Source organism: Bradyrhizobium sp. ISRA442 (assembly GCF_038085055.1).
Lineage (GTDB): Bacteria > Pseudomonadota > Alphaproteobacteria > Rhizobiales > Xanthobacteraceae > Bradyrhizobium.
The window spans coordinates 281409-338721 of record NZ_JALGCN010000007.1; the positions used below are offsets into that span (position 1 = coordinate 281409).

Consider the following 57313-nt stretch of genomic DNA (forward strand, 5'->3'; position numbering starts at 1 on the left):
TCGGAAGGCGCTTCAACTATGACGGCATTTTCAGCGTGCTTCCAGGTCAAGACGAAACGCTGAAACACTCGTTGCGGGCGCTCGAGAGAGCCGGGATTGTGTATCGTAGCGAGGAGTCTCAAGGCACGGTCTTCACGTTCAAGCACGCGATGATACAGGAAGTCGCCTACTCCTCGTTGCTCAAGGAGGAAAGGCGTGAGCTCCATGCGCGCGTCGCATCGTGGCTGCTCCAGGAAGCCGGCATTGGAGAAAGCAGCCAGCCGGCGGTGTTGGGCTATCACTATGCACGCGCAGGCAACATTCCGGAAGCGATCGAGGCTTGGCTTCAGGCGGGCAAATCCGCGCTCCGCAGCTCTGCCACCAAGGAAGCCGTGGCTCATCTTCGCGAAGGCCTCTCGCTGATACCCAAGATGCCGGCGTCACCACGGCGCTTCGAGGCCGAAATCGCACTGCAATCCAATTTGGCGATGGCGTACACGGCCAATGCCGGATGGTCCGATCCGAACGTCTATGGCCCCTACAGTCGTGCACTCAAGCTTTGCGCGAGCCATGGCACCATTCGCGAGAAGGCGACGGTGCTGTGGGGAAGTACTATAGCCAAGCTGGTCAACTGCGAGCTCACCAAGGGCCTCGAACACGCGCAGGATTTCGTCCGGCGGGCAGAAGCGTGGCGCGATGACGAGGCCGCCCTCATGGCCTACACCGCTGCCGTAATCGCCAATTTCTTTCTCGGTCGTTTGGAGCAGGCGAGCGAGCTCGCGGCTCTGGTCAGCGCTCGCTACAATCCGCGTGAGCATGGCAAGCTGGTCCAGATTTATCAGCATGATCCATTGATCGTATCGCTTGTCTATTCCGGACACATCGAATGGTTGCTGGGCCGCCCGGGGCGAGCCAGGGAGTGCTGTGTGACGGCGCGTCAGCTCGCGAACGAGATCGGGCATCCGTTCATGCAAGCTTTTGCCTCCATTCTTGGCGTCGCCGATCACTGGTATGAGGGCGATCTTGCGGCCAACCTTGCCAGCGTAAAGCGCGGCCTGAAGGTCGCTGACGAGTACGGCTATCCGATGTACCGGGTCATCGGCCCATTGTGGGCAACCGCTGCGTTGGCGGCACGAGGCCCCGCGCCGGAAGTGCTCGAACAATTATGCGGCTTGCTCGGCAGGCTACCTGCCGAGACTCGGTGCATTCAGATTCCACTCTATCGAACTCTGCTCGCCACAGAATTCGGACGGATCGGGCAGATGGAAAGGGCTCGAAGCTTCGCTGCTTCGGCTGAGGCGCTGATGAAGAAAACCGGCGAGCGCTGGGCAGCTCCCGAGATTTATCGGATTCACGGCTCGCTATTGTGTTGCGAACCATTGCGAGACGACCGCGCTGCCATGCGCTTGTTCAAGCGTTCGCTTACCTCTGCCAGGAAGCTTGGGGCGGTCGGTTGGGAATTGCGCACGGCGATCAGCATCGGGCGCCTGGTCAGCGCCGGCGAGAGCGCATCCGGACGCGCCGAAGCACGAGAGCTGCTGATATCGACCCGGGCGAAATTTGCATCTGCGGAAACGTCCCGCGATCTGCGCGAGGCTGATGACCTGGTGAAAGTGTTGAACTAGTGAATCAAGGTCGACCAGACATGTCCGCGCCTCGGGAGTGAACGGACGTTGGAGTCACGTCGTCAGCGATCCCAGATAACGGATCGCCGAGAGGCTCGGCAGGAATGTATAGGCGCCGCCCCGCGTCCAGACCAATCGGGGCAATCCCCGCAGCCGGATCGCGCGGCCGGATTTGAGCGGCAAGTCGAACCAGCTCGTCTTGGGATCGTTGGCGCCTACGATCGGATCGTTGGAGCCGGTGATGCGCGGATCCTGCAGGCCAAGGTTCAGCCAGTCGCAGGACATGGCCTCGAACTGGGCGCCGAGGCTGGCTCCTATGAAGTTTCCGAGCAGGCCCCGTTCCGGCTCGGGCTTGTCCCGATCACGCTTCGCCGGATCATAGGCTGGTCCATAGGGCATGCCACGCCGCACAAGGCGCCGACTGTTGTTCGCTACGCGCTGCACGATCTGCCCGCCCCGCGGATTGCACCGGCGGATATGGGCGCCATAGGGGCAGCGGGACTCACCGTCATAGTCAAAATTCGACTGACTCACGCTGGGATCAGGTGCGTCTGGCGACAGCGCCAGCGGCGTGCCATCGCGCCATCGGCCGCAGAGGTTGGCGGCGACGATCTCGCGCAAGGCACCATGACGGCCTGCGACTGACATGACCTGGGCAATTTTCGTTTCAGCGCCGGGCGGCAGCAACTCGTCGACTTGCGGGTGCTCGAGCAACTCGGATGCGGCCTGATCGAGATACGCCTCGAAGCCCACCACGTCCTGCTTCAGCACGCGAAAGGCGTTGAACGTGCCGTTGTGTCCCAACGCCGCGGGTTGAGGAACCCGCCACATCAAACCTTCCAGGTTGGTCGGATGTCCCAGCAACACGGTGCCGAGCGGCGCCCTGGGTTGTCCGTCGGCATGGCGCTGCCGGTCGTGAACCCTCTCGAACCTCGGTTGCATGATGTTGTCGCGATAACCGAAGTGAACGTAGTCGTCTCGGAAATTGCGGCCCTCGCGTGTACCGAGCAGCGTCAGGGCGTTTCGGTCGAGCGCGTGCTGCTGGACTTGGTCCAGTTGCCTGACATCGTCCGCGTAGATCGTTGCGATGAGATGGATCCGGCTGGGCTCATCGAAGGGCGATGGCCAGGTTTCCGGCGCGCTCGGCCCGATATCCCCGAGCTTCAAGGCGCGGGCGGTCATGCCCTCTATGAATTCGTTGGGGAACATTTCAAGCGAAGAACTCGGCGTACCGAGGGCACGCAGTCCCTCGTAGGTCAGGCCAATGTTGAAACAGGTTTCCGGCTTGTTTGCCCCCCAATTCCCGGTCGTGATCTGCGGAACGCCGTGATCACGGCCGGATATGGAGGCGGCGAGCCAGCGCCGGGCCGCGATGCGATCGGCGACTTCAAGAATGAGGTAACGCACGCACGGCTTCTTGGTGTAGCCACGCAAGATGTTGCCCTGCAGATCAGCGAGGTCGAACATAGTACTCACCAGCCTAGCCCCAGTTGTTTGCGGACCTGAGCCACCGAAAACCCGGGATAGGCCCGGTAGCCGCTGCCGAGCGAAACGTTCGCATTGGCGCGAAGCTGCAGCACCAGTTTGCGCGGAAGCAGGGTCAGATCGTCTTGGACGGGTGATACGGCCCTGTCTCCATTCAAGGCTTCCTGGTCTCTCAGGAAATCGGTGGCGGTGTCCGGCACCTGGTACAGGTCGCGCTCATGCACCCATTGGATGAATGCCTCGACATTCTCCTCGCAAGGGAGCACCTCCTCCCCGCCTTCGACGAGCTCGACCACGGCGTTGAACACGCTGCCGATCGTGGCGATAAAGTCACGAATGTAGTTGGTGAAATCCCCGTCATAGACGGAGAACATGCAAATATTATCGCCGACGATGACGAAGCGCGCGAAGTGCACCGTGCCGACATTGTTCAATCCGGCATATATCGCATCCTTGTTTTGCGCGATCGCCAGCGCGGCTTCCGCTCGTCCGATCGGCGACTTGATCTTGAGCGGCATGATCAGATTCATCATGCACTGAACACCGTCACCGGACTGGAACGACGGGTGGGGACCACCGGGCAAAGGCTTCACCGGTGTCCGTCGCGCCCAGAAAGGCACCAGGGTCCATGACGCCATGCGCTTGAACACGAGGGTCGTGGGCAACCAGTCCACAAAACGATCGAGCAAACCTTCGTCACTGGGCATCGTCCGATCTCCACCTGAAGGGACACCCGCCGCGCATTTTACGCGAGACTTCATAGGCGCCCAGGCGGGCCTCGAGGATGGGATCCCCGGAGACTTCGATGCCGGGCGCGAGACGGCAGGGATTGAAACTGATGCGTTCGCCTGCCGCTTCCTGATCCGCGGGGACCTCGGTGAGCGTAAGGGTACCCATGACCACCCGGATTCGCGTCCCCGGCCAGGGCTTTGTGGGATCGTCGAGCGCATCGCCCGCTTCGCCGATCGTCATCATCAGCAGGAATCGGGCCGGCCATCGCTGCAGGCGTTTCTTGAGCTCCTCGAACAGATATTTGTCGCGCGGCACGGCCGTGGGATCTGTGTTGCGAACGCCTGCGACCGGCTGCCAGGAAAAGCGAACCGGGCGGCGAACTCCATCGGGGGCCGTCACCATGAAGGTGTGGACGGCATGATAGCTCGCGCGGGCATAGCTCACCGGTGCGCCGATCAGACCGATCTGGAATACTCCCAACTGAGCGAACCGGTGCCGATTGGCGTAACGGAGTGCTCCCGCATCGACACTCCTGGTTTCGTTCGGGTAAGGGTTGCGAGGAGGCACCTTGAGCTGCAGGATGTCCCAAAGCTTCAGCCACCAGCGTCGTCTTCGATACGTCTCGAGCTTCGCGACCTTGGCGAACTCGAAAAAGTCCTCGACGTTGCGGACAAAGAATTCGCCGAGCGTCGTGGCGATCAGATCGCTTCCCGTTCCGTCCGAAAGATGGAAGCGGGTCGCCATTCCCCGAACATCGGACCACCCATCATGCTGCTCCGGCCCTCCCAATCCGTTGGAGAATCTCACCGACACGTCGACGGGCTGTCCGTTGAAGTGCTCTGCGATGCAATAGGTGCGCGCCGCATCCGACGCCACGAATTTGCCCCTCACGCCCACACCGATCGTGTGAACCGGCCTCCTCCCGGGGACGGGAGCCGGCAAATTGGCAATGATGGCTTCGACGAGTTGCTTTGCTACTGATGCATCATCGACCATGCCACTCTCCATCATGGACGGACCGCCGAGGCTGCCGTTGATGCACCCCGTGCGCTAGCGTTGTCGATCGAATTCAGCCTGTGCCCTTCGGCAGAAGGTTACATTCGATCGCCGGTCGGACGTGTGATGTGGTTCACAAAATTAGCCGAATGCAGCGCCGCACAATTCGAATCGCATAGCAGGGTTCGACACCCCCGATGGTGCCCGCGCGCACCAGACGTGCCTGAGCCAAGCCGCCGATTTACGAGTACACGGCCTAGCCGTTCGCGAATTCCGGCTGCCAGTCGCGCAGTTTTCGCGCTGCGCCGGTGATGTCCGCGATCGTCGGAAATGATCCTGTTTCCACCATCATCGCCCGCGCGAGGCGCACGGCTCGGGCTTCGCTGATCGCCCGCTTGCGTGGATCCTCGATCAGCTCGAAATCGATGTTATGGGCGAGGCCGAAGATGCGGCGGATGGTCTTTGCGGCGGCAAAGCCGACCGTGTCGGCGAAAAGACGCTGCATGTAGGCTTGCCGCTCGATCTCCAGGCACGCGGCGCCCCTTTCGCCGGCAAAGAGCGAAGCGGGATAGGCATCGCCAGCGGCCTCGGTCCGCCACAGGTCGAGGAATTTGCGCGCGAACTCACTCCAGACCTGCTCAACCGTCTCGAGTATCCAGCCCTCGAAGGCGCGCCGTTCACCCGGCGTACGCTCGTGGCCGGCGGAAGCGAAATAGGCCATCAGCAGATTGGCGAGCACGGCGCCGACGTCGAACCCCATCGGACCGTAGAACGCGAATTCGGGATCGATCACCCGCGTCTCGCGGTCCGTCACCATGATCGAGCCGGTGTGGAGGTCGCCATGGATCAGCGCCTCCGGGCTCGCCATGAACTTCAGCTTCAGCCGCGAGATCGCGACATGCAGGTCCATGTCCTCGCGCAGGCTCGCCGCCGTGGAATCAAGGTAAGGCGTGGTCCAGCGGTTCTGCTCGGCGACGCGATAGGGATCGGTGAAGATCAAGTCCTCAGTGATCTTGCACAGCGCGTGATTGCCGGCGAAGGCGGCGATGCCCTCCTTCTTGTCCGCGGCCGGGAGCGCGAGGTCGGAGCTGAAGAACAGCGTCCGCGCCATGAAGGTGGTGATGTCGTCGACGAAGCGTGGATATTGCGTTGCCACGACCAGCCCCTTGCGCATGATGATGTGGGGCTCCAACAGCTCCATCACCGTCAGCGCCAGCGCCTCGTTGTGATGCAGCAATGCCGGCACGAGGCCTGGTGCGAGCTGGGCCTGCCGCGACAGCGCCAGATATTCGTAATGGGCCCGCGACAGCGGCAGCGGCCAGCTCTCGCCGACGAGGCGGACGTAAGGCAGCGCCTGCTTCACGGCGATGCCGCCGCGCGTGCCCTTCACGATGAAGACGAGGTTAAGATTGCCGTCGCCGACCTCAAGAATCGACCAGGAAGCCGGCTGGCCGCCGAGGGCCGCGGCCAGGTCCGGCAGGCCTGCGAGATAATCCCGCAAGGCCGCCTCATGCAGAATCCGATAGCCCCCTGCCCGCTGCTCGGTCATGACGATCCCATCCCATGCTTGTCATGGCCGGATCGTTACTCCCGCTCCAGGAAGCTCGAGCCGATCTCGGCCTTTCTTTTGATCGGATCGTAATCGCAATAGACGCTGTCCGCCACCAGCGTGTAGCTGGCACTGACGTTGTATTTGTCCGTTTTGACCGAGTTCAGCCCGATGACCGAGGTGCTCTTGCCCCCGTTCCATTTGAACGGCGTCGAGCTCTGCGCCCGCTCGCAAGCCATGACCGCCTCGTTGAAGACGTAGCCCTCGACGAACGCCTTCAACGTCCGGGTCTGCACGGCCGTCTTCCACTCGACATAGCCGATAGCACCGAGCCCTGCGACGATCAGCACCAGAAGCGCAATGACGATCCGCTGAAAAGCCATTTGTCCCCCCAATCAGCGCCGCTTCAAGGAAATTCTAGAACGGCGTTCCCATCAATTTCGACAATCGCTCGATCGACAAATATCCGGCGTGGTAGGCGGCCATGCCGATCGCGAATACAACGGCGGAGATGATCGTGGTCCAGATCAGCTTGCGCCCCATCCGCGCCAGGATCGGCGCCCCGGGATCGGTGCCGGGAGCGCCACCGCCGTCCTCATGCTGGCTGCGCACGCCGAAGGGCAGCGTCAAGAACAGCGCGATCCACCAGATGACAAAGTAGATCGCGAGCGCGGTTGATATCTGGTAGGCCATGGCCCGACCTTTATGCCTGCTCGATCTCGACGAGCGCCCCGGAAAAATCCTTCGGGTGCAGGAATAGCACCGGCTTGCCGTGGGCGCCGATTTTCGGCACGCCGTCGCCGAGTACCCGCGCGCCCTCCTTCACCAGCAAATCGCGCGAGGCAATGATGTCGACGACCTCGTAGCAGACGTGGTGGATGCCGCCGTCGGCATTGCGCTCGAGGAACTTTGCGATCGGCGAAGCCTCGCCATAGGGCTCGATAAACTCGATCTTGGTGTTGGGCAACGTCACGAAAACGGTGGTCACGCCATGCTCGGGCAAGGCGACGGCCTCCGAGATCCGCGCTCCGAACGCCGCGCCGTAGATCTTGGCCGCCTTGGCGGCATCCTTGGTCGCGATCGCGACATGGTTGAGCCGGCCCAGCATGGTTCTCTCCCTTCGAGCATGATCCGGAAAAGTATGAAGCGGTTTTCCGAAAGGATCATGCTTAAATTAGACTGTCAGCACATGTACCAGACAGGGGGGCTTTTTGCCCCAGTGTTCGTTGATCACCGCCCGCACCGCGCGCCGCACCGACTCAGCCAGAGCATCGGGATCGCGGCGGCGCGACTTGGGCAGGCCTTCGATTGTCGACACGACGGCGTCGAAGACGAGGTCGTCGAAGAGCTCGCCCGCTTTATTCTTCTCGGGGATGCCGACGAGATCAACCTCGGGGTCGTCGGCAAGCTCGCCCTGCTCGGTCATGGCGATGGCGACGAAGGCGCAACCGGAAAACGCCATCCGGCGCCGCTCGACCACCGCACGCGACTTGGAGTCCTCCAGGATCGTCCCATCCTTGTAGAGCCGCCCCGCCGGCACCTCGCCGACGATGCCGGGGTCGCCGGGACCGAGCTTCACCAGATCGCCGTTGCGGCAGACCAGCACGCGGGGCACGCCGGCGGCGCGGGCGAGCTTGGCGTGCTCGTGCAGATGCAGGGCCTCGCCATGGACGGGGACCAGGAGCTTCGGCTTGGTCCAGGCGATCAGGTCACGCAACTCGTCGCGACGGGGATGGCCGGAGACGTGAACCAGATGGTCGCGATCGGTGATGATTTCGACGCCCTGCAGGACCAGGTTGTTGACGATCGAGCCGACCGCCTTCTCGTTGCCGGGAATGGTGCGCGAGGAGAAGATCACGCTGTCGCCGCGGTTGAGCGTGATCTCGGGGTGGTCGTCATTGGCGATACGCGCCAGCGCCGCGCGGGGTTCGCCCTGGCTGCCGGTGCACAGCGCCAGCACCTTGTCCTGCGGGAGATGGCCGTAGACCTCCGGCGAGCGGAAATTCTGCACGCCGTCGAGATAGCCGGTCTCGCGCGCGACCTGCACCACACGGTCCATGGCGCGGCCGACCACGACGACCTCGCGGTCGGCGGCCTTCGCCGCATCGGCCACGGCCTTGATGCGCGCGACGTTGGAGGCGAACGTCGTCACGGCGACGCGGCCCTTGGCGGCCTTGACCAGCTCGATGATGGTCTTGGCGACCTCGGCTTCCGAGGGCGAGCGGCCGTCGCGCACCGCATTGGTGGAATCGCCGATCAGGGCAAGCACCCCCTCTTCGCCCAGCTCGCGCAGCCGCCGCTCGTCCGTGGGGCGACCGATGATCGGGGTCGGGTCGATCTTCCAGTCGCCGGTGTGCAGCACCGTGCCGGCTTCGGTGTGGATCGCCAGCGCGTGCGATTCCGGGATCGAGTGCGCGACTGGGATGAACTCGACGTTGAATGGGCCGATGTCGACGCGGCCGCCGGACGGCACCACGGTCACCGGGATTTTGGGCGGATTGCGCTCGGCCGCGCATTTGGCCTCGAACAGCGCCGCGCTGAACTGCGTCGCGTAGATCGGGCATTGCAGCTTCGGCCAGAGATCGATGATCGCGCCGAAATGGTCCTCATGGGCATGGGTCAGGACCAGGCCCATCAGGTTCTTGCGCTCCTTCTCCAGGAAGCTGACGTCAGGCATGATCAGGTCGATGCCCGGCAGGTGCTCCTCGTCGCCGAAGGACACGCCGAGATCGATCGCGAGCCAGGCACGCTGGTGGCGGTTGCCAAGCCCGTAGATCGACAGGTTCATGCCGATCTCGCCGACGCCGCCGAGCGGCGCAAATACGAGTTCGTCGGGCCTCGCCATCAGGCAGCTCCCACGGAGGCGGCCGCGCCGAAGAACACCTCGCCCGCGGCCACGGGCACGCGCCGGCCCTCCGCGGTGCGAACGATCAGGCAGCCGGTATCGTCGATCGTGTCAAAGACGCCTTCGAGCGTCATCGTTCCCGTGTGGATCGCGACCTTCTCGCCGAGGCCGGCGGCGCGCTCCAGCCAAAGGCGGCGGATCTCGGCAAAGCCGCGACCATTGTCCCAGATGTCGCGGAACTCCACCCAGGCGTCCGACAGCGCGGCGAACAGTTCCTCAGCGCTGATCTGCACGCCGAGCGCGGCCAGGGACACCGCCGGGGTGGGTGTGCCCTCGGGCGCAGCAACCACGTTGGTGCCGATGCCGACGACCACTGCGAGGCGGTCGCCGACGGCTTCGGCCTCAAGGCCAATGCCGACGAGCTTCCTGCCGCCGGCGAGTACGTCGTTCGGCCATTTCAGGGCGTAGCGGGGCCGGTCCGGGCCAAGGCGCAGCGCGGCCTCAACGCTGACCTTCTCCAGCGCCGCCTCCTCCGCCAGCCCGGCCGCAAAGCCCAGCGTCGCGGCCACGGCAGGCGCGACGTCCATGACCTCGAGGATGCTGGCCGCCAGATTGCCGCGCGGCGCGATCCAGGCGCGCTGGCGCCGGCCGCGTCCCGCCGTCTGCTCGGAGGTCACGAACCAGATCGGGCCGCGCTCGCCGGCGCGGGCGCGTTCCAGCGCCTCGGTATTGGTCGAGCCAATCTGATCGAAGGCTGCGAGCCGGTAGCCCGCGGACGATGCGCGAGGACCGAGCGCGAACCCCATCCTAGAACAGCGACTTTGCCGCTGCGGAGGCCACGCTCACCACCGGGCCCGCGAACAGCGCAAACAGGATGTTGAACAGGCCCGCGACCGCCAGAACCGTCCGCACCTCGACGCGCACCGGATCGACCTGGCCGGCCGGTTCGTCGAAATACATCGTCTTGACGATGGCGAGATAGTAGTAGGCGCCCACCACGCTGGTCAGCACGCCGATGACCGCGAGCGTGAACAGGTTGGCCTTGATCGCAGCGACGAAGACGTACCACTTGGCGAAGAAGCCGGCGAGCGGCGGAACGCCGGCGAGCGAGAACAGCAGCATCGCGAAGAAGAAGGCAAGCAGCGGATTGATCCGCGACAGGCCGGCGAAATCGCTGATCTGCTCGACCGCCTGGCCGTTGCGCTTCATGGCAAGGATGACCGAGAACGCGCCGAGCGTCATGGTCACATAGATCACGATGTACATCAGCACGCCCTGCGCACCCTCGACGGTGCCGGAGGCAAGCCCGACCAGGGCAAAGCCCATATGGCCGATCGAGGAATAGGCCATCAGGCGCTTGATGTTGCTCTGGCCGATCGCTGCGAAGGCGCCGAGCGCCATCGAGGCGATCGCCACGAACACCAGGATCTGCTGCCACTGCGGCACGATGCCGGGGAATGCGGTCAGCGTCGCGCGGGTGAAGACGGCGAGTGCGGCAACCTTCGGCGCAGAGGCGAAGAAGGCCGTGACCGGCGTCGGCGCGCCCTCATAGACGTCGGGCGTCCACATGTGGAACGGCACCACCGAGATCTTGAAACAGAGGCCGGCAAGCAGGAAGACGAGGCCGAACACCAGGCCGACATTCGCTGATGTCGCGGCGGTAGCGATGCCGGTGAAGCTGACCGTGCCGGTGAAGCCGTAGATCAGCGAAGCGCCGTACAGCAGCATGCCCGAGGACAGCGCGCCCAGCACGAAATACTTCAGGCCTGCCTCGTTCGACTTGGCATTGTCCCGGTTCGAGGTCGCAACGACATAGAGCGCGAGCGACATCAGCTCGAGGCCGAGATAGAGCGAGATCAGGTCGCCGGCCGAGATCAGCACCATCATGCCGAGGGTCGAGAGCAGCACCAGGATCGAATATTCGAAGATGCGGCGCGACGGGTCATACAGGAACTCCGTCGACAGGATCAGCGTCACAGCCGAGCCGATAAGCGCCAGGATCTTCATGAAGCGCGCGAAATCATCGACGATGAAGCTGCCGCCGAAGGTCACGTGCTTGCCTGCCGGCTGCAAATATTCGAGCACGCCGACCACGATCAGGAGCAGGACCGCAAGCACGTTGATCGCCCTGGTCGTCCCCTGGCCGCGATAAGCGCCCAGCATCAAGAGCGCCATGCTGCCGACCGCGAGCACGAGCTCGGGCACGACCGGCGCCAGTTGATATCCTGCAGTCTCAAAGCTCATGGCGATATCCTGACCTGCCCGCTCACTGGAGCAGTGCGGCGGCCTTCACGGCCGTCACCGCGGTGTTGTAATTGTTGACGAGTTGCTGGACCGAGGCGGCCGACATGTCGAGCACCGGCTTCGGATAGACGCCGAACAGGATCGTCAGCGCGATCAGCGGGAACAGCGTCAGGCACTCCCGGAAGGTGAGGTCCTTGATGGTCATCAGCGATGGCTTCACCAAGGATCCGAACACGACCTTGCGGTACAGCCAGAGCGCATAGCACGCCGACAGGATGACGCCGGTCGTGGCGAAGAACGCGCTCGGGATCGAGGTCTTGAAGGTGCCGAGCAGCGTCATGAACTCGCCGACGAAGCCTGAGGTGCCGGGCAGACCGACATTAGCCATGGTGAAGACCATAAAGGTCATGGCGTAGAGCGGCATCCGGTTGACGAGGCCGCCATAGGCCGCGATCTCGCGGGTGTGCATGCGGTCGTAGACGATGCCGACGCAAAGGAACAGCGCGCCGGAGACGATGCCGTGCGAGACCATCTGGAACACGCCGCCGGCGACGCCCTGCAGGGTGCCGGCGAAGATGCCCATGGTGACGAAGCCCATATGCGCGACCGAAGAGTACGCGATCAGCTTCTTCATGTCCTCCTGCATCATCGCAACCAGCGAGGTGTAGATGATGGCGATGGTCGAGAGCGCGAAGATCAGCGGCGCAAAGTCGTGCGAGGCCAGCGGGAACATCGGCAGCGAGAAGCGCAGGAAGCCGTAGCCGCCCATCTTCAGAAGGATCGCCGCCAGGATCACCGAGCCGGCGGTCGGCGCTTCGACGTGCGCGTCGGGCAGCCAGGTGTGCACCGGCCACATCGGCATCTTCACCGCGAAGGAGGCGAAGAAGGCGAGCCACGCCCAGGTCTGCAAGCTGCGCGGCACGGCCGTGTGCATCAGGGTCGGAATGTCGGTGGTGTTGCCGTTCCAGTACAGCGCCATGATGGCGAGCAGCATCAGCACCGAGCCGAGCAGCGTGTAGAGGAAGAACTTGAAGGACGCATAAACCCGGCGCGGGCCGCCCCAGACGCCGATGATCAGGAACATCGGGATCAGGCCGCCCTCGAAGAACAGGTAGAACAGCACGAGGTCGAGCGCCGCGAAGGTGCCGACCATCAGCGTTTCCAGGATCAGGAACGCCATCATGTATTCGCGGACCCGGCTCGTGACCTTCCAGCTCGCGATGATGCAGAAGGGCATCAAGGCGGTGGTCAGGATCACGAAGGGCAGCGAGATGCCGTCCACGCCCATGTGATAGGTGATGCCGGTGGCGAGCCAGTTCGCCTTCTCGACGAACTGGAAGTCGGCGGTCGAGGGATCGAAGCGCGCCACCAGGATAAGCGACACCGCGAAGGTGATCAGCGTGGTCCACAGCGCGATCCAGCGCGAGTTGCGCTGCGCCGCCTCGTCGTCGCCGCGGCTGAGATACACGATCAGCGTCCCGACCAGCGGCAGGAAGGTGGTGACGGAAAGGATGGGCCAGGTTGTCATTTACTGGCCTCCAAAGCCGAACATGAACCAAGTGATCAGGCCGGCGACGCCGATCAGCATTGCGAATGCGTAGTGATAGAGATAGCCGGTCTGGATCTTCACGACGTTGCGGGTGACGTCCAGCACCCGCGCCGAGATGCCGTCGGGGCCGAAGCCGTCGATGATGAAGCCGTCGCCCTTCTTCCAGAGCTGGTAGCCGATCCACTTCGCAGGCCGGACGAAGATGACCTCGTAGAGCTCGTCGAAGTACCATTTGTTGAGCAGGAACTGGTACAGCATCGGCTGGGTCTTCGCCAGTTCGACCGGCAGATATGGCCGGCGGATGTAGAACAGGTACGACACCAGGAAGCCCAGCACCATCATCACCGTCGGCAGGAAGGCGATGCTCTCCGGGATGTGGTGCATCTCCTCGATGATATGCGGATTCATCTTCACGGACTCGCGGAAGAACTCCTCGATGCCGTGGCCGGCGAACAGCTCCTTGAACGGGAAGCCCGCGACGATCGAGCCGACGGCGAGCACGCCGATCGGAACCAGCATCCAGATCGGGCTCTCATGCGCCGCCTCGTAGTGATGCTCGTCATGCGGCTCGCCGTGGAACGTCTTGAAGACGAGGCGCCAGGAGTAGAACGAGGTCAGGGCTGCCGCGATGACCGTCATCAGGAAGCCGTACACCGCGAACGGATTGTGCGAGGCGTAGGCGGACTCGATGATCGCGTCCTTGGAGAAGTAGCCGGCGGTGAGCGGGAAGCCGGTCAGCGCCAGGGTGCCGACCACCATCACCGCATAGGTGTAGGGGATCTTCTTCCACAGGCCGCCCATGTTGCGGATGTCCTGCTCGTGATGCATCGCGTAGATCACCGAGCCGGAGCCCAAGAACAGCAGCGCCTTGAAGAAGGCGTGGGTGAACAGGTGGAACATGCCGACCGAATAGGCCCCTGCACCCATCGCCACGAACATGTAGCCGAGCTGGGAGCAGGTCGAATAGGCGACGATCCGCTTGATGTCGTTCTGGACGAGGCCGACGGTCGCGGCGAAGAACGCCGTGGTCGCGCCGAAGAACATCACGACGGCCTGCGCGTCCGGCGCGAGCTCGAACAGCGGCGACAGGCGCGCCACCATGAACACGCCGGCGGTGACCATGGTCGCGGCATGGATCAGCGCCGAGACCGGGGTCGGGCCTTCCATCGCGTCCGGCAACCAGGTGTGCAGCAGGAACTGCGCCGACTTGCCCATCGCGCCCATGAACAGCAACAGGCAGGTCAGGGTCAGCGCGTCGGCGTGCCAGCCGAGGAAGTTGATGGTCTTGCCCGTGAGGCCGGGCGCGGCATGGAAGATCGTTTCGAAATCGGTCGAGCCGGCCAGCATGAAGATCGCGAAGATGCCGAGCGCGAAGCCGAAATCGCCGACGCGGTTGACCACGAAGGCCTTGATCGCCGCCGCGTTCGCCGACGGCCTCTGGTACCAGAAGCCGATCAGGAGGTAGCTCGCGAGACCCACGCCTTCCCAGCCGAAGAAGAGCTGCACGAGGTTGTCGGCCGTCACCAGCATCAGCATGGCGAAGGTGAACAGCGAGAGATAGCCGAAGAAGCGCGGCCGGTTCGGGTCCTCGTCCATGTAGCCGATGGAATAGAGGTGCACGAGCGAGGACACGGTGTTGACCACGACCAGCATCACGGCCGTGAGCGTGTCGACGCGCAGCGTCCAGTAGACCTGGAGGTCGCCGGAGAAGATCCACGGCAGAAGCTGGATCCGCGCGTCGTGGTGCAGGAAGCCGACGTCAACCAGCGTGAACCAGGACAGCGCCGCCGACACGAACAGGAGCCCCGTCGTGATCAGCTCGGCCGCGCGCGAGCCTGCCGCCGCGGGCTCGTGGTCGTGATGGCCCGGCTCGTCATGGCTTTCGTGAATAACGCCTCCCACCTCCTCGATGGAGGCAGCGGAAACATGACCGTTATTCGCGCCATTACCATGCGCGTCGTCGTGATGCTCGACCGTGTCGCCGCTGGGGTTGCGCCCATGCGCGCCGACCAACGAGATCAGGCCGGCCAGAATGGCGCCCAGCAGAGGCAGAAAGACAATTGCCTGAACCATGACTGAGCTCAGCCCTTCATCAGATTGACGTCCTCAACCGCGATCGAGCCGCGGTTGCGGAAATAGACCACCAGGATGGCGAGACCGATCGCGGCTTCAGCGGCCGCTACCGTCAGCACCAGAAGCGCGAAGACCTGGCCGACGATGTCCCCGAGGAAGGTCGAGAACGCCACCAGGTTGATGTTGACCGAGAGCAGGATCAGCTCGATCGACATCAGGATGACGATGATGTTCTTGCGGTTCAGGAAGATGCCGAGGATCCCGAGCGTGAACAGGATCGCGCCGACCGCGAGGTAATGTCCGAGGCCGATCGTCATTTCACCCACTCCGCCGCGTCGGTATCGGACAGCCCCTGCCCCGACGCCACCTTGCGCAGCGCCATCGCCATCTCGGGCGTGCGCGCGTTCTGAACGTTGATGTCCTGCCGCTTCACGGAAGCCTTGTGCCGCAGCGTCAGCACGATGGCGCCGATCATCGCGACCAGCAGCACCATGCCGGCGAGCTGGAAGTAATGGATGTACTTCGTATAGAGCACGAGACCCAGCGCCTCGGTGTTCGAGACGTTGGTCGGGATCGCCGCGGTGATCGTCTTGGCGACGCCAGGATTGATCACCCATAAGCCGACGGTGAGCAGCAGCTCGAACAGGAAGATGCCACCGATCACGAGGCCGACCGGCAAATACTCGATGAAGCCCTCGCGCAGCTCGATGAAGTCGACGTCGAGCATCATGATCACGAACAGGAACAGCACCGCGACCGCGCCGACATAGACCACGATCAGGATCATGGCCAGGAACTCGGCGCCCATCAGCACGAACAGGCCCGAGGCGTTGACGAAGGCCAGGATCAGGTACAGCACGGAGTGCACGGGATTGCGCGAGACAATCACCATCACCGCCGAGGCGACGCAGACGCCGGCGAACAGATAAAAGAACAGTGCGGGAAGGATCATGCCCTCACCTCACCGGTACGGCGCGTCGAGCTCGATCGCCTTGGCGATCTCGCGTTCCCAGCGGTCGCCATTGGCGAGCAGCTTGGCCTTGTCATAGTAGAGCTCCTCGCGGGTCTCGGTCGCGAACTCGAAGTTCGGGCCCTCGACGATGGCGTCGACCGGACAGGCCTCCTGGCAGAGGCCACAATAGATGCACTTCACCATGTCGATGTCGTAGCGCACGGTGCGGCGGGTGCCGTCGTTGCGGCGCGGGCCGGCCTCGATGGTGATGGCCTGCGCGGGGCACACCGCCTCGCACAGCTTGCAGGCGATGCAGCGCTCTTCGCCGTTGGGATAGCGGCGCAGCGCGTGCTCGCCGCGGAAACGCGGCGAGATCGGGTTCTTCTCGAAGGGATAGTTGATGGTCGGCTTCGGCTGGAAGAAGTAGCGCATGGCGAGGAAGAACGCCGAGACGAATTCCGACAGCAGAAGCGAGCGTGCAGTGGCGTTGACGTTGATACCCATGACGGCCCTCACTTCGGCGCGATGCCGGCGAAATGCAGCACGCCGGCCACCACGACCACCATCACGAGCGACAGCGGCAGGAACACCTTCCAGCCGAGACGCATCAGTTGATCGTAGCGGTAGCGCGGCACGATCGCCTTCGCCATCGCGAACAGAAAGAACATGAAGAACAGTTTCAGCGAGAACCAGATGATCCCCGGCACCCAGTTGAAGGGCGGCAGGTCGACCGGCGGCAGCCAGCCTCCCAGGAACAGGATGGTCGCCAACGCGCACATGGTGACGATGGCGACATACTCGCCGAGCATGAACAGCAGATACGGCGTCGAGCCGTATTCGACCATGAAGCCGGCGACGAGCTCGGACTCGGCTTCGACGAGGTCGAACGGCGGACGGTTGGTTTCCGCCAGCGCCGAGACGTAGAACACCACGAACATCGGGAACAGCGGCCACACATACCAGTTCAGGATGGTGAGCTGCGGCAGCCCGATCAGGCTGGCAAGCCCGCGCGCATGCTGCGCCTCGACGACGGCCGACAGGTTCAGCGTGCCGGCGCAGAGCAGCACCGTGATGATGACGAAGCCGATCGAGACCTCATAGGACACCATCTGCGCCGCCGAGCGCAGCGCGGCCAGGAACGGATACTTCGAGTTCGACGACCAGCCGGCCATGATGATGCCGTAGATCGACAGCGAAGAGATCGCGAAGATGAAGAGGACGCCGACATTGATGTCGGAGATCACCCAGCCGAGATTGGTCGGGATCACCGCCCAGGCCGCGAGCGCGAGCACGCAGGAGACCAGCGGCGCCAGCAGGAATACGCCCTTGTTGGCGCCGGCCGGGATGATCGGCTCCTTGAGCACGAACTTCAGCAGGTCGGCGAAGGACTGGAACAGGCCCCAGGGCCCGACCACGTTGGGACCGCGCCGGATCTGCACCGCCGCCCAGATCTTGCGGTCGGCGAGCAGGATGTAGGCGATCGCGACCAAGAGCACGACGAGCACCAGCACGCTCTCCGCGACCATGATGATCAACGGCCAGAGGAAACCGGTCCAGAATGCGCTTTCGAAGAATTCCATCAGATCACGCTCACTCCGCTGCGGTCAGCATCTGCCCGGAGGCAAGCCGCGAGCACTCAGCCATCACGGCCGATGCACGCGCGATTGGATTGGTCAGGTAGAAGTCCTCGATCAGAGGCTTGAACGGTGCCTTCTCCGGCGTGCCGCCCTTGCCCGCGAGCTTCTTGACCTGGTCGGCGGTGCCCGCCTCGATCTGATCGAGACGGATCAGATGCGGCACGGCCTTGAAGATCGCCTGGCGCAGGCCTGCGAGCGAGTCATAGGCGAGCTTCTTGCCGAGCGCTTCCGACAGCGCGCGGATGATCGCCCAGTCCTCGCGGGCCTCGCCCGGCGGGAACGCGGCGCGGCCAGTCATCTGCACGCGCCCTTCGGTGTTGACGTAGATCGCGGACTTCTCGGTATAGGCAGCCGCCGGCAGGATCACGTCGGCGCGATGCGCGCCGCGGTCGCCATGGGTGCCGATATAGACGACGAAGGTGCCGTCCGGCGCCTTGATCTCGTCGGCGCCAAGCAGGAACAACAGATCCAGCGTGCCGAACGTCGTCATCTGTGCCGCGTTCAGCTCGCCGCTGGCGGCCGCAAAGCCGATGTCGAGTGCGCCGACGCGCGAGGCGCTCTCATGCAGCACGCCAAAGCCGTTCCAGCCGTCCTTCACCGCGGCGACGTCGAGCGCCAGCTTAGCGGCGGCGGCGAGGATGGTCGCGCCGTCATGGCGCGCGGCAGCGCCGGCGCCGACCAGGATGATCGGGTTCTTGGCGCTCTTCAGCACGTCCATGAAGGAGTGCTTGCCGGCCGCGAGCTCGCCGAGCGTCTCGGTGCCCGCGCCGAGATGATCGTAGTCATAGGTGAGATCGGCCTTGGCGCCGATCACGCCGATCTTGAAGCCACCGGCACGCCAGCGCTTGCGGATGCGCGCGTTGAACACGGCCGCTTCCTTGCGCGGATTGGCGCCGATGATCAGCAGCGCATCGGCCTGCTCGACGCCCGCGAGCGTCGGATTGAAGATATAGGCGCCGCGGCCGAGCGCGGGATCGAAGGCGTCGCCGCCCTGCACCGCGAGATTGCCCGAGCCGAATTTGGCGAGCAGGTCCTTCAGCGCGAACATCTCTTCGACGCCGGCGAGATCGCCCGCGATCGCGCCGATCCGCTTGCCGTCGGTGCGGGCCGCCTTGGCTGCGATCGCAGCAAAGGCTTCCGTCCAGCTCGCCGCGCGCAGCTTGCCGGCTTCACGGATGTAGGGCCGGTCGAGCCGCTGGGTGCGCAGGCCGTCGACGACGTGGCGGGTCTTGTCCGAGATCCACTCCTCGTTCACGGCCTCGTTGATGCGCGGCAGCACGCGCATCACCTCGCGGCCGCGGGTGTCGACGCGGATCGCCGAGCCGAGACCGTCCATCACGTCGATCGACTGGGTCTTGCCGAGCTCCCAGGGCCGCGCCGCGAAGGCATAGGGCTTCGAGGTCAGCGCACCGACCGGGCAGATGTCGACGAGATTGCCTTGTAATTCCGAGGTCAGCGCATGCTCGAGATAGGTCGTGATCTCCATGTCCTCGCCGCGGCCGGTCGCGCCCATCTCGGGGGCGCCGGCGACTTCCGCCGAGAAGCGGACGCAGCGCGTGCACTGGATGCAGCGGTTCATCGAGGTCTTGACCAGCGCGCCGAGATACTTGTCCTCGACCGCGCGCTTGTTCTCGGCGAAGCGGCTGGTGTCGACACCATAGCCCATCGCCTGGTCCTGCAGGTCGCACTCGCCGCCCTGGTCGCAGATCGGGCAGTCCAGCGGATGGTTGATCAGCAGGAACTCCATCACGCCTTCGCGCGCCTTCTTCACCATCGGCGAACGCGTGGAGATTTCCGGCGGCTCGCCCTTGGGACCCGGACGACAGTCGCGCACGCCCCAGGCGCAGCTCGCGACCGGCTTCGGGCCGCCCTTCACTTCGACGAGGCACATCCGGCAATTGCCGGCGATCGACAGCCGCTCGTGGTAGCAGAAGCGCGGAATCTCGGCGCCGGCGGCCTCGCACGCCTGGAGCAGCGTGTACTCCGGCGGGACATCGATCTCTTTGCCGTCGATGATGAGCTTGGTCATTCTTCCTACTCCGCCGCGACCATGTTCTCGGGATCGCGGACGCCGGCATCGTCGATGTCGGCCTTGTGCGAATACTGGTCGATGCGCGCTTCGATCTCATGACGGAAGTGCGCGATCAGGCCCTGGATCGGCCAGGCGGCTGCGTCGCCGAGCGCGCAGATGGTGTGGCCTTCGACCTGCTTGGTGACTTCCAGCAGCATGTCGATCTCGCGCTTGTGAGCGCGGCCCTCGGCCATACGGGTCAAGACGCGCCACATCCAGCCCGTGCCCTCGCGGCACGGCGTGCACTGGCCGCAGCTCTCGTGCTTGTAGAAATAGGAGATGCGGGCAATCGCGCGGATCAGGTCGGTCGACTTGTCCATCACGATCACGGCCGCGGTGCCGAGGCCCGAGCGCAGCTTGCTCAGGCTGTCGAAATCCATCGGCGTGTCGATGATCTGCTCGGCCGGCACCATGCGCACCGAGGAGCCGCCGGGGATCACGGCTTTCAGATTGTCCCAGCCGCCGCGGATGCCGCCGCAATGCTTCTCGATCAGCTCACGGAACGGAATGCCCATCGCCTCTTCGACGTTGCAGGGCCGTTCGACGTGGCCGGAGATGCAGAACAGCTTGGTGCCGACATTGTTCGGACGGCCGATGTTGGCGAACCAGGCTGCGCCACGCCGCAGGATATCCGGCGCGACCGCGATCGACTCGACGTTGTTGACGGTGGTCGGGCAGCCGAACAGGCCGACATTGGCCGGGAACGGCGGCTTCAGGCGCGGCTGGCCCTTCTTGCCTTCGAGGCTTTCGAGCAGCGCGGTCTCTTCGCCGCAGATATAGGCGCCGGCGCCGTGCGCGACATAAAGGTCGAACGGCCAGCCGTTGACGTTGTCCTTGCCGATCAGCTTGGCCTCATAGGCCTGATCGATCGCGGCCTGGAGACGCTCGCGCTCGCGGATGAACTCACCGCGAACGTAGATGTAGCAGGTGTGGGCGTTCATCGCGAAGCTCGCGAGCAGACAGCCCTCGACCAGCAGATGCGGATCGTGCCGCATGATCTCGCGGTCCTTGCAGGTGCCGGGCTCGGACTCGTCGGCGTTGACGACGAGATAGCTCGGCCGGCCGTCGGTCGATTCCTTCGGCATAAACGACCATTTCAGGCCGGTCGGAAAGCCCGCCCCGCCGCGGCCGCGCAGGCCGGAGGCCTTCATCTCGTTGATGATCCAGTCGCGGCCCTTGTCGATGATGGCCTTGGTGCCATCCCAGGCGCCGCGGCGACGCGCGCCCTCGAGCCCCCAATCGTGGAGGCCGTAGAGGTTCTTGAAGATGCGGTCCTTGTCCTCGAGCATTTCAGTGCTTTCCGATCAACGGTTGGCCTGCTTGTAGGCAAGCCCGGCGGCGCAGACGGCGAAGGTCAGCGCCCAGAGCAGACTGGCTTCCAGCGTCGCGTTCAGCGCGAACCGCTGGAGCAGGAAGATGAATGCGGCCGCGACGGCGGCGTGCATGGCAACGTAGCCCCACTTCTTCACGGCGCCGCTCCCTCCGATCGCTTGCGTCATGAGATCACGCATCAGGTGGTCTCCTTCAGCGTGGTCGGCCCGGTGATGGGCGCGGAGAACTGGCGACCGTTCTGCGGGCCGGGCTTGGGCGGATTGCCCGAGGCGAAGCCGTCGAGCACCTTGCCGAAGCTGTCCTTGGTCAGGTCCTCATAGGTGTCCTTGCCGATCAGCACCATCGGCGCGTTCACGCAGGCACCGAGGCACTCCACCTCCTCCCAACTAAAATTGCCGTCCTTGGAGAGATGGAAGGGCTCGTGATGGATGCGGCTCTCGCAGACGTGGATCAGATCCTCCGCACCGCGCAAGCGACAGGGCGTGGTGCCGCAAACCTGGACGTGGGCCTTCTTCCCGACGGGGGCGAGCTGGAACATCGTGTAGAAGGTCGCAACCTCGAGCACGCGGATGTAGGGCATGTCGAGCATGTCGGCGATCACGCGGATCGCGGCTTCCGACACCCAGCCCTCATTCTGCTCCTGCGCGCGCCAGAGGATCGCGATGACAGCGGACGCCTGGCGACCGGCCGGATATTTCGCGATCTGCTGCTTGGCGAACGCGAGGTTCTCCTCCGTGAACGCAAAGCTCGCGGGCTGGACTTCCTTGGGCGCTAATCGGCGGACGGACATCTCTTCAATCTCTCACTGCATGCGGCGCGCGGTGTTCGCATTCAGGGCATCGATCCTGTCCTGCCAGAATGCGCTTGCGGTGCCGAAAACGTTGTAGCCGACGTGGGTGGACACCTTGATGCGGTCGAGGATCGACAGCTCGGTCACGGTCTCCAGCCGGCTGCTGCGCGGATCGAACACGATCAGCTTCAGCGGGGTCTCCTCGAGGATGTAGCGCGACACCGCATGCGAGCGGTCACTGCCGTGCTCCTCGCACATGATGACGCTGTCGGCCTGGAGCAGCCGGGCACCGCCCTTGATCGCCTCGATCTCGACCCCCTCGACGTCGAGCTTGATCAGATATTTGCCGCTGGATGCAACCTTGCCGTCGTCGATGAGATTGTCGAGGGCGATGACCGGCACCTCCTCGCCGCCTCCCGAAAGCTCGCCAGCGATGCTGAACTTCTCGTGCTTGGTGCCGGACAGCCGCGCCGTGCCGCGCGAGGCGCCGATCGCCACACGCATGCATTCGAAGCGATGGCCGTTCACTGCCGCGTTGTTGGAGAGCTTGGCGAAATTGTCCGAGGACGGCTCGATCGCCACCACATTGTGCGCGCCGAACGGCGCGCTCGAGACCAGCACCGACCAGTAGCCGTAGTTGGCGCCGCAATCGATCAGCGTGTAGTCGACGTCGGCGGAATTGGCGAACAGCAACTCCAGCTCGTCCTCGTAGTTGTAGGAGCGATTGAGCAGCTTGCTCCAATAGCCGTCGCCATAGGGAAATTCGAACACCGCGTCGGGGTTGAGCTTGATCGCGATGTTGCGCTTGGCCAGCGCCTTGCGCAGCAGATTGGCGCAGGCGATGTAGCCCATATGCGAGAAGTGCGACGAGATCTTCGATCCCGTCACCAGCGCCAAGGCAGCCGTCCGCTCCCACAGGTTGGCCCCTTCAAGGGCCCCCGAGGCGCGGTCAAACTGGATTGGCGCTTGCGCCGTCACCGATCGACCTCTCCGAACACGATGTCGAGCGAGCCGAGGATCGCCGAGACGTCGGCGAGCAGATGGCCCCGGCAGATGTGATCCATGGACTGGAGATGGGCAAAGCCCGGCGCGCGGATCTTGCACTTGTACGGCTTGTTGCTGCCGTCGGAGACCAGATAGACGCCGAACTCGCCCTTCGGGGCCTCGACCGCGGCATAGACCTCACCGGCGGGCACGCGGGCGCCCTCGGTGTAGAGCTTGAAGTGGTGGATCAGCGCCTCCATCGAGCGCTTCATCTCGCCGCGACGGGGCGGGAACACCTTGTTGTCGGCGACGGCGACCGGGCCCTGCCCGTCAGCAGCCCTCAGCTTCTCGATGCACTGCTTCATGATGCGCACGGACTGGCGCATCTCTTCCATGCGGATCAGGTAGCGGTCGTAGCAGTCGCCGTTCTTGCCGATCGGAATGTCGAAATCCATCTCGGCGTAGCACTCATAAGGCTGCGACTTGCGCAGATCCCAGGCCGCGCCGGAGCCGCGGACCATCACGCCCGAAAAGCCCCACTCCCAGGCCTCCTTCAACGGCACCACGCCGATGTCGACGTTGCGCTGCTTGAAGATGCGGTTGGCGGTGAGCAGGCGATCGAGGTCGTCGACCACCTTCAGGAACGGATCGCACCAGGCGTCGATGTCGTCGATCAGCTTCGGCGGCAGGTCCTGATGCACGCCACCGACGCGGAAGAAGGCCGCGTGCATGCGGCTGCCCGAGGCGCGCTCGTAGAACACCATCAGCTTCTCGCGCTCTTCAAAGCCCCACAGCGGCGGGGTGAGCGCGCCGACGTCCATCGCCTGCGTGGTGACGTTGAGCAGATGCGACAGGATGCGGCCGATCTCACAATAGAGTACGCGGATGAGCTGGCCGCGGCGCGGCACCTCGATGCCGAGCAGCTTCTCGGCGGCGAGGCAGAAGGCGTGCTCCTGGTTCATCGGCGCGACGTAGTCGAGCCGGTCGAAGTAAGGAATCGCCTGGAGATAGGTCTTCTGCTCAATCAGCTTCTCGGTGCCGCGGTGAAGCAGGCCGATATGCGGGTCGACACGCGCGACGACCTCACCATCCAATTCGAGCACAAGGCGCAGAACGCCGTGCGCTGCCGGATGCTGCGGTCCGAAATTGATCGTAAAGTTGCGAAGGCTTTCGCTTTGTTCATTCATGACGCCGCTCGCCACTTACTGTTTCGCCTTCTCATCGCCGGGCAGCGGATAGTCCGCCCCTTCCCACGGCGAGAGGAAATCGAACTTGCGGAATTCCTGGTTGAGCCGGACCGGCTCGTACACCACCCGCTTCTCCTGGTCGTCGTAGCGGACCTCGACGAAGCCGGTGAGCGGGAAATCCTTGCGCAGCGGGTGACCCTCGAAACCGTAATCGGTGAGGATGCGGCGCATGTCGGGATGGCCGACGAAGAACACGCCATAGAGGTCGTAGGCCTCGCGCTCGAACCAGTCGGCGCCGGGAAATACGTCGATCAGCGACGGCACCTGCGTGGTCTCGTCGGCCTGAGCCTTGAGGCGGATGCGCGTGTTCAGTGTCGGCGACATCAGATGATAGACGACGTCAAAACGCTTCTCGCGCTCCGGATAGTCCACCGCCGTCACGTCGGTGAAGTTGACGAAGCGGCAATTCGGATCATCGCGGAGGTACTTGACCACCTCGACGATCTTGCTGACCTCGACCTCCACCGTGAGCTGGTTGAAGGCCACCGAGTGAGCGGTGGCGGCGCCCGGAAGCGCGCTAACGATCGTTTGCCCAAGGGCCTCGAGCTTGCCGTCGTCCATGACGTAAAACCTTAGCGTTCAATGGTGCCGGTGCGCCGGATCTTTTTCTGCAGCAGCAGCACGCCGTAGAGCAGCGCTTCCGCCGTCGGCGGGCAGCCCGGCACGTAGATGTCGATCGGCACGATGCGGTCACAGCCGCGCACGACCGAGTACGAATAGTGGTAGTAGCCGCCGCCGTTGGCGCAGGAACCCATCGAGATGACGTAACGCGGCTCGGGCATCTGGTCGTAGACCTTGCGCAGCGCCGGGGCCATCTTGTTGGTGAGCGTACCGGCCACGATCATCACGTCGGACTGGCGCGGCGAAGCACGCGGCGCAAAGCCGAAGCGCTCGACGTCGTAGCGCGGCATCGAGACTTGCATCATCTCAACCGCGCAGCAGGCAAGACCGAAGGTCATCCACATCAGGGAACCCGTGCGGGCCCAGGTGACCAGGTCGTCGGCCGCGGCCACGAAGAAGCCCTTGTCGGACAGCTCGTGATTGACCTCGAGGAAGAACGGGTCATTGGCGCCGACCGGCTTGCCGGTCGACGGATCCAAAATGCCCTTCGGCGCCGGTGCGACCACCGGACCCAAGGACTGCGTGGGAGGGTTCAATCCCATTCCAGGGCCCCTTTCTTCCATTCATAGGCAAATCCCACCGTGAGCACGGCGAGGAAAACCACCATCGACCAGAAGCCGGTGGCACCGAGCTTCCCGAACGCCACCGCCCAGGGGAACAGGAACGCCACCTCGAGGTCGAAGATGATGAAGAGGATGGCGACCAGATAGAAGCGGACGTCGAACTTCATTCGCGCGTCGTCGAAGGCGTTGAAGCCGCACTCATACGCCGACAGTTTCTCGGGATCCGGCCGCTGGAACGCGACAATGAACGGCGCGATCAGCAGCACGAGGCCGATGAGGCCTGCTACCCCTATAAAGACGACGAGTGGAAGATAGTTCTGCAAAATGCCGCTCATTGGCGAGCCCTTGTTCCCGCGGCCTCGGGACAGCCACGGATTCGTCCGATTTGGAATTATTCTGAGCCTTAGCGCAGTGCACCAATGGGCGCAAGACACGCTGTTTTTAGGCCCTTTACCGCTCCCCGGACGGTGGAAATCCCGGAATCGCCCCGCGTTGGTATGGAGCAGATCGGCCAGCCCAGCAAGGGTGGTCACGATCCAGCAGAGTGGCAGCCCGTGCACAGCCCCAGGCGCTCGTCAGCCGCGTGTCGTCTGCCCGAAATGCCCGGTTTTTCTGGTGCGGCGGCGCGCCCACGCCCACGCGGTGACCAACACGGGAGCTCCCACCGTCACCCAGGCGACATATTGGCCAAACCCAGCCCATAGCAGCGCAGTCAGGAGGCCGATGAAGGTCGCCGCCGCCAACAGGATCGGTGCACCAAAGACACGTATCCACAGGCGTGAACGGTTAATCGAGCCATGCATCACGTCGGGACCGGGGCTCGTTTGGCGAATGCATTAGCGCGGGCGGACGTCCGTCTCCGCCGCCGGGCCAGCCAAAGATAGAGACCGCTGCCGATCACGACAATCGTCAGCACGTCGAGCGCGGCCCAGATCAGCTTGAGCGGCATGCCGCCGTAGTCGCCGAAATGCAGCGGCTGGGAGATCAGGAGCGCCTGGAGGTACATCGGCAGCGCCCGGCTGTCTGCGACCTCTCCCGTTTCACCGTCGAGCAGGACCGGCTTCAGGAGTCGTGAGGTGAGCGGCGTATCCCCGCGCATGAAGGCGGCAAAATGGTGCGTGGAGGTGAATGGCGTCCCTGGAAAGGCGATGAAGGCGATCTCCATGCCCGGGGCAGCCTGCCTTGCGCCTGCGACAACCTTGTCGAGCGAGGCAAGATGCGAAGGCGGCGGCTTGCCGGCATAGGGCGCGACCATGCTGGCGAGCTCGGTGGCCTTCCATTGATTCAGCATCAATTCCGCCCAGGTGTTGACGACACCGGTCAGCCCCACCACCAGCGCCCAGGCCACCATCACGACCCCGATCAGATTGTGCCAGTCGAGCCAGACGACACGGCGGGAGGCGCTGTCGCGGATGGTGGCAAAGCGAAAGCGACGGGTGAACGGCCAGTACAGCACAACGCCGGAGACGATAGCCACTGAGAACAATAGGCCCATCGCTCCCAGAAACAGCTTTCCGGCCTGGCCGGCGAACATGTCCGTGTGCAGCTTCAGCACGATCAGCATCGGGCCGACGCCGACCGGCCCGAGCAGTTTCGTCGACACGGCATCGAAGGCGCGCACGGTGGCATTGTCCGGAGCGCCGTCGGGGGCGCTGTTGGTGAAGGCCATCACGATCCCGGGCTCATCCTTATCCCAGGAGATATATTGCAGCACCCGGCTGGGGTCGGCGGCGAGCGCGGCGTCGGCGATGCTTTGCGGCGTCGCACGCGCCGCGCTCGCGTGAGCTTCGGGCTGGGGGGCATAGCCCAGGAGCTCATCGATCTCGTGATGGAAGACCAGCGGCAGGCCAGTCACGCAGAGCAGCAGGAGGAACACGGTCGAGACCAGGCTGGTCCAGGTGTGGACCACGGACCAGAGCCTGATCGTGCGCGCTTTCACCTCGGACTCCCCTCGCCTGCCGTTACCACTTGTAGGAGACGCTCGCGGTGACGCGCCGGCGGTCGCCATAGAAGCAGGACGTATCCGATGCGCAGCTCGCGACGTAGATCTTGTCCGTCACGTTGATCACGTTAAGTGCCGTGCGCCAGTTCTGCCATTCGTAGTGGATCGCGAGATCGCCGAGCACGACGGCGGGAACCTCCAGCGTGTTGGCGGCATCGGCCCACGACGAGCCGACATAGCGCACACCGCCGCCGAAGCCGAATCCCGCAAGCGGGCCATCCTTGAAGGTGTAGTCCGCCCAGCCCGACGCCAGCATCTGGGGCGTGTTGGTCGGCGTCTTGCCGACAAGCGTCGGATCGAGATCCTTGCTGGTGAACAAATGATAGGACGTGAAGGCGCCGACCAGCTTCAGCTCAGGTGTGACATTGGCCACCGCTTCGAGCTCGATGCCGCGCGAGGTCACCTCACCGGTCTGGGTTTGCAAGACCGGAACACTGCCCGGCAGCGTCGTCGGCACATTTTGACGGACAAGATCGAACGCCGAGACCGTGAAATAGCCGTCGAATCCCTTGGGCGCGACCTTCAGACCGACTTCTGCCTGCTTGCCGGTCTCCGGCAGGAACAACTGGTTCTGGGCATTGAGGCCGATGATCGGGTTAAAGCTCGTCGCATAGGCCACGTAGGGCGCGATGCCGTTGTCGAAATTGTAGATCAGCCCGGCGCGCCCGCTGAACCTGCTGTCATCGCGACTGCTGACGATGGCGCCGGTGTCACGGGCGGCTTGCGTCGTCTCGACCCAGTCATTGCGGCCGCTCAGCACCAGCGTGAAGTTGCCCAGCTTCATCTGATCCTGAAGATAGGTGCCGGCCTGCTTCTGCGTGATGAGGAAGTTTCGGAACGGAGCGGGTAGTGGAACCTCGCTCAACCCATAGACGGGGTTGAAGACGTTGATCGAGGGCACTCCGAACCCGAAGGCCTGATAGTCGTCGATCTGATAACCCTTCAGGTCGACTCCGAACAGCATCGTGTGCTGCACCGGACCGGTGTTGATGCGATACTCGAGCTGATTGTCGAGATCGGCCTGGTTGGCGGTGTCCTTCGCGTACCAATTGTAGCGGCCGAGAGTGGCCGTGTTGATATCGGCCCAACCGTTGCCGACGTAACCGCGATAGGTGATGTCGACATGCGCAAAGCGAGCATTCTGCCGGAACGTCAGGTCGTCGGTGAGATTGCGCTCGAACTGGTAGCCGAGCATCTCCTGCTCGCGCGTGAACTTGTCGACGTTGGGATCACCGACGAAGAAGCTGGTCGGGATCTTACCGAACGGGGCGTTGGTCACCGTGCCCCGGTAAGGCAGGAAGTTGATGCCGCGGGTGTCCTGCCTCGAGGCCGATGCCAGCACCGTGAAGGTCGTGTCGGCATCCGGCTTCCAGGTGACCGACGGCGCGATGAAGTAGTTGTTGTCCGGCGTGAAGTTGACCTGCGTGGCGCCGTTCTGGACCTCGCCGACGACGCGGTAGAACAGCTTGCCGTTCTCGGGGCTGGTCGCGACCGGCCCACCCACATCGAAGCCGACATAGGCATTGCCGAAATTGTTGACGCCGGTCTCAATGTAGCGGATCGGCTCGGCCGGCGGCATCTTGCTGATGACGTTGACGATGCCGCTCGGGCTCGATCCGCCATAGAGCACTGCCGACGGACCACGCAGCACTTCGACACGCTCCATGTTGAAGGGCTGAAGCTTCCAGCTCGCATAGGACGTATAGAATAGCTGCATGCCGTCGAGGAACAGCCCGACGTCGTCGGACTTGAAGCCGCGGATCAGCCACCAATCGTTGCGCGTGTCGGCGCCGAAGGTTCCGGCGCGCACGCCGGCGGTGTAACGCAGCACCTCGTCGAGCTTGTTCGGCTTCTGGTCGCGGATCTGCTCCGCGCCGATGACCGACACCGACTGCGGCGTCTCCATGATCGGCGTGTCGGTCTTGGTGCCGGACGAGCTGCGGCCCGCGACGTAGCCGTGCACCGGACCGCGCGCGGTCTCGACGAATCCGACGCTCCGCTGCGGCTGGGGCTTTGGGTTGCTGACGGTCCGCACCGAACGCTGTGCGCGGCGCGGAGCGGCCGTCGCCGTGCGGCGGCGCGCTTCCGGTGCCGCAACCGTCACCGGCGGCAGATTCTGCGCGCCGGTCTGCGTGGAAGATTGTGAGAATGATGCTTGCGGAGCTAAGACCCAAGCGGATGCGGTCGCCAACACGGCCGACCGCAGCATACGAAGACTGTTCAACGCGCCACCCCAAACTGCGTAGTTCATTCCTCATGCCGTCAGCCCCACGACGACATGCGTTGTGACGACGCTTTATGTGAGTGAGCGCGATCTCGCTAATTGAAAAGTTCTTAGAAAGACTCTTAGAAGCGATCCAATATTTCCAGAGATTTCCAAGAGATCAGCGCGGAGCCTTCTCGGCCTCGAGCATCTCGGCCGCGATAGCGGTGAGTGCGTCGACCTGCCGCAGCAGTGTACGCAACTCGTCTTCGCTGAGATGTTCCAGCAGGCGGCGGTTGCGCTCCTGCGCGCCGGCGACGACCGCATCATGCGCGGCGAGTCCCGCCTTGGTCAGCGAGACCAGCACCTCGCGACTGTCTTTTGGATTGGCCGACTTCGCGATCAGCTTGCGCGACACAAGGTCTGCGAGCGCACGGCTGATCTGTCCCTTGTCCTGACCCACGGCCTCGGCAAGACGCGCGACGCTCATCGGCGGCCGCCGGCCGAGCGAGGCCACCAGACCGAACTCGACCGAGGACAATCCGGCGAGGCGCTTGTAGCGCAGCATGGCGCCGCGCTTGAGCAGGTTGGCGAGCACCATCAACCGCGACGACAGCATCACTGTGATCGGCGCCGCCGGCTCGCTTTCGTCCGCTGCGGGCGACGTCGACCCGCCCTTGCCCGGTGTCTTGCTCATGGCCCACCTCTGCCAAGAAAGCCGCGGCCTGCCAAGTCCAGGCCTCGGCGTCCCCCCAACTGCAACTAAGAGGCATTTTGAAAATCGTTGACATTGTCATCGATCTACCGTTGACTTGGTCAACGCTTCAAAGACGACCCGGCCTTGAAGGCCGGGCGGGAGGAACATCATGAGCATCACTCAGCGGGATCGCGATCTCGGCACGGCGTATGCGATGAAGCCGGCGCACACGCGCACCGAGCTGACCTCTGTCGTCCGTGGCACGCCCATGGGTGAACTGCTCCGCCGCTACTGGCATCCGGTCGGCCTCGCCGGTGACGCCACCGACACGCCGAAGAAAGTGCGCGCGCTGGGCGAGGATCTGATCCTGTTCCGCGACAAGCATGGGCGCGTCGGACTCCTGCACGCCCGCTGCTGCCACCGCGGCACCACGCTCTACTATGGCAAGGTCGAGGAAGACGGCATCCGCTGCTGCTATCACGGCTGGAAGTTCGACACCGAAGGCCACTGCCTCGAGCAACCCTGCGAGCCCGACGGCGGCCAGTTCAAGGACAAGGTGCGCCAGCCGTGGTACCCGGTCGAGGAACGCTACGGGCTGATCTTCGCCTACATGGGCCCGGCCGAGAAACGCCCGGTGCTGCCGCGCTACGAGTGCCTGGAGACCATGGACGAGGGCGAGTTCGTCGAAGCGGACGATTCCTCGATCGGCGGCGGCGGGCCCGCGATCATCCCCTGCAACTGGCTGCAGCATTTCGAGAACGTGGTCGATCCCTACCACGTGCCGGTGCTGCACGGCTCGTTCAGCGGTCCGCAATTCACCAACATGATGGCCTCGATGCCGGAGGTGAAGTTCGACAAAACGCCGCGCGGCATTGCCGTACGTTCGATCCGCAAGCAGGACGACGGCAAGGTGTTTTACCGCGTCACTGAAGCCGCCCTCCCCACCTTGCGCGTGGTTCCGAATCCGCGCGTGGCGCAGTTCGCCCGGGTCGAGTCGATCGGCTGGACGCTGCCGATCGACGACACTTCGTTCCGCATCTATGTCGCCGGCCGCGTCAAGAATGCCGGTGACATCGGCCGCATGCGTTCGAAATTCAACGGCAAGTTCTGGTGGGACATGACCGAGGCCGAGCACCAGCAATTCCCGGGCGACTACGAAGCCCAGGTCGGCCAGGGCCCGGTGACCGTCCACTCCGAGGAGCATTTCGGCCAGAGCGACCGCGGCATCCTGATGATCCGCCGGATGCTGAGCGACCAGCTCGAGGCGCTTGCGGCAGGCCGCGATCCGGTGGGTATCTCGTTCGAAGAAGGCGCGCCGGCGGTCGAGTTCGAAGCGGGGAATTACATCCGCGAAGGCTGAGCGGCCGGCTCCATTGAGAGCTGGACCTATGACAACAACAAAGACACATTGGGGGGAAGCGATGGTCGATGTGACGTCACAAGTGCCGGTGCAAACGGCCGCCGCGGCAAAGCCCTCGGCGCGGCGCTACTACGTGCTGGGACTGCTCACCATCATCTATGCGCTGAACTTCCTCGATCGCACGATCTTCAATCTCCTGATCGAGCCGATCAAGAAGGAGTTTGCGCTCAGCGACACCATGATGGGCCTGCTCGCGGGCTTCGGCTTCGCGCTGTTCTACTCCTTGCTCGGCATCCCCATCGCACGCGTGGCCGACCGGCTCAACCGGCGCAACATCGTCGCGATGGCGTTTGCGTTCTGGAGCGCGATGACGGCGCTGTGCGGCGCGGCCTCGAGCGTGACCTCGCTGGCGCTGGCCAGAATCGGCGTCGGCATCGGCGAGTCCGCAGGCTCGCCGGCCTCGCAATCGATCGTCGCCGATCTCTTTGCCAAGAACGAGCGTCCGCGCGCGCTCGGCATCTACGCCATCGGCACCTATCTCGGCGTCTTTCTCGGTTATTTCGTCGGCGGCTACGTCAGTCAGCACTATGGCTGGCGGATGGCGTTCTATGTCGCGGGCCTGCCCGGCGTCCTGCTCGCCGCGATCCTGTGGCTGACGATCTCCGAGCCGAAGCGCGGCGCGATGCAGGAGAACTTCGTGCCCGAACCGCTCGGCCCGACGCTGCGCTTCCTCGCCTCGCAACGAAGCTTTGTCATCGTGCTGATCGGCTTCTGCCTCACCACCTACACCAATTACGCGACCGCGGCCTGGATCCCGCCGTTCCTCGCCCGCGTGCATCATCTGTCGAGCGTGGAGATCGGCACCTATGCCGGCACTTTCAAGGGACTCGCTGGCATGGCCGGGACCCTGCTCGGCGGCTTCGTGGTGGCGCAAGTGAGTCGCCGCGACGATCGCTGGAAGCTGTGGGCGCCCGCGATCACCTCAGGGCTCGCCGGGCCCGTGTTCGCGCTGTGCATGCTGACGCAGGATTTCGCGATGATGGTGGCCATGTTGGCGCTCACCTCGTTCCTGGTCGGCTTTCATCTCGGGCCGATCTTCGCGATCGCGCAGACCGTGGCGAAACCCAGCATGCGGGCGCTGGCCTCCGCCCTCGTCGCGCTGACCGCGACCTGCTTCGGCCAGGGTGTCGGCCCGCTCGCGGTGGGAATGGTCAATGACGCGCTGAAGGGCAGCTATGGCACCGATGCGGTGCGCTATTCGCTGCTCTCGGCCGCGATCACGACCACCCTCGGCGCCCTCCTGTTCGTCTGGGCGGCCCGCCCGATCCGGGCCGATATCGCTCGCGCCGCGGCCTGAAACCTGTTTCCACGGCGCCGGGGCGAAACCCACCCGGCAGCCTCATGAAACCATTTTGCGGAACCCGCGAAACCATCCAGAAACAGATGGTCCGTAAGAGAAGAGCCAACAGACGGCCGCAAAGGCCGTCGGGAGGCTCAGATGAACCACTCAATTCACTCTGCTGATCGTGCGACCCACCTGAAGATCGTGGTGGTGGCGCTGGTGGCTGGTATCGCGGTGGCCGCCTTCGGAATCGCAGCCCGTACCGGTGGCGATTACAGCCAGACCGCCCAGTCGACCCAGGTGATCAAGGCTGGCAAGCCGGTGGTGGTCACCAGCTCGAGTTCCTCGGAGATTCGCTGACGGCGCGAGAAAGGTCCGGTTTGAGACAAAACGGCCGCCTCCGGGCGGCCTTTTGCTTTCTGGCAAAGGCTCAATATCTGCTGGCAAAGATTTGATTTAACAAGAAAATCTATCAATCCGAGGCGCAGCACACGGCCTGCCTGCTGGCGCCGGCACGATTCAAACAGCGGAAAGGCGCATCGATGGTCCAATGCGGACGCTGTCGAGACCAAGGTTCAAAGCGAAGGGGGATGAAGATGTCGCCAAAAATGGCGCGAGAGACGGGGCTCGAACCCGCGACCTCCGGCGTGACAGGCCGGCGCTCTAACCAACTGAGCTACTCCCGCGTGACGCGCAGATGTCCGCGGAACGAGGGGGGACTTAAAGGCGGGACTTGGTGAAGTCAAGGACGTTGCATCGTTAGTCGCAACGTCCGCACTTCTACCAGCGGCGCATGCAGACCATGCTTAACGGTCGCGCCGGCGGCGTAGTCAGTTCAGTCCCGAATCGTCTACGCGTTCCGGAACTTGCGCGGTTTCGAGGCCATCTTCCCTCAGAACACCGGTAAGAAACAAGGAGGCCAGACATGGCGAAGAAGGCAGCCGCTCCAGCCACCATCACGCTCAAGCACCTCGCCGCCGCCATCGCGGAAGGCCAGGAGCTTTCGAAAAAGCATGCCGAGGCGATCCTGACCAACATGGTCGACCTGATCACCAAGCACCTGAAGAAGGGCGACCGTGTCCGGATCGTGGGCCTCGGCATTCTCCAGGTCCGCAAGCGCGCCGCGCGCACCGGGCGCAATCCCGCCACCGGCGAGCCGATCCACATCAAGGCCAGCAAGAAGGTCGCATTCCGCCCGGTCAAGGAACTCAAAGAGGCGATCTGAGCGCCACGTTTCGTTAAGCCTGATCCGACGTCGCGCCGGCTTGAACGCGGCCCCCGGAATGACGCTTTTCTGGTATACCGCCTTGCTCACCTGACCCGGCGGTTTGAACAGAAAATGTCCTCCCTCACCTTCACGCATACCGTGACCGAGCGCTTCCTGCGCTACGTCACCATCGACACCCAATCCGATCCTGAATCTCCCTCCTCGCCCTCGACCGAGAAGCAGAAGGATCTCGGCCGCGTGCTCGTCACCGAGCTCAAGGCCATGGGCGTCACTGATGCCCATCTCGACGACTATGGCTACGTCTATGCGACGATCCCGGCCAACACCGACAAGAAAGTGCCGGTGATCTGCTTCTGCTCGCACATGGACACCTCGCCCGATTGCTCTGGCAAGGACGTCAAGCCGCAGGTCGTGAAGAACTATCGCGGCGGCGACATCACACTATCGGGCGATCCCACCCAGGTGATCCGCTTTGCCGAGCACCCGGCGCTGAAGAACCAGATCGGCAACGACATCATCACCACCGACGGCACCACGCTGTTGGGGGCCGACAACAAGGCCGGCGTCGCCGAGATCATGGATGCCGCGCATTTCTTCATCAACAATCCCGACGTGAAGCACGGCACCATCAAGATCCTGTTCACGCCCGACGAGGAGATCGGCCGCGGCGTCGACAATGTCGACCTGAAGAAGCTGGGAGCCGACTTCGGCTACACCATGGACGGCGAGAGCGCCGGCAGCGTCGAGGATGAGACTTTCTCGGCCGACGGCGCCACCATCACCATCAGCGGCGTCAGCGCCCATCCCGGCTACGCCAAGGGCAAGATGGAGCACGCGATCAAGATCGCCGCCGCCATCATCGAGCGGCTACCGAAGGAAGGCTGCTCGCCCGAGACCACGTCAGGCAAGCAGGGTTTTCTGCATCCGATCGGCATCACCGGCGCGCTCGAGCAGGCGACGCTCGCCTTCATCGTGCGCGACTTCACCGAAGAAGGGCTGAAGGAGAAGGAGGCGCTGCTGGAGAGCATCGTCAAGGACGTGATGAGGGAGTATCCGCGCTCAACCTACCGGTTCGAGGTCAGGGAGCAGTACCGCAACATGAAGCAGGTGATCGACCGTCACCCGCACATCCTGGAATACGCCATCGAGGCCATCCGCCGCGCCGGCCTTCGTCCGATGCGCACCGCGATCCGCGGCGGCACCGACGGCTCACGGCTGTCCTTCATGGGCCTGCCCTGTCCCAACATCTTTGCCGGCGAGCACGCATTCCACTCGCGCCTGGAATGGGTCAGCCGGCAGGACATGGAGAAGGCGGTACAGACCATCGTGCATCTCGCGATGATCTGGGAAGAGCGCGCGTAGGTTCACCGCGGCAAGACGCGGGGCCCTGCACGGCCCCGCGAGGCAGCGCCAAAAACGCGATGTCCGGGGACTCGCATGAGCTTCTATCAGGACAGGATGTTGCCTTGGCTGACGCATCTCGCGATGCGCCAAGCCCAGCTCGTGCCGTATCGTACCCGGGTAGCATCCGCCGCGACGGGCCGCGTCCTCGAGCTCGGAATAGGTCCGGGGCTCAATCTCGGCTTCTACGGGCCGAGCGTGACGCAAATCATTGGCATTGATCCATCATCAAAGCTGCTGGAGATCGCGCGTGACGCCGGCCGGCGGCACGCAAGCCACCTCGAGCTGATCGAGGGCTCCGCGGAAGCCATTCCGCTGGAGAATGCAAGCGTGGACACCGTCGTGACAACGTGGACGATGTGCAGCATCCCCGACGTCAGTCGCGCGCTCTCGGAAGCGCGGCGCATCCTGAAGCCGGACGGACAGCTCCTATTCGTTGAGCATGGCCGTGCGCCCGAGGCCAGGGTGCAATGGTGGCAGGATCATTTGACCCCGCCCTGGAAGGTCATCGCGGGCGGCTGCCATCTCAACCGTGCCATCGCAGACCTGATCCGCGGTAACGGCTTCGCCGTCCACGATCTCCACGTCGGCTATATGCGGGGACCCAAGCCGATGACGTTCATGTATGAAGGTCGAGCCCTCCCACACCCGTAACAACCGCGTTGCCGCGCCCGCAATGATGCCCGAAGACCGGCATCGTCGGCGGGAACGAACCCTCACGATCCAGGTTATCAGTCGCCCCAAGCTCCGGTTCGCGCCGGAGCTTGGTCTTATCGTTTTTGCGCCGCGCCGCCTGTCCTATGTTAACGACGCCCTTCCTTTGATGCTCAAAGATGCGCTCGGGGCGGAACATCGGAGAGCCGCGTGGACCGCAGAACCGCCTGCTTGAATCAGGCCAACGCATTTCGGGAGAAGGCCATCGCCGATCCCGCGCACCATGACCAGTGGGTCGACGAAGCGATCAAATGGCTGGAACGGGCGATGGAGGCGAGTTGTCACGTGACGGTCACGGTCGAAGCCAGGGAGGACTGGCTCGTTCAAGACGCGGCAGCCGACGCACTCCTGTCGCAACGATCCGAGCGCCGCGCCTGATCGCATTCTCGTTAAGAGAGTCCAAATTCGCACAACACGAATAAATTTTTCCCGACAGGAAAAACGCCCGCCGCGTTTGTGTCTGGCCAAATCGTGATGGCGGCACGGTTTGCAGGTTCCGTCACGACGTGCGACAATCGAGCATGCTCCTGAAACGGTTCGCCAACGCTCTGGTCATGCTGCTGGTCGCGCTCGGGCTTCTGCTCGCGCCGCTGGCCGCCCCTGCGCTTGCCGTGCCCGTCTCCGGCGCCGCGCACCACCAGAGCATGAAGGGCATGTCAGACGACATGCAAGCGATGTCGGACGACACGCAGGTTATGCCGGGCGACGTGCAGGCTTTGTCGGATGATATGCAAGCGATGGCGGACATGCCGTGCTGCCCAGGACAGACCAAGGACAAGGATGACGGTCCCTGCCCGTTCGTGGCGCTCTGCCTGCTGAACATCTCGGTCCCCGCGCCGTCTGGAGCTGCTGCGCTGACCGAGCGCCAGGCCCGGCACAGCGCGCTTGTGCTGCGTAATGATCCTCTCGTCGACGGACTCGGCGCAAAGCCGCCCGACCATCCCCCTCGAACCCAGGTCTGATCGGCGTTCACGCGCCTGATGATCCCGCGCGTCTAAGCCGGCGCGCGCACCGCTGCCTGTCGCCTGGCTGCATTGCGGCTTGTCGCGTGCGGCCCTGGCGGCTCCATCAGACCAATCGAGGAATTGAATTCATGACAACGTTCAACGTCGCGCGCGCCGCCGTGGCCGTGCTGATCGGCGCTGCCCTCACGGGTACTGCGCATGCCGAAATCAAGAATTACGAGTTCCGGCTCGTTCAGCCGACCGTCAAGGCCGGAGACGATCGCATCGTGGCGGTGCGACTTGTCGACAAGACGACCGGCAAGGCCGTGCCCGACGCGGTGGTCTTCGCCAGCCGGCTCGACATGGCTCCGGACGGCATGCAGGAGATGGCCACCAAGGTCACGCCCATGCCGGCGACCGAGCCCGGCACCTACCGATTCAAGGCGACCTTCGGCATGGCTGGACGATGGCAGCTTTCGCTTGGCGCCAAGGTGCAAGGCGAAACCGGAACGGTCGAAAATAAGCTCGTCGTCACGGCCGAGCAATGAGCCGCAACCGCCTCATCGGCACTGCTGCTGCGATCCTCGCAGCGGCAGGTGTCGCGCTGTTCGCCGGCAGCAACTTGCCGCCGGACATCGGCCCCTTGCTGTCCGCGGCCGGTGCAGCGGACACCAGTGCCCCGCTCTACTATCAGGACCCTGACGGCAAACCGCTTTATTCGCCGACGCCGAAGAAAACCGAGGACGGCCGCGACTATGTCGCCGTGCCGGCGACCGCCGATACGCCCGACCAGCCAGCAACGATGAACGCGGCCAAGAACTCGGCCAAGGCGCAGAGCGATCGCGATCGCAAAGTCAAATATTACCGCAACCCGATGGGCCTGCCCGACACCTCCCCGGTGCCGAAGAAGGACTCGATGGGGATGGACTACATTCCCGTCTATGAGGGCGACGATAGTGACGACGGCTCAATCAAACTGTCGCCCGGCAAGATCCAGCGCACCGGCGTCAAATCGGAGCCGGTGGTGAGGCGGCTCGTGAAGTCGCTGATCCGCGCGCCAGGGACCGTCCAGGAGGACGAGAGACGCGTCTCGGTGGTCGCGCTGCGCTTCGAGGGATTCGTCGAGAGCGTCGCCAACGTCACGACGGGCGATCACGTCCACAAGGGGCAACCGCTCATGAACGTGTACAGCCCAGCGCTGTCCAGCGCCGCCGCCGAATATCTCTCCGCCATCAACGCCGGCGCGACCGGGATGGAGCTGAAGGGCGCGCGCCGCAGGTTGGAAAATCTGGCCACCCCGGAGCCGGCCATCAGGGAGCTCGAACGCAACCGGGAAATCTTGCTGTCGATTCCCTGGCTCGCGCCGCAGGACGGCGAGATCCTGGAGCGCAACGCCGTGAACGGCATGCGTGCGGGCCCCGGCGACGTGCTGTTCAGGATCGCCGACCACCGTCTGGTTTGGGTGCTCATCGATGTCGCAGAGCGCGATCTGGCGCAGGTCGCCATCGGCACGAAGGTAACCGTCAGGCCGCGCGCGCTCGCCAGCCAGAGCTTCGGCGGCACGGTTGCGCTGATCTATCCTCATCTCAACGCAGCGACGCGCACGGCGCGGATTCGGATCGAGGTGCCCAATCCCGATGAACTGCTGCGACCCGAGATGTATGTCGATGCGGAGATCGAGGTCGGCACGCCGGGACCGGTGCTGGCGGTGCCGGAAAGCGCCGTGCTCGACAGCGGAAGCCGCCAGGCCGTCCTGGTCGACAAAGGCGAAGGGCGCTTCGAGCCGCGCGAAGTGAAGCTCGGTCGTCGGGGCGGCGGCTTCGTCGAGGTTGCCCAAGGCGTGTCGGAGGGCGAGGCCGTCGTCACCTCGGCAAACTTCCTGATCGATGCCGAGAGCAATCTGAAGGCTGCACTGAAGGGATTTTCCGAGGCGAACGAGAAACCGGCCGAGCCGGCGGCAGGCAGCATGGAGGCGCGCCCGTGATCGCACGCGTCATCGCCTGGTCGGCGCGCAACCTGCTGCTGGTGCTGTTCGGTACCGGCTTCGCTGCTGCCGCCGGAATCTACGCGCTCGTCCATCTGCCGCTCGACGCCATCCCCGACCTCTCCGACACGCAGGTCATCGTCTACACGGAGTATCCTGGGCAGGCGCCGCAGGTGATCGAAGACCAGGTCACCTATCCGCTCGCTACCGCGATGCTCACCGTCCCGAAATCCAAGGTCGTGCGCGGATTCTCCTTCTTCGGAGTTTCCTTCGTCTACGTGATCTTCGAGGACGGCACCGACATCTATTGGGCGCGCTCCCGCGTTCTCGAATTCCTCAACAGTGCGACGTCGCGGCTGCCGGCAGGCGTGACGCCGACCATCGGCCCGGACGCGACCGGCGTCGGCTGGGTCTACCAGTACGCGGTGATGTCCAAGGAACTGAATCTGGCCGAGACAAGGACGATTCAGGACTGGAATCTCAAATTCGCGCTCGCGAAGGCCGAGGGCGTCGCGGAGGTCGCGAGCGTCGGCGGCTTCGTCAAGCAGTACAATGTGATCCTCGACGCACAGCGCATGCGAGACCTCGGCATCACCATGCAAAAGGTCCGGGACGCGATCCGCGCCAGTAACGCCGACGTCGGCGGGCGTACCGTCGAGCTGTCGGAGTTCGAATACGTCATCCGCGGAAAGGGCTATCTGAAGAGCATCGACGATCTCGGCAACATCGTCCTCAAGACGGACAAGGGCACGCCCGTGCTGCTGCGGGACGTCTCCCGGGTCGAACTGGGGCCGGACGAGCGGCGCGGCATCACCGAGCTCAACGGCGATGGAGAAGTCGCCAGCGGGATCGTGTTGCAGCGCTTCGGCATGAACGCGCTCGACGTGATCGAGAACGTCAAGAAGCGGTTCAAGGAGATCGCCACCAGCCTTCCGAAGTCGGTCGAGGTCGTTCCTGTCTACGACCGGTCGAACCTGATCTACGCCGCCATCGATACGCTCAAGCACACGCTGGTCGAGGAAAGCGTGGTCGTCGCGCTGGTGTGCATCGTCTTCCTGCTGCACGTCCGCAGCGCGCTCGTCGCCATCCTGATGCTGCCAGTCGGCGTGCTGATGGCCTTTGGCGCGATGAAGCTGCTCGGAATCGGCTCCAACATCATGAGTCTCGGCGGCATCGCGATTGCGATCGGCGCCATGGTCGACGCCGCTATCGTCATGATCGAGAACGCCCACAAACACCTGGAGCGCGCCGAGCCCGGCAGGTCGCGGATCGCGATCCTGATCGATGCCGCCTCAGAGGTCGGGCCGGCGCTGTTCTTCAGCCTGCTGATCATCACCGTGTCATTCATGCCGATCTTCACGCTGGAATCGCAGGAAGGCCGGCTGTTCAGCCCGCTCGCCTTCACCAAGACCTTCGCAATGGCCGCAGCGGCGCTACTCTCGGTAACACTGGTGCCGGCGCTGATGGTGATCTTCGTCCGGGGACGGATCGTTCCCGAGCACAGAAACCCGCTCAACCGGTTGCTGATCTGGATCTACCGCCCGGTCATCAAGGGCGTGCTGCGCGCGAAGACCCTCGTCGTCCTGGCCGCGATCGGGGTGCTCGCCGTCACGATCTGGCCCGCACGTCAGCTCGGCACCGAGTTCATGCCGAACCTCAACGAAGGCACGCTGCTCTACATGCCGACGACGCTGCCCGGCATCTCGGTCACCAAGGCGGCCGAACTGATGCAGACGCAGGATCGGATCATCAAGTCGTTTCCGGAAGTGGGGTCCGTCTACGGCAAGGCCGGCCGCGCGTCGACGTCGACGGACCCGGCGCCGACCGAGATGTTCGAGACCGTCGTCAATCTCAAGCCAAGGGAGCAGTGGCGGCCAGGCCTCACGATAGACGGGCTAGTCGCCGAGATGGACAAGGCGCTGCAATTTCCAGGCGTGTCGAACGCGTGGACGATGCCGATCAAGGCGCGCATCGACATGCTCTCGACCGGCATCCGGACCCCCGTCGGCGTCAAGGTCATCGGCACCGATCTCGTCGAGATCGACAGGCTGGCCAAGCAGATCGAGCAGGTGCTGCGTGCGGTGCCCGGGACCTCGTCCGCCTACGCGGAGCGCAGCATCGGCGGCTACTACCTGGAAATCACGCCCGATCGCTCCGCGCTGGCCCGCTACGGAATTATGGTCCAGGACGTCCAGGACACGATCGCGACCGCGCTCGGCGGCCAGGCGGTCACCACCACCGTCGAGGGTCGCCAGCGCTTCACGGTCAACATGCGCTATCCGCGCGATCTCAGGGACAATCCGAAGAAGATCGCAAGCGACATCCTCGTTCCCATGCCGGCCGGCGGTGCGGTCCCGCTCGCCGAAGTCGCGACCGTCCAACTCGCACGCGGTCCGACATCGATCCGGACGGAGAATGCACAGCTTGCGACCTACATCTATGTCGACATCCGCGACCGCGACCTCGGCGGCTACGTCACTGAGGCGCAGCGCGCGGTGCAGGCGAGCGTCCAGTTCCCGCCGGGCTACTACGTGGTCTGGAGCGGACAGTATGAATATCTCGAGCGGGCCATGGCCCGTCTGAAGATCGTCGTGCCGGCGACGCTGCTCATCATCTTCCTGCTGCTGTACCTCAATTTCCGCTCGCTCACCGAGACCCTGATCGTGATGCTGTCGTTGCCGTTCGCCCTCGTCGGCGGGCTGTGGCTGATGTGGTGGCTCGGCTTCAGCCTCTCGGTCGCGGTCGCCGTCGGCTTCATTGCGCTTGCCGGCGTGGCCGCCGAGACCGGCGTGGTGATGCTCATCTACCTCAACCAGGCACTTGCCGAGACCAGGGCGCGCTGCGCGCTCGAAGGCCAGGCCATGAGCCGCGGCGACCTCTACGACGCCATCATGGAAGGCGCCGTCGAGCGCGTCCGGCCGAAGATGATGACGGTGGTCGCGATCATGGCCGGCCTGCTTCCGATCATGTGGAGCAGCGGCACAGGGTCGGAGATCATGCAGCGCATTGCAGTGCCGATGATCGGCGGCATGATCTCGTCGACGCTGCTGACGTTGATCGTCATCCCGGCGATCTTCGGGCTGGTCAAGGGCTTCCGTTTGCCTTCTGCGGGCAAACCACGACCGCCGGCGAAGTCGAAAGCGATCGTCACGAAATTGCGAATCCCGGAGCCTGCCAAATGAGGTGAGCCAATGAAGCACGACATGATGTCGGGAATGATGGGCTACATGGGGCTTACGGCCGTCCTGATTGTCCTCGTTCTTTTGTTAGGGGCGGCAGCGTTGATCAAATACCTGTTCTTCTCAAACCGAAGAGATTGAACATGCATCGCATTCTATTTGCGGCTCTCGCGGCTATCCTCGCCTCCCCGACGGCCCGCGCGCAACAGGACAGCATAACTCGCGGGGAGCACGATTTTCGCGTCTGTGCGGCATGTCACTCACTCGAGACAGACCGCAACATGACGGGGCCAAGTCTCGCAAACCTCTGGGGCAGAAAGGCGGGAAGCCTGCCGAGCTTCGACCGCTACTCCGACGCGCTGAAAGCTTCGGCGATCATTTGGGACGACCGCTCGCTGGATGCTTGGTTGACCGATCCCGCGCGGATGGTGCCGGACAACGAGATGCCGTTTGAGGGCATCAAGGACTCACGCGTTCGCGCCGATCTACTGGCGTTCCTCAAGGAAGCAACCAAACCGGGGGCCGCGCCGGAGCGAACTGCGCAAAACCGCATGAACGGGATGGGCGGCATGATGGGAGGGATGATGGGCGGCGGGCGCGCGCCCAATCTGAAGGCCTTGGATGCCACACAGCGCGTGACCAGCATCAGTCACTGCCGGGACACCTATCGCGTGACAACGGCCGACGGCAAGACGCGCCCCTTCTGGGAGCGCAATCTGCGTCTGAAAACGGATTCCAGCCAGGACGGACCGCAGAGCGGCGCGCCCGCTATCGTGTCAGCCGGAATGATGGGTGATCGGGCGGACGTGATTTTCGCTGCGCCAGGCGAAATCTCCAGGACGATAGAAGATCACTGCTGAGCTCTTGGCTGGTCTCGACCGCGAATTACAAGCTACAGATTGTCTAGGCCGGGAGGAACATCGACATGAAGTTCATCGCTGCAATAGTCATTTTCCTCGTCTCGGCATCGCTGTGGGCGCAGACACTCTATGCCGGGATGCAGCTCCGCCAGATAAAGGCGCTCTCGGATCAAGAGATCGCAGACTTGCGCGCTGGCCGCGGCATGGGATTGGCACTCGCTGCCGAGATCAACGGCTATCCGGGGCCTTCCCATGTTCTTGAGCTTGCGGACCGTTTGGGGCTGACCTCCGAGCAGCGGGGCAAGGTGCAGGAGATGTTTGCCGCCATGAGGTCCGAAGCGATCCCTCTCGGAAGCCGGCTGATCGACAAGGAAGGCGAGTTAGACCAGCAATTCGCCAGCGGGAGCGTAACCCCCGAAAGCCTCAGAGCGGCGACGGCCGCAATCTCAATCATTCAGGGCGAGCTTCGAAACGCACACCTCAAGTACCATCTGCTTACGCGGGCCGTTCTCGACAAGCCTCAATTGGATAAGTACGCCGAATTGCGCGGCTACACCGGAGGCGCATCGATGCACTACCACCACCGACACGAGGAATAACGAACCCTAGCGGCCTAACGGACGTTCCTCTCCGCCGGCGCGACTTGTTCCAGCGAGTCACGACATCGACCGGGGTTTGTTCTAGGTCGGAGCGATCCTCAGCTCCATTCGGGAGTGCCGTACCACGACAACCGCTCCCTGAAGCGCGAGGCCGGCCATGATGGCAGCCACGATGACATCGGGCCAGCCCGTACCGGTCCCGAACACGCCGAGCGCGGCCAGCAGCACGGCGATGTTTCCGAGCACGTCATTGCGGGTGCATATCCAGGCGGAGCGCATATTGGAGTCGCCCTTGCGATAGGCCCATAGCAACCCGAACGAAGCAGCGTTCGCGGCAAGGGCGGCCACTCCGACCGCACCCATGGCGAATGCGTTCGGCAGCGTGCCGTGGGCGGCGTGCCAAACGACCGTACCGACGACCCAGAGCCCAAAGGCGCCCATCGTCAGCCCCTTCGCAAGGGCCGCTGCAGCGCGATAGCGCAGCGCCATCCCGACCACAAAGAGGCTGATGGCGTAGTTCGCGGAGTCTCCCAGGAAATCGAGAGCGTCCGCCTGAAGCGAGGCCGATCCGGCGGCAAGGCCCACTCCGATTTCGGCCAGGAACATGACTGCATTGACGGCGAGCACCACCCATAGCACGCGGCGATAGGCCCCGTTGTCGCGATGGCGATCGAGATTCAGCGGTGGGGGTGAACAGCAGGCGTCGGCCATGCCGGGCAGGATAAGACGATCATGTTACCCGGACAATTGCGGCGTCCTGCCCCCGCGACATCGAGTTCCCCACACGTAACATTATTGCGGGTCGACACTATTCCCGCCGCCATGCTACCGCATGCGGATCGAAAACCTGAGTGATGTCGTGACTTCGATCCGAAGGCCTCGAGGATTCTTTCACCTGCGCAATTGGCGCGGGCTTGTGGCCGTGTTCGTTTCGACCATGTACTTGCTCGCGGGCGCGCTGCATGGTGCGCTTGACATCGACGTGACCAGCCCCTCCGGCGGCTCGGAGATCGCTTCGATCCTCGACAATGGCCCTGCTGGACATGGCGACCCTAAGGCCGTCGCCGGCCATCACTGCCACGGTTGCTTCTCGGTCGCGGTCGTCCAGCCGGCGCAGCCGGACGGCGTTGCCGACCTCCCTGCGGAGCCGCCGCTGCCGCTTCAAGCCGCGCTTGCCGGCATTGCGCCCGATACGGACTCCCCGCCTCCCAAGCATCTGACCTGAGCGGATAGCCGGGCGCCGCATGCGCCCATGGTCCTCCTTCACAGGTCGTATTCATGTTTTGCAGGCGAACGGCCGCGCGCATGGCGTGCGCGATGGCTTTTCTCATCAGCCCATTCCTTGTGCTGACGTCACACGCCCAGACCCTGACGATGCGGGGAGCGCTGACGCGCGCGCTCGCGGCCAGCCCGCGGCTCACCGCGGCCGAGCGCGACGTCGGCATCGCGACGGGCCAGCGCATCCAGGCCGGAGCGCTGCTCAATCTGGAACTGTCCTATGAGCAGGACAACTCGTTCGGCTCCGGCATCTACCGCGGCACAAAATCGGCCGAAACCACCCTCCAGATCAGCCAGGCCTTCGAGCTGTTCGGCAAGCGCGAGGCGCGGATCACCGCCGGTGCGGCCGGCGTCGAGGTCGCTGCGATCCAGCGCAAGGCCATCAGGCTCGAGGTGCTGTCGGAGACCGCGATCGCCTTCCTCAACGTGCTCGGCGCGCAGCGGCGCATCCAGATCCTCGACGAGCAGATTGCCGCGATCGACCGGCTGACGCCGCTCTTGCGCCGTCGCGTCGAAGCCGGCGCCTCCTCGCCCGCCGAAACCGGCCGCGCCGAGGTTGCCTCTGCGCTGGTCAAGGCCGATCGCGAGCGTCTCAAGGCAACCTTGGCCAGCGCTCGACGAGAGCTTGCCGTGCTGATGGGCGATCCCGCGGCGAAATTCCAAGAGGTCTCCGGCCGGCTCGACACCACCGGACGCCCGCCCTCGTTCAAGTCGGTGGTCGCCGCGATCGACGCCAATCCGCAGCTTGTGCGCTGGACCGCGGTCTATGCGCAGCGCAATGCCGAGTTGCTGCTGGCGCGGCTGAAACCCTATCCGGACGTGCGGATCGCCGCCGGCTGGCGGCATTTCAACGAGACCAATGACGACGCGGTGCGCCTCACCGTCTCGGTGCCGATTCCGGTGTTCGACCAAAACCAGGGCAATATCCTCTCGGCGCAGGAGAGTCTTGCCAAGACCCGCGCCGAGCGCGAGGCCAACCGCAACACGCTGATCGTGGTCGCGGGCCGTGCCTACGACTCGCTCGAGGGCTCGCTGCGCGAGCTTGCCGTGTTGCGCGAGACCGCGATCCCGAAGGCGACTGAAGCTGCGGAGGCGATCTCGCAAGGCTACGGCCAGGGCCGCTTCACGCTGCTCGAAGTGCTCGACGCCCAGGCAAGCGTCACCCAGGCGCGCCTGCGCGAGCAGGAGGCGCTGCAGAATTTCCACGCCGGCGTTGCGACCATTGAAGGCCTCGTCGGCAATCCCTTCACGCTCGCCCGGGAGAGCGCAAGATGAAGACGTCATCCGCCACCCTCGTCGCACTCATCGCCGCCGCGCTCGGCGCCTACGGCTACGCGATGCTCGCGCCCGCCAGGGTCGAGCCGAGAGCTCACAACGAGGAGAGGAAGCCCGGGAAGCCGAACGAACACGTCGAGCAGGACGAGCACGGCGCCGACCGCATCCGGATCTCCGACGTCAAGCTCGCTGCCGCCGGCGTGGTCCTGGCCGAGGCCGCAAGCGCCACGCTGACGGACACCCTCGCCTTCAACGGCACCTTGCACGCCAACCAGGAAGCAGTGGTGCAGGTGACGCCGCGTTTTCCCGGCATCGCCAAATCAATCCAGAAACGCATCGGCGACAAGGTTGCCAAGGACGACCTGCTCGCCGCGATCGAGAGCAACCAGAGCCTAACGGTTTACGAGCTCAAGGCGCCGATCGGCGGCACCATCATCGAGCGGCAGATCTCGCTTGGCGAATACGCCTCCGAGCAGAAGCCGGCGTTCGTCGTCGCCGACCTCTCCACCATCTGGGTCGATCTCTCGATCTATCGCCAGGACCTCCGGCGCGTTCGCCTCGGCGACGCGGTGCTGATCGATCCGGACGACCGCCGCGGCGAGATCAAGGGCACGATCTCCTACCTCGCGCCGATCGGCTCGAGCGAGACACAGACCGCGCTCGCACGCGTCGTCTTGCCAAATCCCGACGGCAGGCTGCGGCCCGGGCTGTTCGTCACGGCGCGGCTGATCCTGGCCGCGCGCAACGTTGCCGTCGCGGTTCGAAAGGCCGCGATCCAGACGCTGGAGAACAGAACGATCGTCTTCGTTCGCGAGGACGGTGACAAGATCGAGGCGCGCCCGGTCGAGCTCGGCGAGTCCGATCCGAAATTCGTCGAAATCCGCGCAGGCCTTTCCGCAGGCGAGCGCTACGTTGCCGAGAACAGCTTTGTCGTGAAGGCGGAGATGGGCAAGGGAGAGGCCGATCATGATTGAGCGTCTCCTCGCCTTCTCCATCCGTCAGCGCTGGTTGGTGGTTCTTCTCACGCTCGCGGCCGGCGCCTTCGGCGCCTGGAATTTCGCACGCCTGCCGATCGATGCGGTCCCGGATATCACCAACGTCCAGGTCCAGATCAATACGAACGCTCCCGGCCTCTCCCCGCTCGAAGCCGAACAGCGCATCACCTTTCCGATCGAAACCGTGATGGGCGGCCTGCCCAGGCTCGACTATACGCGCTCGATCTCCCGCTATGGCCTGAGTCAGGTCACGGTCGTGTTTCAGGAAGGCACCGACGTCTACTTCGCCCGCCAGCTCGTGGGCGAGCGCATTCAGCAGGTGAAGGATCAACTGCCTGCCGGAACCGAGGTCGCGATGGGACCGATATCGACCGGTCTCGGCGAAATCTACATGTACACCGTCAGCGCCACGCCGGGCGCGAAATCGGCGAATGGCCGCGAGTACACGCCCACCGAGCTCCGGACCATCCAGGACTGGATCATCAAGCCACAGCTCCGTACCGTCCCGGGTGTGGTCGAGGTCAACTCGATCGGCGGCTACGAGCGACAATTCCACGTGCTGCCAAATCCGGGCCGGCTGATGGCCTACAATTTTGGCTTCCGGGACGTGCTCACCGCCCTAGCTGCCCACAATGCCAATGTCGGAGCCGGTTACATCGAGCGCAACGGCGAGCAATATCTGGTCCGTGCGCCCGGCCAGGTCGCAACCATCGATGAAATCCGCGATATCGTCATCGGATCCCGCGGCGGCGTGCCGGTTCGCGTTCGCGACGTCGCCGACGTCCAGGAAGGCAAAGACCTGCGGACCGGCGCGGCATCCGTCGACGGCCAGGAGACCGTGCTGGGCACAGCGATGCTGTTGATCGGCGAAAATAGCCGCTCTGTCGCGCAGCGGATCGCGGCCAAGCTGCGCGAGATCGCGAAGTCGCTGCCGGATGGCGTCGTCGCGCACGCGGTCTATGACCGGACGCATCTCGTGGAAGCGACGATCGAGACGGTTCAGAAGAACCTTTTGGAGGGAGCCGCCCTCGTCATTGCCGTCCTGTTCCTTGTCCTCGGCAACATCCGCGCGGCTCTGATCACCGCCTGCGTCATTCCGCTGTCCATGCTGCTGACGATCACCGGCATGGTCGAGACCAGGGTCAGTGCCAATCTGATGAGCCTCGGCGCGATCGACTTCGGCATCATCGTCGACGGCGCCGTCATCATCGTCGAGAACTGCCTGCGCCTGCTTGCGCAGGAGCAACAAAGGCGGCGACGCCTGTTGTCGCTCACGGAACGCACCGAAACGATCCGCGCCGGAGCCAGCGAAGTCATCAAGCCGAGCCTGTTCGGGACGCTCATCATCGCGGTGGTCTATCTCCCAGTCCTGACGCTGACCGGCACCGAGGGCAAGATGTTCACGCCGATGGCGCTCACCGTGCTGATGGCGCTGGCTGGCGCCGCGCTGCTGTCCGTCACCTTCGTTCCCGCCGCGATCGCGATCCTGGTCAGCGGCAAGGTCTCGGAGAAGGAGAACATCTTCATGCGCGGTGCGAGGCGGGTCTATGTCCCGCTTCTCGACCGAGTCATCCGTCACCATGCCGGCGTCGCCCTCGCCGCTCTCGTGATCGTGGCCGGCAGCCTGTTTGCCGCAACCCGGATGGGCGGCGAATTCATCCCGAATCTGGATGAGGGAGACGTGACGATCGAGGCGATCCGGATTCCCGGAACCAGCCTGACGCAAAGCGTCGAGATGCAGCTTCGGCTCGAGAGCGCGCTCAAGCGGGTCCCTGAGGTCGCCACCGTGTTCTCCAAGCTCGGCACCGCGGAGGTTGCCAACGATCCGATGCCGCCCAACGCCGGCGATACCTACGTCATGCTGAAGCCGAAGGAGCAATGGCCCGACCCCGGCAAGTCCAAGGCCGATGTCGTCGAGGAGCTCGAGCGCGTCGCCAACACGCTGCCGGGCACGACCTACGGCATGACGCAGCCGATCCAGATGCGCTTCAATGAACTCATCGCGGGCGTGCGCAGCGACGTCGGCGTCAAGATATTCGGCGACGACCTCGATATCCTGCTCGGGATCGCGCAGCAGGTGCAATCCGTCCTGCGTGGCATTGAAGGCGCCGCCGATATCAAGACCGAGCAGGTCGCGGGCCTGCCGATCCTGACCGTCAAGCTCGACCGGCAAGCGCTGTCGCGTTACGGCCTCAGCGTCACCGACGTACAGAACGTGGTCGAAATCGCGGTCGGCGGAAAGCCTGCAGGCAAGCTCTACGAGGGCGATCGCCGCTTCGACATCATCGTGCGCTTGCCGGAGGACCTGCGTGCCAACATTGATGCCATCAAGGCCATCCCCATTTCCCTGCCCCCCGCACCAGAGAGTGCGGCACTGACCAGAACAGCGTGGACGGGAGCAACCGGCGCGGCGCCGCGTTACGTACCGCTCTCCTCGCTGGCCACGGTGGAGGTCGCGCCGGGGCCGAACCAGATCAGCCGCGAGAACGGCAAGCGCCGCGTCGTGGTCGCAACGAACGTCCGCGGACGCGATCTCGGCTCCTTCGTCGCTGAAGCCGAGGCCGCCGTGGCGCAAAAGGTGAAGATGCCGCCGGGCTACTGGATCGGCTGGGGCGGACAGTTCGAGCAGCTTGTCTCCGCGACCAAGCGGCTGACGATCGTCGTGCCGGTGGCGCTGCTCCTGGTGTTCCTGCTGCTGTTCATGAGCATGGGCTCTGCGGCCGATGCGCTGCTGGTGTTCAGCGGCGTACCGCTGGCGCTGACCGGAGGTGTTGCGGCGCTGCTGCTGCGCGGCATCCCACTGTCGATCAGCGCCGGCGTCGGCTTTATCGCCCTGTCGGGCGTAGCCGTGCTCAACGGCCTCGTCATCATCGCCTTCATCGAGCGGCTGCGCCGCGAGGGACGCTCCGTCGCGGACGCGGTGCGCGTGGGCGCGCTGACGCGCCTGCGCCCGGTGCTGATGACCGCGCTGGTCGCCTCACTCGGCTTCGTGCCGATGGCGCTCGCCACCGGCGCCGGCGCCGAGGTGCAGCGGCCGCTTGCGACCGTGGTGATCGGCGGCATCATCTCCTCGACCATGCTGACGCTGCTGGTGCTGCCGGCGCTTTATGTGCTGTTCCGCCGTGACGGAACGAGCGAAACACCTACAATGGGCGCGGATTTGGCCGCTTCGGAGGAGCGATAGACGTGGCAAGCCACGATCATCATGCCGGTCATCACCATGACCATGCCAGCCACGCACAAGGTCATCATCATGGCCATGATCACAGCCACGGCCATGCCCATGCGCCGGCCAATTTCGGCAAGGTCTTCGCAATCGGCATCTCGCTCAACACCGCGCTGGTCGTGGCCGAGGCAGTGTACGGCTATATCGCCAATTCCACTGCGCTACTCGCCGATGCCGGCCACAATCTCAGCGACGTGCTCGGCCTGGTCGTGGCCTGGGGGGCTTCGGTGGCCTCAAAGCGCGCGCCGAGCGGCCGTTTCACCTACGGCCTGCGCGCGTCCACCATTCTCTCGGCACTGGCCAACGCGGTGTTCCTGCTGGTCGCGACCGGCGCGATTGGCTGGGAAGCGATCTTGCGCCTGCGCGAGCCCCAGCCGATCGCCGGCGTGACCGTAATGGTGGTCGCCGGCATCGGCATCCTGATCAATGGCGCCACAGCCATGTTGTTTGCGCGCGGGCGGAAAGACGACATCAACATCGAAGGCGCCTTTCTGCACATGGCCGGCGACGCCGCGGTCTCGCTCGGCGTCGTCGTCTCGGCGGCGCTGATCATCTGGACCGGCTGGCTCTGGCTGGATCCCGTGACCAGCCTCGCGATCTGCGCCACCATCCTCTGGAGCACGACCAGCCTGCTGCGCAGTTCCATCGACATGTCGATGGCCGCCGCGCCGAAGGGGACCGACCTCGATGCCATCAGGGCATTCCTCCTGAACCGTCCCGGCGTATCAGCGATCCACGATCTCCATGTCTGGCCGATCTCGACCACCGAGACGGCGCTGACCTGTCACCTCGTCATGCCCGGCGGCGCCGCGGGCGATGCATTCCTGATGGAAACGGCGCAGTTGCTGAAGACCTCCTTCCGCATCGGCCACACCACGCTTCAAGTGGAGACGGGAGCCGACAACGGCTGCGCGCTCGCGCCGGATGATGTGGTGTGAGGGGTTCGCTCAGCCCGGGCATGACGGCAGAGAACATAACGTAAGAACGCATCCACATCGTCATTGCGAGCGCAGCGAAGCAATCCAGTCTGTCACCACGGCGGCACTCTACTTCGTAATGACGGCGCGGCGTGAGCAGCGGCCCCTATGCCGCCTTCGCCGTGACGGTCCAGATCGCCCCCTGCAAGGCCACCGACTGCCCTTTCACGAACGGCGCGAGCGTCTCGCGGATCGAGGCCTTGGCGGCCGTATAGGTCTCCGGCGGGTGGCCCTGAAGCGCGCGGCTGGCGGGGCCAATCTGCAAGGCACCGTCGACGGCCGCTTCGAGCCCGCCGCCGATCGCGATGTCCATCGCGAGATTGTGCGGCTCCATCGCCACATCGACGAAACCGGCGCCTTTGAGGATGCGCATCACGCGCTCCTCCGACGCGAAGGCGAACGGACCGGGCTCCTCGGGCCCGACCGGCGGCATCTTCGGCACGTGTTTGTAGACCGCCATCAGCGGTGCCATCATCCAGGGGTTTTCGCGCGGCTCGCGCCAGCAGACGAAGGCCAGCCGTCCGGTCGGCCTCAACGCACGACGAAGGTTGGTGAAGGATGCGATCGGGTCGGCGAAGAACATGACGCCGAAGCGCGAGGCCAGGAGATCAAAGCTCGCCGGCTCGAACGGATAGACCGTCGCATCCGCGAGCGCGAAATCGAGCGGTAGGCCTTTGGGCGCCAGCGCACGCGCCTGCGACAGCATCGGGTCTGATACGTCGAGGCCGAGCGCGAACCCGTTCGGCGCCACCGCTTTCGCGAATGCGAAGGTCGTCGCACCGGAGCCGCAGCCGACATCAAGGACGCGCTCGCCCGGCCTGGGCTTGGCGCGGTCGATCAGCACGTCAGCGATCGGCCCGAGCAAACTCTCCTGCGCCGCATGGCGATCGGCCCAGCGCTGCCCGCTCGGTCCGTTCCAATAGGCGATCTGGTCGGCGTTCTCCGCGTGTCCGCTTGGCTGTTCCATGGAAGTCCCTCCGGCAACTTGGTCGAACGACCCCGATGCCGAAATACAAAGACGCCGTCAACTGACGGCGGCCTCTTCGGTCCACCTGTCAGCGAGACGTTTTTGCGTTCACGCCGCGCGGCACGGCGTCAGAGGTTGAGAGACGGCGAGAGGATTTAACTGCCGACCTGCGCTACGCCGATCATTCGGCCGCCAGCGAGACTCCGGTACGCTTCGCAAGGACGCGGCGGAAGTCCGTTGCCAGCTCGTCGTAATAGTGAGCAAGCTCCTCATAAAAGGCCCGACCGGCCTCATCAGGAGCTTCTTGAGCCGCTTTCATGCAGTGGGCGGCTTTGGCCTCGTACCTTTCCAGCTTGATGCGAAGATCACTCATCTCGGCGATACTCCACGCTGATGCAGGGAGCCAAAACCGTGGTTCGGACGGCGATCGAAAAGATGACCGAAAAAAGGTAATTTTGGACGTCCCGAAGGCCTCTTTCGGGCGTCGGGGCCCAGGCGCGGCGAGGAAGGACGGCCGCCGGCTGCCTAATGGGCCGATCAATCGGGCCGTGGTTGCCTCATCAGCCGCAGCTCGCTGAGCAAGGACAGGCTCCCACGAATCAAACTCCAGATGCTTCAAAAGCACCGACGCCGTAGGAACATTCGCTGCGGCCGCGCTTGACCAGAGATGGACAAGCCTTCGCCGTCGATGTGCCGAGCACTGCGTCAAGCGCAGCTCTATGGACACCTGATTGTCCGAAGCGACAGGCTGTACCACCCCGGAGCCAGTCACCCGGTCTGTTCTATACATACAGCCCGTGAGATGGTCAGGTCCGGATGGATGACGGCGCAAGGCGATCAGTACAGGATTACATCCGACGGACTGCGCGCGGTTGAGGAGGAACTCAGCCATTGAGGCCCGCCGCGCGAGCGCCGGTGTCCGTCTTCTTTTTGTTGCCACACCAGGTGCTGCCCTGCCAATCCAGGACGCGCGGGAAGGAAAGTTGGTTCGCCCGGCGGGAGCTCGCGGCGAAAAGCCCGCCTTCGCCCGTTGGGCTTCGGCGCGGCAGCCTTCGCTCGCTTCGCGACATCGGTGTTGGGGCTGGCTTGCCCAGCCGTAGCTCGCGAAGCGAGCGAAGGCTGGTGGGCGGTCACGGATTCGAACCGCGGACCCTCTCGGTGTAAACGAGATGCTCTAACCGGCTGAGCTAACCGCCCTCGCCGCCTCTTTAGCCCTACGTGCCCCGAAGGGGCAAGTGCCCAGCCCTAGCGACCTCGACGTCAATCCTGCGGCCGGCCCGGCAGGCCGGGAATGGAATCGATCCACGCCGCAGCCGACTGGCACCAGATCTGCCTGACGGGCCGCAAGGCATCGCGCTGGCGGATGCTGCCCCAGCGAATGCCCCAATCGTCGGCCTGGTCGCCCTCGCCGCTCGTGAACAGCGGAGCCCCGCAGTTCCCGCAAAAGTGCTGGAAGCGCATCCGGCCATTGTCGCCGTGCTTGCCGTAGACCTTTGGCGTGCCGCCGGTCAGCCGGATCGCCTGCCTGGTGCAGATCACGGTCACCCGGAACGGCGAGCCGCTCAGGGTCTGGCAATCGGTGCAATGGCAGACCGAGACGGCGTCGGGGTCGATCTCGGCCTCATAGGTGATCCGGCCGCAATGGCATTGCCCGTCGATCCGCATGGGTCTGCCCTCCCTAGGAAAGTGCCTCCAAAACAAAAACGGCGCCCGAAGGCGCCGTTTTATCATCTTTCGCTGAACCTCAGTGAGCGGTCAGGCCGCCGGCGGCTTCCTCGCCCTCCGGCTTCACCGTCACCTTGGTGTCCTCTTCCCAGACGATCGGCACCGGCTTCTTCACCAGCGCCTTGGCGACGACGTCGTCCAGCCGCGAGACCGGGATGATGTCCATGCCGCCCTTGATCGCATCGGAAATCTCCGTGAGATCCTTGGCGTTGTCCTCGGGGATCAGCACCGTCTTGATGCCGCCGCGCGCAGCGGCGAGCAGCTTCTCCTTGAGGCCACCAATCGGCAGCACACGGCCGCGCAGCGTGATCTCGCCGGTCATCGCGACATCGTGGCGGACCGGGATGCCAGTCATCACCGAGATGATCGCGGTGGCCATCGCCACGCCGGCGGATGGACCGTCCTTCGGCGTCGCCCCCTCCGGCACGTGCACGTGGATATCGCGCTTGTCGAACAACGGCGGCTCGATGCCGTAGGTGATCGCGCGCGAGCGGACGTAGGACGCCGCCGCCGAGATCGATTCCTTCATCACGTCGCGCAGATTGCCCGTGACCGTCATCTTGCCCTTGCCGGGCATCATGACGCCTTCGATCGTCAGCAACTCGCCGCCGACGTCGGTCCAGGCAAGGCCGGTGACGATGCCGACCTGCGGCTCGCTCTCGATCTCGCCGAAACGGTACTTCGGCACGCCGAGGAGCTCTTCCAGAGTCTTCTCGGTGACCTTGACCGACTTCTTCTTGGAGATCATCAGCTCTTTCACCGCCTTGCGGGCGAGTGACGAGAGCTCACGCTCCAGGTTACGCACGCCCGCTTCGCGGGTGTAGCGGCGGATCAGAAGCAAGAGCGCGTCGTCATCGATTGAGAACTCCTTGGACTCCAGGCCGTGCTTGGACACCGCATTCGGGATGAGGTGCTTGCGCGCAATCTCGACCTTTTCGTTCTCGGTGTAGCCGGCGATCCGGATGATCTCCATGCGGTCCATCAGCGGCCCGGGAATATTGAGCGTATTCGCGGTCGTGATGAACATCACGTTGGACAGATCGTAGTCGACCTCGAGGTAGTGGTCGTTGAAGGTCGAGTTCTGCTCGGGGTCCAGGACCTCGAGCAGCGCCGAGGACGGATCGCCGCGGAAATCGGCGCCCATCTTGTCGATCTCGTCCAGCAGGAACAGCGGATTGGACGACTTCGCCTTCCGCATCGACTGGATGATCTTGCCGGGCATCGAACCGATATAGGTGCGACGGTGACCGCGGATCTCGGCCTCGTCGCGCACGCCGCCGAGCGAGACGCGCACGAATTCGCGCCCCGTCGCCTTCGCGATCGACTTGCCGAGCGAGGTCTTGCCGACACCGGGAGGGCCGACGAGGCACAGGATCGGCCCCGTCAGCTTGTTGGCGCGCGACTGCACCGCGAGATACTCGACGATGCGTTCCTTGACCTTCTCGAGCCCGTAATGGTCGGAGTCCAGGATGGCTTGCGCTGCCTCCAGGTCCTTCTTGACCTTGGACTTCTTGTTCCACGGGATCGACAGCAGCCAATCCAGATAGTTGCGCACGACGGTCGCCTCCGCGGACATCGGCGACATCTGGCGCAGCTTCTTCAATTCATGCTGCGCCTTCTCGCGCGCTTCCTTGGAGAGCTTGGTCTTGGAGATCTTCTCTTCGAGATCGGCGAGTTCGTCGCGACCGTCGTCGTCGCCGAGTTCCTTCTGGATCGCCTTCATCTGCTCGTTGAGATAATACTCGCGCTGGGTCTTCTCCATCTGGCGCTTGACGCGCGAGCGGATGCGCTTCTCGACCTGCAGCACCGAGATCTCGCTCTCCATCAGGCCCAGCACCTTCTCCAGGCGCTGCGTGACCGACAGCGTCTCCAGGATGCCCTGGCGATCGGCGATCTTCACGGCGAGATGGGATGCGACCGTGTCGGCGAGCTTGGCGAAATCGGTGATGGCCTGCACGACGCCAACGACCTCGGCCGAGATCTTCTTGTTGAGCTTCACATAGCTCTCGAAGTCGGACACGACCGAGCGCGCCAGCGCTTCGGCCTCAACCGACTTCGCATCGGTGTCGGCGAGCGCAACGGCGGTCGCCTCGTAATAGTCGGCACGGTCCGTGTACTTCTGCACGTGGGCGCGCTCGAGCCCTTCGACCAGCACCTTCACCGTGCCGTCGGGAAGCTTCAGGAGTTGCAGCACGCTGGCGAGCGTGCCGGTCTCGTAGATCGCAGCGGGCGCCGGATCATCGTCGGACGCGTTCTTCTGCGTCGCGAGCATGATCAGGGCATCGTTCTTCATCACCTCTTCGAGAGCGCGGATCGACTTCTCGCGGCCGACGAAGAGCGGCACGATCATGTGCGGGAATACGACGATATCGCGCAACGGCAGCACGGGATAAGCGTGCGCTTCGCCATGTACGATGGTTGGCCGGGGTTTGGGATTAGTCATGGCCTTTTCCTTTTGCTTTGCCCCCTTGCACGCAGTCCGCTTGCTTATGCGCAACCGCCACAAGGTGCCGAGATGATCCGCAAAACCGGTCGGTCCTTGTCAGACGGATCGGCATCGCCGGATCGTAACTGAGGCGAATCTTGAAGAGAAATCTCACTCGCCGCCGACATTAGGTGGCTATCGCCCCGGGGGGTGTCAAGTCATTGAAAAATGCGCGCCATTCGGCGCTTACGCACACAAGTGAGCGAGCAACATTGGCTGCGGAGAATTCCGCAGCCATAAGTTCAGATTGAGACGATTGGAGCGTGCCAGCGCCGCAATTTAGGCGCTGGCATTCTCGACGGCGCGATCGGACCGATCGGCATAGATGTAGAGCGGACGCGCCGTACCTTCCACGACTTCGCGCGAAATCACGACTTCTTCCACACCTTCGAGGCCCGGCAGGTCGAACATGGTCTCGAGCAGGATCGCCTCGAGGATCGAACGCAACCCACGCGCGCCGGTCTTGCGTTCGATCGCCTTGCGGGCGACCGCGCCAAGCGCCTCGTCGGCGAAGGTCAGCTCGATGTTCTCCATCTCGAACAGCCGCTGGTACTGTTTCACCAGCGCGTTCTTCGGCTCGGTGAGGATCTTCTTCAGC

Annotated in this window: 54 protein-coding genes and 2 tRNA genes (2 of these 56 only partly in view); 20 read left to right on the top strand and 36 right to left on the bottom strand. The window is 64.1% G+C overall.

Annotation, left to right across the window (positions count from 1 at the left end; translation table 11 throughout):
- Nucleotides 1-1604: the final stretch of an adenylate/guanylate cyclase domain-containing protein gene (locus MTR72_RS17805; protein ID WP_280970672.1), read on the top strand. It extends 1618 nt beyond the left edge of the window; 1604 of the gene's 3222 nt are visible here — the last part of the coding sequence; its start codon lies off the left edge, out of view; its stop codon occupies nt 1602-1604.
- A gap of 54 nt (nt 1605-1658) precedes the next feature.
- Here the strand turns inward: MTR72_RS17805 and MTR72_RS17810 are convergent, their stop codons facing one another.
- The 28 genes from MTR72_RS17810 to MTR72_RS17945 form a co-directional block, all read right to left on the bottom strand.
- A complete protein-coding gene (locus tag MTR72_RS17810) occupies nt 1659-3071 on the bottom strand; it encodes a Dyp-type peroxidase (RefSeq protein WP_280970671.1) in 1413 nt (470 codons plus the stop codon).
- Between the two features lie 5 nt (nt 3072-3076).
- Nucleotides 3077-3796: a hypothetical protein gene (locus MTR72_RS17815; RefSeq protein WP_280970670.1), complete on the bottom strand. Its 720-nt coding sequence runs from the start codon at nt 3794-3796 to the stop codon at nt 3077-3079.
- The gene (locus MTR72_RS17820; protein ID WP_280970669.1) at nt 3786-4817 is read right to left on the bottom strand and encodes a catalase; all 1032 of its coding nucleotides are present in this window, start codon (nt 4815-4817) and stop codon (nt 3786-3788) included. Before MTR72_RS17820 ends, MTR72_RS17815 begins: the two co-directional genes overlap by 11 nt.
- A gap of 256 nt (nt 4818-5073) precedes the next feature.
- Nucleotides 5074-6366, bottom strand: a complete 1293-nt coding sequence (gene mtnK, locus MTR72_RS17825; protein ID WP_341510757.1) for an S-methyl-5-thioribose kinase — start codon at nt 6364-6366, stop codon at nt 5074-5076.
- A 35-nt stretch (nt 6367-6401) separates the two neighbouring features.
- Entirely contained in the window at nt 6402-6749 is a 348-nt protein-coding gene (locus MTR72_RS17830; RefSeq protein WP_280970667.1) for a hypothetical protein, read from the bottom strand.
- Between the two features lie 34 nt (nt 6750-6783).
- The gene (locus tag MTR72_RS17835) at nt 6784-7059 is read right to left on the bottom strand and encodes a DUF1467 family protein (RefSeq protein WP_280970666.1); all 276 of its coding nucleotides are present in this window, start codon (nt 7057-7059) and stop codon (nt 6784-6786) included.
- Between the two features lie 10 nt (nt 7060-7069).
- A complete protein-coding gene (gene mce, locus MTR72_RS17840) occupies nt 7070-7474 on the bottom strand; it encodes a methylmalonyl-CoA epimerase (RefSeq protein WP_280970665.1) in 405 nt (134 codons plus the stop codon).
- A 66-nt stretch (nt 7475-7540) separates the two neighbouring features.
- Entirely contained in the window at nt 7541-9211 is a 1671-nt protein-coding gene (locus tag MTR72_RS17845) for a ribonuclease J (protein ID WP_280970664.1), read from the bottom strand.
- On the bottom strand, nt 9211-10017 hold the full coding sequence (locus MTR72_RS17850) for a biotin--[acetyl-CoA-carboxylase] ligase (RefSeq protein WP_280970663.1): 807 nt from the start codon (nt 10015-10017) through the stop codon (nt 9211-9213). Before MTR72_RS17850 ends, MTR72_RS17845 begins: the two co-directional genes overlap by 1 nt.
- A 1-nt stretch (nt 10018) precedes the next feature.
- Nucleotides 10019-11455, bottom strand: a complete 1437-nt coding sequence (gene nuoN / locus MTR72_RS17855; protein WP_341510758.1) for an NADH-quinone oxidoreductase subunit NuoN — start codon at nt 11453-11455, stop codon at nt 10019-10021.
- A 22-nt stretch (nt 11456-11477) separates the two neighbouring features.
- Nucleotides 11478-12983: an NADH-quinone oxidoreductase subunit M gene (locus tag MTR72_RS17860; RefSeq protein ID WP_280970661.1), complete on the bottom strand. Its 1506-nt coding sequence runs from the start codon at nt 12981-12983 to the stop codon at nt 11478-11480.
- Nucleotides 12984-15077 (bottom strand): NADH-quinone oxidoreductase subunit L, encoded by a 2094-nt coding sequence (nuoL, locus tag MTR72_RS17865; protein ID WP_341510759.1) that lies wholly within the window; start codon nt 15075-15077, stop codon nt 12984-12986.
- Nucleotides 15078-15085: 8 nt separating this feature from the next.
- Entirely contained in the window at nt 15086-15394 is a 309-nt protein-coding gene (gene nuoK, locus MTR72_RS17870; RefSeq protein WP_008547737.1) for an NADH-quinone oxidoreductase subunit NuoK, read from the bottom strand.
- Entirely contained in the window at nt 15391-16029 is a 639-nt protein-coding gene (locus MTR72_RS17875) for an NADH-quinone oxidoreductase subunit J (RefSeq protein ID WP_341510760.1), read from the bottom strand. Before MTR72_RS17875 ends, nuoK begins: the two co-directional genes overlap by 4 nt.
- 9 nt (nt 16030-16038) lie before the next feature.
- Complete coding sequence (gene nuoI, locus MTR72_RS17880) at nt 16039-16533, bottom strand: NADH-quinone oxidoreductase subunit NuoI (RefSeq protein ID WP_430641298.1); 495 nt, start codon at nt 16531-16533, stop codon at nt 16039-16041.
- Nucleotides 16534-16541: 8 nt separating this feature from the next.
- A complete protein-coding gene (gene nuoH / locus MTR72_RS17885; RefSeq protein ID WP_145928006.1) occupies nt 16542-17609 on the bottom strand; it encodes an NADH-quinone oxidoreductase subunit NuoH in 1068 nt (355 codons plus the stop codon).
- Nucleotides 17610-17619: 10 nt separating this feature from the next.
- The gene (gene nuoG / locus MTR72_RS17890) at nt 17620-19695 is read right to left on the bottom strand and encodes an NADH-quinone oxidoreductase subunit NuoG (protein ID WP_341510761.1); all 2076 of its coding nucleotides are present in this window, start codon (nt 19693-19695) and stop codon (nt 17620-17622) included.
- Between the two features lie 5 nt (nt 19696-19700).
- Nucleotides 19701-21026 carry an NADH-quinone oxidoreductase subunit NuoF gene (gene nuoF / locus MTR72_RS17895; protein ID WP_280970657.1) on the bottom strand — a complete coding sequence of 442 codons (1326 nt, stop codon included), beginning with the start codon at nt 21024-21026 and terminating at the stop codon, nt 19701-19703.
- Between the two features lie 15 nt (nt 21027-21041).
- Nucleotides 21042-21248 (bottom strand): hypothetical protein, encoded by a 207-nt coding sequence (locus tag MTR72_RS17900; protein ID WP_280970656.1) that lies wholly within the window; start codon nt 21246-21248, stop codon nt 21042-21044.
- The gene (gene nuoE, locus MTR72_RS17905; RefSeq protein ID WP_027550619.1) at nt 21248-21859 is read right to left on the bottom strand and encodes an NADH-quinone oxidoreductase subunit NuoE; all 612 of its coding nucleotides are present in this window, start codon (nt 21857-21859) and stop codon (nt 21248-21250) included. Before nuoE ends, MTR72_RS17900 begins: the two co-directional genes overlap by 1 nt.
- A 12-nt stretch (nt 21860-21871) precedes the next feature.
- Nucleotides 21872-22837, bottom strand: a complete 966-nt coding sequence (locus MTR72_RS17910) for an FkbM family methyltransferase (protein WP_341510762.1) — start codon at nt 22835-22837, stop codon at nt 21872-21874.
- Nucleotides 22834-24030 (bottom strand): NADH-quinone oxidoreductase subunit D, encoded by a 1197-nt coding sequence (locus MTR72_RS17915; protein ID WP_341510763.1) that lies wholly within the window; start codon nt 24028-24030, stop codon nt 22834-22836. Before MTR72_RS17915 ends, MTR72_RS17910 begins: the two co-directional genes overlap by 4 nt.
- Before the next feature lie 15 nt (nt 24031-24045).
- Nucleotides 24046-24651 carry an NADH-quinone oxidoreductase subunit C gene (locus MTR72_RS17920; protein ID WP_341510764.1) on the bottom strand — a complete coding sequence of 202 codons (606 nt, stop codon included), beginning with the start codon at nt 24649-24651 and terminating at the stop codon, nt 24046-24048.
- Between the two features lie 11 nt (nt 24652-24662).
- Nucleotides 24663-25253: a NuoB/complex I 20 kDa subunit family protein gene (locus MTR72_RS17925; protein WP_445819605.1), complete on the bottom strand. Its 591-nt coding sequence runs from the start codon at nt 25251-25253 to the stop codon at nt 24663-24665.
- Entirely contained in the window at nt 25244-25609 is a 366-nt protein-coding gene (locus MTR72_RS17930) for an NADH-quinone oxidoreductase subunit A (protein WP_341510765.1), read from the bottom strand. Before MTR72_RS17930 ends, MTR72_RS17925 begins: the two co-directional genes overlap by 10 nt.
- 467 nt (nt 25610-26076) lie before the next feature.
- A complete protein-coding gene (locus tag MTR72_RS17935) occupies nt 26077-27213 on the bottom strand; it encodes a PepSY-associated TM helix domain-containing protein (RefSeq protein WP_341510766.1) in 1137 nt (378 codons plus the stop codon).
- Nucleotides 27214-27235: 22 nt separating this feature from the next.
- Nucleotides 27236-29485, bottom strand: coding sequence for a TonB-dependent siderophore receptor (locus tag MTR72_RS17940; RefSeq protein ID WP_341510807.1), 2250 nt, complete (start codon nt 29483-29485; stop codon nt 27236-27238).
- A gap of 175 nt (nt 29486-29660) precedes the next feature.
- The gene (locus tag MTR72_RS17945; protein ID WP_341510767.1) at nt 29661-30176 is read right to left on the bottom strand and encodes a MarR family winged helix-turn-helix transcriptional regulator; all 516 of its coding nucleotides are present in this window, start codon (nt 30174-30176) and stop codon (nt 29661-29663) included.
- A gap of 169 nt (nt 30177-30345) precedes the next feature.
- Here MTR72_RS17945 and MTR72_RS17950 point away from each other — a divergent pair, with 169 nt between their 5' ends.
- The 3 genes from MTR72_RS17950 to MTR72_RS17960 all read left to right on the top strand — a co-directional run bounded on the left by MTR72_RS17950 (nt 30346) and on the right by MTR72_RS17960 (nt 33238).
- Nucleotides 30346-31536, top strand: coding sequence for an aromatic ring-hydroxylating dioxygenase subunit alpha (locus MTR72_RS17950; RefSeq protein WP_341510768.1), 1191 nt, complete (start codon nt 30346-30348; stop codon nt 31534-31536).
- 61 nt (nt 31537-31597) lie between these two features.
- Complete coding sequence (locus tag MTR72_RS17955; protein ID WP_341510808.1) at nt 31598-32893, top strand: spinster family MFS transporter; 1296 nt, start codon at nt 31598-31600, stop codon at nt 32891-32893.
- Nucleotides 32894-33034: 141 nt separating this feature from the next.
- Nucleotides 33035-33238 carry a hypothetical protein gene (locus MTR72_RS17960; RefSeq protein ID WP_341510769.1) on the top strand — a complete coding sequence of 68 codons (204 nt, stop codon included), beginning with the start codon at nt 33035-33037 and terminating at the stop codon, nt 33236-33238.
- Nucleotides 33239-33487: 249 nt separating this feature from the next.
- On the opposite strand, the gene MTR72_RS17965 is transcribed toward MTR72_RS17960, so the two are convergent.
- Nucleotides 33488-33564 (bottom strand) — tRNA-Asp (locus MTR72_RS17965).
- A gap of 239 nt (nt 33565-33803) precedes the next feature.
- Here MTR72_RS17965 and MTR72_RS17970 point away from each other — a divergent pair.
- The 11 genes from MTR72_RS17970 to MTR72_RS18020 all read left to right on the top strand — a co-directional run bounded on the left by MTR72_RS17970 (nt 33804) and on the right by MTR72_RS18020 (nt 43787).
- On the top strand, nt 33804-34103 hold the full coding sequence (locus MTR72_RS17970; protein ID WP_280970645.1) for an HU family DNA-binding protein: 300 nt from the start codon (nt 33804-33806) through the stop codon (nt 34101-34103).
- A gap of 114 nt (nt 34104-34217) precedes the next feature.
- On the top strand, nt 34218-35468 hold the full coding sequence (gene pepT, locus MTR72_RS17975) for a peptidase T (protein ID WP_341510770.1): 1251 nt from the start codon (nt 34218-34220) through the stop codon (nt 35466-35468).
- A gap of 75 nt (nt 35469-35543) precedes the next feature.
- Nucleotides 35544-36161, top strand: a complete 618-nt coding sequence (locus tag MTR72_RS17980) for a class I SAM-dependent methyltransferase (protein ID WP_341510771.1) — start codon at nt 35544-35546, stop codon at nt 36159-36161.
- Nucleotides 36162-36392: 231 nt separating this feature from the next.
- Nucleotides 36393-36599, top strand: coding sequence for a hypothetical protein (locus MTR72_RS17985; protein ID WP_341510772.1), 207 nt, complete (start codon nt 36393-36395; stop codon nt 36597-36599).
- 143 nt (nt 36600-36742) lie between these two features.
- A complete protein-coding gene (locus MTR72_RS17990; RefSeq protein ID WP_341510773.1) occupies nt 36743-37183 on the top strand; it encodes a hypothetical protein in 441 nt (146 codons plus the stop codon).
- Nucleotides 37184-37314: 131 nt separating this feature from the next.
- Nucleotides 37315-37713: a FixH family protein gene (locus tag MTR72_RS17995; protein ID WP_341510774.1), complete on the top strand. Its 399-nt coding sequence runs from the start codon at nt 37315-37317 to the stop codon at nt 37711-37713.
- Nucleotides 37710-39149: an efflux RND transporter periplasmic adaptor subunit gene (locus MTR72_RS18000; RefSeq protein WP_341510775.1), complete on the top strand. Its 1440-nt coding sequence runs from the start codon at nt 37710-37712 to the stop codon at nt 39147-39149. Before MTR72_RS17995 ends, MTR72_RS18000 begins: the two co-directional genes overlap by 4 nt.
- On the top strand, nt 39146-42331 hold the full coding sequence (locus MTR72_RS18005; protein WP_341510776.1) for an efflux RND transporter permease subunit: 3186 nt from the start codon (nt 39146-39148) through the stop codon (nt 42329-42331). Before MTR72_RS18000 ends, MTR72_RS18005 begins: the two co-directional genes overlap by 4 nt.
- Before the next feature lie 9 nt (nt 42332-42340).
- Entirely contained in the window at nt 42341-42469 is a 129-nt protein-coding gene (locus MTR72_RS18010; protein ID WP_341510777.1) for a hypothetical protein, read from the top strand.
- A gap of 2 nt (nt 42470-42471) precedes the next feature.
- Nucleotides 42472-43188 (top strand): c-type cytochrome, encoded by a 717-nt coding sequence (locus tag MTR72_RS18015; protein ID WP_341510809.1) that lies wholly within the window; start codon nt 42472-42474, stop codon nt 43186-43188.
- A gap of 65 nt (nt 43189-43253) precedes the next feature.
- Nucleotides 43254-43787: a Spy/CpxP family protein refolding chaperone gene (locus MTR72_RS18020; RefSeq protein ID WP_341510778.1), complete on the top strand. Its 534-nt coding sequence runs from the start codon at nt 43254-43256 to the stop codon at nt 43785-43787.
- 81 nt (nt 43788-43868) lie between these two features.
- Here MTR72_RS18020 and MTR72_RS18025 read toward each other — a convergent pair whose 3' ends face one another.
- A complete protein-coding gene (locus MTR72_RS18025; protein ID WP_341510779.1) occupies nt 43869-44498 on the bottom strand; it encodes a cation transporter in 630 nt (209 codons plus the stop codon).
- Nucleotides 44499-44703: 205 nt separating this feature from the next.
- On the opposite strand from MTR72_RS18025, the gene MTR72_RS18030 reads away from it, so the two are divergent.
- The 5 genes from MTR72_RS18030 to MTR72_RS18050 are packed head-to-tail and all read left to right on the top strand — an operon-like array spanning nt 44704 to nt 51499.
- The gene (locus MTR72_RS18030) at nt 44704-45012 is read left to right on the top strand and encodes a hypothetical protein (RefSeq protein WP_445819606.1); all 309 of its coding nucleotides are present in this window, start codon (nt 44704-44706) and stop codon (nt 45010-45012) included.
- Between the two features lie 53 nt (nt 45013-45065).
- Nucleotides 45066-46340 carry a divalent metal ion exporter subunit IhpA gene (gene ihpA / locus MTR72_RS18035; protein WP_341510780.1) on the top strand — a complete coding sequence of 425 codons (1275 nt, stop codon included), beginning with the start codon at nt 45066-45068 and terminating at the stop codon, nt 46338-46340.
- The gene (gene ihpB, locus MTR72_RS18040; RefSeq protein WP_341510781.1) at nt 46337-47314 is read left to right on the top strand and encodes a divalent metal ion exporter adaptor subunit IhpB; all 978 of its coding nucleotides are present in this window, start codon (nt 46337-46339) and stop codon (nt 47312-47314) included. Before ihpA ends, ihpB begins: the two co-directional genes overlap by 4 nt.
- The gene (locus tag MTR72_RS18045) at nt 47307-50519 is read left to right on the top strand and encodes an efflux RND transporter permease subunit (protein ID WP_341510782.1); all 3213 of its coding nucleotides are present in this window, start codon (nt 47307-47309) and stop codon (nt 50517-50519) included. The genes ihpB and MTR72_RS18045 overlap by 8 nt, the downstream gene beginning before the upstream one ends.
- 2 nt (nt 50520-50521) lie before the next feature.
- The gene (locus MTR72_RS18050; protein ID WP_341510783.1) at nt 50522-51499 is read left to right on the top strand and encodes a cation diffusion facilitator family transporter; all 978 of its coding nucleotides are present in this window, start codon (nt 50522-50524) and stop codon (nt 51497-51499) included.
- A gap of 145 nt (nt 51500-51644) precedes the next feature.
- On the opposite strand, the gene MTR72_RS18055 is transcribed toward MTR72_RS18050, so the two are convergent.
- The 6 genes from MTR72_RS18055 to clpX all read right to left on the bottom strand — a co-directional run.
- A complete protein-coding gene (locus MTR72_RS18055) occupies nt 51645-52505 on the bottom strand; it encodes a class I SAM-dependent methyltransferase (protein ID WP_341510784.1) in 861 nt (286 codons plus the stop codon).
- Nucleotides 52506-52686: 181 nt separating this feature from the next.
- Nucleotides 52687-52878, bottom strand: coding sequence for a hypothetical protein (locus MTR72_RS18060; RefSeq protein ID WP_280970627.1), 192 nt, complete (start codon nt 52876-52878; stop codon nt 52687-52689).
- Nucleotides 52879-53625: 747 nt separating this feature from the next.
- A tRNA-Val gene (locus MTR72_RS18065) sits at nt 53626-53702 on the bottom strand.
- A gap of 63 nt (nt 53703-53765) precedes the next feature.
- Nucleotides 53766-54170 carry a GFA family protein gene (locus MTR72_RS18070; RefSeq protein WP_341510785.1) on the bottom strand — a complete coding sequence of 135 codons (405 nt, stop codon included), beginning with the start codon at nt 54168-54170 and terminating at the stop codon, nt 53766-53768.
- Nucleotides 54171-54249: 79 nt separating this feature from the next.
- Nucleotides 54250-56673 (bottom strand): endopeptidase La, encoded by a 2424-nt coding sequence (lon, locus tag MTR72_RS18075; protein ID WP_341510786.1) that lies wholly within the window; start codon nt 56671-56673, stop codon nt 54250-54252.
- A gap of 321 nt (nt 56674-56994) precedes the next feature.
- Nucleotides 56995-57313, bottom strand: the end of a protein-coding gene (gene clpX / locus MTR72_RS18080) for an ATP-dependent Clp protease ATP-binding subunit ClpX (protein WP_008547851.1). The gene runs 953 nt beyond the window's last position; the window shows 319 of its 1272 coding nt (coding positions 954-1272); the start codon falls outside the window, past its right edge; its stop codon occupies nt 56995-56997.

Bases quoted from the DNA above. Each gene is read 5' to 3' on its own strand.
- MTR72_RS17810 (WP_280970671.1), bottom strand. From the start codon at position 3,071: ATGTTCGACCTCGCTGATCTGCAGGGCAACATCTTGCGTGGCTACACC.
- MTR72_RS17815 (WP_280970670.1), bottom strand. From the start codon at position 3,796: ATGCCCAGTGACGAAGGTTTGCTCGATCGTTTTGTGGACTGGTTGCCC.
- MTR72_RS17820 (WP_280970669.1), bottom strand. From the start codon at position 4,817: ATGGTCGATGATGCATCAGTAGCAAAGCAACTCGTCGAAGCCATCATT.
- mtnK (WP_341510757.1), bottom strand. From the start codon at position 6,366: ATGACCGAGCAGCGGGCAGGGGGCTATCGGATTCTGCATGAGGCGGCC.
- MTR72_RS17830 (WP_280970667.1), bottom strand. From the start codon at position 6,749: ATGGCTTTTCAGCGGATCGTCATTGCGCTTCTGGTGCTGATCGTCGCA.
- MTR72_RS17835 (WP_280970666.1), bottom strand. From the start codon at position 7,059: ATGGCCTACCAGATATCAACCGCGCTCGCGATCTACTTTGTCATCTGG.
- mce (WP_280970665.1), bottom strand. From the start codon at position 7,474: ATGCTGGGCCGGCTCAACCATGTCGCGATCGCGACCAAGGATGCCGCC.
- MTR72_RS17845 (WP_280970664.1), bottom strand. From the start codon at position 9,211: ATGGCGAGGCCCGACGAACTCGTATTTGCGCCGCTCGGCGGCGTCGGC.
- MTR72_RS17850 (WP_280970663.1), bottom strand. From the start codon at position 10,017: ATGGGGTTCGCGCTCGGTCCTCGCGCATCGTCCGCGGGCTACCGGCTC.
- nuoN (WP_341510758.1), bottom strand. From the start codon at position 11,455: ATGAGCTTTGAGACTGCAGGATATCAACTGGCGCCGGTCGTGCCCGAG.
- MTR72_RS17860 (WP_280970661.1), bottom strand. From the start codon at position 12,983: ATGACAACCTGGCCCATCCTTTCCGTCACCACCTTCCTGCCGCTGGTC.
- nuoL (WP_341510759.1), bottom strand. From the start codon at position 15,077: ATGGTTCAGGCAATTGTCTTTCTGCCTCTGCTGGGCGCCATTCTGGCC.
- nuoK (WP_008547737.1), bottom strand. From the start codon at position 15,394: ATGACGATCGGCCTCGGACATTACCTCGCGGTCGGCGCGATCCTGTTC.
- MTR72_RS17875 (WP_341510760.1), bottom strand. From the start codon at position 16,029: ATGATCCTTCCCGCACTGTTCTTTTATCTGTTCGCCGGCGTCTGCGTC.
- nuoI (WP_430641298.1), bottom strand. From the start codon at position 16,533: ATGGGTATCAACGTCAACGCCACTGCACGCTCGCTTCTGCTGTCGGAA.
- nuoH (WP_145928006.1), bottom strand. From the start codon at position 17,609: ATGGAATTCTTCGAAAGCGCATTCTGGACCGGTTTCCTCTGGCCGTTG.
- nuoG (WP_341510761.1), bottom strand. From the start codon at position 19,695: ATGACCAAGCTCATCATCGACGGCAAAGAGATCGATGTCCCGCCGGAG.
- nuoF (WP_280970657.1), bottom strand. From the start codon at position 21,026: ATGCTCGAGGACAAGGACCGCATCTTCAAGAACCTCTACGGCCTCCAC.
- MTR72_RS17900 (WP_280970656.1), bottom strand. From the start codon at position 21,248: ATGCGTGATCTCATGACGCAAGCGATCGGAGGGAGCGGCGCCGTGAAG.
- nuoE (WP_027550619.1), bottom strand. From the start codon at position 21,859: ATGTCCGTCCGCCGATTAGCGCCCAAGGAAGTCCAGCCCGCGAGCTTT.
- MTR72_RS17915 (WP_341510763.1), bottom strand. From the start codon at position 24,030: ATGAATGAACAAAGCGAAAGCCTTCGCAACTTTACGATCAATTTCGGA.
- MTR72_RS17920 (WP_341510764.1), bottom strand. From the start codon at position 24,651: ATGGACGACGGCAAGCTCGAGGCCCTTGGGCAAACGATCGTTAGCGCG.
- MTR72_RS17925 (WP_445819605.1), bottom strand. From the start codon at position 25,253: ATGGGATTGAACCCTCCCACGCAGTCCTTGGGTCCGGTGGTCGCACCG.
- MTR72_RS17930 (WP_341510765.1), bottom strand. From the start codon at position 25,609: ATGAGCGGCATTTTGCAGAACTATCTTCCACTCGTCGTCTTTATAGGG.
- MTR72_RS17940 (WP_341510807.1), bottom strand. From the start codon at position 29,485: ATGCTGCGGTCGGCCGTGTTGGCGACCGCATCCGCTTGGGTCTTAGCT.
- MTR72_RS17945 (WP_341510767.1), bottom strand. From the start codon at position 30,176: ATGAGCAAGACACCGGGCAAGGGCGGGTCGACGTCGCCCGCAGCGGAC.
- MTR72_RS17950 (WP_341510768.1), top strand. From the start codon at position 30,346: ATGAGCATCACTCAGCGGGATCGCGATCTCGGCACGGCGTATGCGATG.
- MTR72_RS17955 (WP_341510808.1), top strand. From the start codon at position 31,598: ATGGTCGATGTGACGTCACAAGTGCCGGTGCAAACGGCCGCCGCGGCA.
- MTR72_RS17960 (WP_341510769.1), top strand. From the start codon at position 33,035: ATGAACCACTCAATTCACTCTGCTGATCGTGCGACCCACCTGAAGATC.
- MTR72_RS17970 (WP_280970645.1), top strand. From the start codon at position 33,804: ATGGCGAAGAAGGCAGCCGCTCCAGCCACCATCACGCTCAAGCACCTC.
- pepT (WP_341510770.1), top strand. From the start codon at position 34,218: ATGTCCTCCCTCACCTTCACGCATACCGTGACCGAGCGCTTCCTGCGC.
- MTR72_RS17980 (WP_341510771.1), top strand. From the start codon at position 35,544: ATGAGCTTCTATCAGGACAGGATGTTGCCTTGGCTGACGCATCTCGCG.
- MTR72_RS17990 (WP_341510773.1), top strand. From the start codon at position 36,743: ATGCTCCTGAAACGGTTCGCCAACGCTCTGGTCATGCTGCTGGTCGCG.
- MTR72_RS17995 (WP_341510774.1), top strand. From the start codon at position 37,315: ATGACAACGTTCAACGTCGCGCGCGCCGCCGTGGCCGTGCTGATCGGC.
- MTR72_RS18000 (WP_341510775.1), top strand. From the start codon at position 37,710: ATGAGCCGCAACCGCCTCATCGGCACTGCTGCTGCGATCCTCGCAGCG.
- MTR72_RS18010 (WP_341510777.1), top strand. From the start codon at position 42,341: ATGAAGCACGACATGATGTCGGGAATGATGGGCTACATGGGGCTTACG.
- MTR72_RS18015 (WP_341510809.1), top strand. From the start codon at position 42,472: ATGCATCGCATTCTATTTGCGGCTCTCGCGGCTATCCTCGCCTCCCCG.
- MTR72_RS18020 (WP_341510778.1), top strand. From the start codon at position 43,254: ATGAAGTTCATCGCTGCAATAGTCATTTTCCTCGTCTCGGCATCGCTG.
- MTR72_RS18025 (WP_341510779.1), bottom strand. From the start codon at position 44,498: ATGGCCGACGCCTGCTGTTCACCCCCACCGCTGAATCTCGATCGCCAT.
- ihpA (WP_341510780.1), top strand. From the start codon at position 45,066: ATGTTTTGCAGGCGAACGGCCGCGCGCATGGCGTGCGCGATGGCTTTT.
- ihpB (WP_341510781.1), top strand. From the start codon at position 46,337: ATGAAGACGTCATCCGCCACCCTCGTCGCACTCATCGCCGCCGCGCTC.
- MTR72_RS18045 (WP_341510782.1), top strand. From the start codon at position 47,307: ATGATTGAGCGTCTCCTCGCCTTCTCCATCCGTCAGCGCTGGTTGGTG.
- MTR72_RS18055 (WP_341510784.1), bottom strand. From the start codon at position 52,505: ATGGAACAGCCAAGCGGACACGCGGAGAACGCCGACCAGATCGCCTAT.
- MTR72_RS18060 (WP_280970627.1), bottom strand. From the start codon at position 52,878: ATGAGTGATCTTCGCATCAAGCTGGAAAGGTACGAGGCCAAAGCCGCC.
- MTR72_RS18070 (WP_341510785.1), bottom strand. From the start codon at position 54,170: ATGCGGATCGACGGGCAATGCCATTGCGGCCGGATCACCTATGAGGCC.
- lon (WP_341510786.1), bottom strand. From the start codon at position 56,673: ATGACTAATCCCAAACCCCGGCCAACCATCGTACATGGCGAAGCGCAC.